Origin of the sequence: Gluconobacter kanchanaburiensis NBRC 103587, assembly GCF_007988905.1 — a bacterium.
Classification (GTDB): Bacteria; Pseudomonadota; Alphaproteobacteria; order Acetobacterales; family Acetobacteraceae; genus Gluconobacter; species Gluconobacter kanchanaburiensis.
Genome location: NZ_BJVA01000019.1, coordinates 1 through 42,234 on the forward strand (window position 1 = coordinate 1; position 42,234 = coordinate 42,234).

Consider the following 42,234-nt stretch of genomic DNA (forward strand, 5'->3'; position numbering starts at 1 on the left):
TAACAACAATACGCACGTATCAAATTTGTGATAATTATCTAAAATTCTGCAAAATTTTCAAACAACAGATTGGCAATGATAGTACCACTATATTACCATTCTTGTTTTACGTTTATTATTTTTATAAACCCTGAGATAATTTTTTCGAATATTTTTTATATTACATTTTCATGTATGTTTTTTTGTTCATAACTTATTTATTTCTGATCAGGGATAAATTAATGATGTCAACTGTCCCCTTGGTGTTGAAGTACAACTTTACTTACTAATGATGGTTATTGTCCCCTGAATTATCAAGGCACCGGTATGGGTAATTATGTCTATAGCTATCATAATTTCCTGGTGCTGACGGGGAATGGTTTTTTATTTTCTTACTGCACACGGGCCAGCCGATGTTTACCACGAATTCGTCTACATAACACAAACTCCAGAAATGTTAGATGAATTTTGCTTTGGAAGCGTAAAGGATCGGCTTGTTACCAGAATTCAATGAAGAAACATTATAAAAAATAATATTTTTATAATGTTTCTTCTTTTTTCTGCAATATAAACCATCCTTGTTTCCAAGAAAATATTTTGGAACGAAGCTGATTATTATCCATCCGCCCCGATGGTCATCTGCTTCAGGAGCTTTCTCGCGTTACCATGTGTGTTTTTGATACTTCTGGCGTGTAATTTAGAAAAAAAATGAAATAGGCCTAAAGATTATGCGCCCACCAATGTATCTTGAAAAATATCCTATGGAATTTATCTTTGGCATTTCTCGGTGATATTGCCTCTTAAAAAATTTCCTGGATGACTATACCGAAATGTATTTCTATAGTTATATGTTCACATTATTTTGACTATATTATAGTAGGATTTTTTCGAAAAACAAATTTATCAAAAGTTCACATACAAAAAGATGCCTGACACAACATCGTAAATATATCTTTTATTAAATTTAATTTAATCTACTAGAGGAGAAAACAGGATTGGCTCAAGAAACTTCAGAAATTTTGTTTCCCGTCTATCTTGCAGGTGATCTTGTTTTTCGAAAAGAGGCTATCCTTCTTTTCGAAAAACTGAAATCTATATGCTTTGAATATGGCCTGCAGGGAGTTGCGCCATTTGACGGTCAGGCCGAAGCACGCTCTCTTTCCCCGGGCCGGGAGACGATTCTAGCATTTGTAGATGCTGACAAGGAACTGATGGAAAGCTCCGTAGCCGGTTTGTTCTGTATTGATCCTTTCCGACGTTCATCTGAAATGGATCCAGGGACGGCTGTAGAGATTGGTTATATGCTAGGTCTACAAAAACCGATGGAAGCCTATACCGTAGACGGGCGTCCTTATTCAGAAAAAGTTTCAGACTACTGGCGCGATGCTTGGGGAAATTATTTGCACAACCGCTTACCCAGCGACGCTCCCGCATCCGGAAGCCTGGAAGATCCGGACGGGATGCTGGTGCATTCAGAAGGAATGCTTCAGAACGGTATGATAGAAGGTTTTATTGAAATGGCAGGCGGCCAAGTCGCAATAGATACAGATTTCTTCGAGGCATTTCGGAAGGCCTGTCAGAGACTTTCAAAACGGCTTTATCAAAACCATCAGGAAACATAAATTTAGTTTTCTGGTAAATTTTCTTCCGACAATGCGGGACCTGGCTACATATACTTTAAACCACCATCATAGATGGATCTTCGTTAAATTCACATGATGTAGGTCGTTCCATTGCATACCCCAATAGTAGTGGTTTCGTCTGAAAAACCGTCATAACCCTTATAATCCACTTCTAAAGGGTATGCAGCAATTCGTCTCTAGGTCAGCCCACCAGAGAATGTCATCTGCCGTACGCCTTATCTGCTGAGCAAGCTGATCAGGGGACCGTTGAATGAACTATAGAAAATCCATTAACATCACACCATGCAAATTCTATAACTTCCAAAGTTGCGCCATGAAATTCAGATATAATTCACTATTATTTTTTAAATAAATTATTAAATATAATTTTATTTATACCTCAACCATTGAACGGAACAAATCATTTAAAGGTGTTTTTAACACTTCCTACCTGTTCCGTCGCTTATTAAAGCGCTTTAATCCAAATTGTCCCACCTTTTCGAGGATAGGCATGCTCAATCGAAGCAGACCTGGAATTATCAAGCAAGCATGTGCGAATATCCCGTCTATCCAAGGAAGAAATATTTCTTTTCCAGCACCCTGACTAACCTGAACTATTTTTCTTGCTACAACCCGCGCAGACAGGGGCTGGCTGACATAATTGAGGAGGGAGCCACCATCCAAGGTTTCCCGTTGCAACATTTCTGTATCAACAGCACCTAGGAAAACTGACGAAATTCTCAAAGTCCGCGGCCTGAACTCAAGCGCCAGAGAGCGTGCAAATCCCCGAAGCCCAAATTTGGTAGCACTATACACAGCACTCCCTGCCAACGGCATGACGCCAGCTATAGAATTGACAAATATAATATGCCCATTGACGGCAATTACCTTTGCTAACCGTGAGGTCAGCAGAATTGGAGCAGACAGATTAATGTTCAATTGCGCAGAGAGAGCGGAAGAAGAAATATCTGTGGATCGTTGAGGATCTATCTGTCCCGCACAATGGATCAAAATCTCGATTTGACGACCACGAGCGATAATTTCATTACATACTTTTTCTATTGAAGAAAAATCATTTAAATCGCAGTAAAAATTTTCAACTTTATTGTTGATAATTTTATTTTCAGCTTTTTCTCTCTGAGTATTCCTTGTGAGGAGGAAAATATCCCACCCGTCTTCTAAAAGAAGATCTACAATCTCGCGCCCTATCCCACCTGTACCACCCGTTATAATTGCAAGTTTCCGTCGCGTTGAGTCAGAGGTGGATGAAAATCTATCTGTCATATTCTATGTAGACCATAAGGGAAGGAGGCATTCGAAGATCGCCAGCAAGTTTATACACAATATATTTCTATAGAATGCAAAAATTCAAACGGGTCCCGCTTATCGTCGCTGATTTTCATAAATAAATTTATAGAAGATGATTTTGCGGCTTTATTCCACAGAAATCAGCTAAGTTTATTTATCAACTTGTATGGACCATCAGTAGACGACAAAAAATCCGTCTAAATAAGAGTTAATTATATAATGAAAGAAAAAATGGCGGAGGGGATGGGATTCGAACCCACGATACGACTTACATCGTATAACGGATTAGCAATCCGCCGCCTTCAGCCTCTCGGCCACCCCTCCGCGCTATACGCGGTTCACACGGCGTATGCAGAGTGTTCTTAGGGGGTAACCGCGTTGTGGTCAAACCCCCTAAGAACTTTTTTTTAGGGTTACTCTGAAAGAAGTTTTTTCAGGGTTTCATTGACGAGGGCAGGGTTCCCTTTACCCTTCATGGCCTTCATCGTCTGGCCGACAAAGAAGCCAAAAAGCTTGTCTTTTCCGCCCCTGTATTCCTCAACCTTGTCGTTGTTTGCAGCAAGGATTTCGCGAATGGCGCTCTCGATCGCTCCCGTGTCCGTCACCTGACGCAGCCCCTTCCGCTCAACGATAGCGGATGCGGAATCACCGGTCTCGACCATGTCTTCGAGAACTTCCTTGGCGATCTTTCCATTAATCGTGGAGTCGGAAATCAGACCCAGCAATTCCCGCAGACCCTCCGCACTGACAGGACTGTCCTCAATCGAACGACCGGTCCGATTCAGTGCCGCGAAGAAGTCTCCCAGCATCCAGTTGGCCGCCAGGCGGGCATCGGCACCACGCGCCACGGTCTCATAGAAATCCGCGATCGCCTGCTCGACACAGAGCACAGATGATTCATAACGGCTGACACCGTATTCCTGCTCCAGACGAAGCCGCTTGGCTTCAGGCAGCTCGGGGAGGGCAGCCTTGAGTTCATCGACCCAGGACTGCTCGATCACCAGCGGCAGCAGGTCCGGATCAGGGAAGTAGCGATAATCGTGCGCATCCTCCTTGCTCCGCAGGGAACGCGTTTCACCACGCACATGGTCGAACAGACGCGTTTCCTGATCGACGGTTCCGCCCGCTTCCCACACTTCGATCTGACGCTGTGCCTCGACCTCAATGGCCATCATTACAAAACGGATGGAATTGACGTTCTTGATCTCGCAACGCGTGCGATATTCGGTTTCACCCGGCTTGCGGACCGACACGTTGACGTCGGCACGCATCGAGCCTTCTTCCATATTGCCGTCGCAGGTGCCGATATACCGCAGGATCTGGCGCAGTTTGCGCAGATAGGCGCCGGCTTCCTCAGGCGAACGAATATCCGGCTCGCTGACAATTTCCATCAGGGCCACACCGGCACGGTTCAGATCGATGAAAGAGCGTGTTGGGTCTTGATCGTGGATCGACTTGCCCGCGTCCTGCTCAAGATGCAGTCGGGTGACACCGATTTCACGCGTGCTGCCATCTGCGAGATCAACCAGGACCTTGCCCTTGCCAATGATCGGATGAGCAAACTGGCTGATCTGATACCCCGTAGGCAGATCAGCATAAAAATAGTTCTTACGATCGAAGCGGCTGAACAAGTTGATCTCAGCTTCGAGCCCCAGCCCCGTGCGGACGGCCTGGGCGACACATTCCTGGTTCAGAACCGGAAGCATTCCCGGAAAACCGGCATCAACGAGGCTGACATGCGTGTTCGGTTCGCCGCCATATTCCGCCGAAGCGCCTGAAAAGAGCTTGGCTTCGCTGACGACCTGGGCATGAACCTCAAGACCGACAACGATTTCCCATTCGCCGGTGCTGCCGGTGATACGATAGCTCATGCCGACACTCCTGCATGAATGGTAGGTCTGTGATGGAACGCCGCAGCCTGCTCAATGGCATGACCAGCCGCGATCAGGGTTTCTTCATCGAAGAACCGACCGATAAGCTGCAAACCGAGCGGCACCCCACGCGCATCCAGACCCGCCGGAACAGACAGGGCAGGGACGCCCGCCATGCTGGCCGGAACCGTAAAGATATCATTGAGATACATCTGCACCGGATCCGTCGGCTTTTCGTCCTGCGCGAAAGCACCCGAAGGAGCCGTCGGCGTCAGAAGAACGTCGACATTCTCGAATGCCTTGAGGAAGTCCTGCTGGATCAGGGTGCGCACTTTCTGCGCGCGCAGATAATAGGCGTCGTAATAGCCGGAGGACAGCACGTGCGTTCCGATCAGGATCCGGCGCTTGACCTCTTCGCCGAAACCGGCGGCACGGCTGGCTTCATAAAGGCCATCCAGTGTCGGGGCACCAACGCGTTCACCGAAACGCACGCCATCATAGCGGGCAAGGTTAGAGGAGGCTTCGGCCAGAGCCGCGATATAATAGGTAGGCAGGCCGTATTTGGTATGCGGCAGCGAGACTTCAACAATTTCCGCACCCGCATCCCGGAGCCAGGCCATGCCCTGCTGCCAAAGCGCCTCGATTTCCGCAGGAATGCCTTCAACGTGATATTCCTTGGGAATACCAACGCGCAGACCTTTCACACCGCGCTTGAGCGCAGATTCATAATGCGGAATGGGCGTATCAACGCTCGTTGAGTCACGCGGATCAAACCCGGCCATCGACTCAAGCAGAATGGCGCAGTCCTGAAGATTACGCGCCATCGGACCGGCCTGATCGAGCGAGCTTGCGAAAGCGATCGTTCCAAAGCGTGAGCAGCGACCATAAGTCGGCTTGATCCCGGCAATGCCCGTGAACGCAGCCGGCTGACGGATAGAGCCGCCTGTATCCGTTCCTGTGGCACCCAGCACAAGCCCTGCTGCCACAGCTGCTGCGGAGCCACCAGAAGACCCGCCCGGAACCAGCTTCGCGTCAGAGTCTTTGCGTTTCCACGGGTTTTCGACAGGACCAAACGCGGAGGTCAAGTTCGCGGAACCCATAGCGAATTCATCCAGGTTCAACTTGCCAAGAAAAACGGCGCCATCCCTGAGAAGATTGGCTGTGACCGTACTTTCGTAAGGCGGCACGAAGTTACCCAGAATCTTGCTGGCAGCCGTGGTGCGAACACCATTCGTACAGAACAGATCCTTGATACCCAGCGGAATACCGCAAAGGCTGCCGCCTTCACCCTTGGCAAGCGTTTCATCCGCAGCCTTGGCAGCCTCGCGGGCCTGATCCGGTGTACGGGTAATGAAGCTGTTGAGCTGACCGTCCAGACGCTCGATCGCGTCAATATGGGCGTTCGTCAGCTCGACTGCGGAAATCTTGCGGGCCTTGAGCGCGTCCCGGGCCGAAGCCAGCGTAAAATCGTGAATGCCGGACATTATTCGACCACCTTCGGAACCGTGTAGAACGGGCCTTCCCGCTCGGGAGCGTTGGACAAAACCTTGTCACGGCAGTTGCCGTCCGTAACGCGGTCTTCGCGCAGGCGAGGCTTTGCCAGACCCGTGCCGATCATTGGGTCGACGCCCGTGACGTCCACTTCCTTGAGCTGCTCCACCCAGTTAATGATAGAGCTCATATCTTGCCCGAGGGTTTCAACCTCTTCGGGCTGGAGACCAATCCTCGCCAGTCTGGCGATGCGCGTAACCGTTTTCGCGTCGAGCGACATGAATATTCCTGAACAAGAGGAAATTTTATGGTGGCTTTTCAGCCGTCAGGGGGATCATAACGCCGTGCTATGCCCCTGTTCAATCCACATGATCTCCGTAATCTTCTTCATTCCGGTCAGCGTGTCCTCGGTCTCGACCCAGGATCGAAGACAATTGGCGTCGCATTGACCGACGTTTCTCTCATGCTCGCATCTCCCCTGATCGGCCTCAGGCGCCGGAAACTGGGGGAAAACGCAAAGGAAATCGCACAGATCATCCGTGCTCAGGATGTCGGTGCCTTGGTGGTCGGCCTTCCTCTTTCGCTGGACGGATCTTTCGGGCCTGCCGCACGTGCCGCATCGGACTGGACGCAGGCACTATCTGAAAAAACCGGGGTTCCTGCTGGTCTATGGGATGAAAGACTGTCTTCAAGCGCCGTGAACCGCTTTCTGATTCAGGACGCGGACATGACACGTGGCAGGCGGGCGGAGGTCGTGGACAAGATGGCTGCTGCTTACATGCTGCAGGGATGGCTTGATGCCTCAATACCAGAGCAGTTGGATCAGTTCTGAAGTCCTCAGGATGGCCTCGCGGCCGACCTTCCAATGAGCCGGCTGCGAGAGTAAGTGTTGGCCAGGATCCCGAACCACATCCGGGCGGTCATGGCACCAAGTATCAGGCAGAACAGGAACTTCATGATATTTCTCCGATCATGACACCTGAAAACGAACCAGAATGGTCCGGGTTTCCGAAGATCCTGATTTCAAACTGTAAAGTGGCCTCAATATGATTTTCAGAATACTGGCCATCTCCGTACTTGTCGGGATGTCCTCATGCACAAGCCCCCGCACCAGTGAGGAGGGAAATATTCCAAAATCCCCTCATGCAACCGCCATTCACGGAGCCTATACCGGCGCGGGAAGCGGCTGGTCCGGATACTGATCAGCGTTGGCGCCAGGCAAGCCGCACAGGCATTGAACGGTATGACGCCAGATCACGTCCTGCCTGCGGGACTGTGCCACGCCCCTGTGATCCCGTCGCATGATGGATGATACGGGGCGGGGGCGCGTAAGACACCATCTGAGCCGAGAGGATAGGACGCATCTGTGGCGTAGAGATGCCTGCAAACAAAGTTGACCTGTGCGGTGCCGGATATGACCCGACGGACGGTAAAAGAGCCTGCAAGCCGTTTGCTGTCATTACGACCTGAGGCAAAAAATCAGGCGGACGATAACTATCCGGCTGTCCGTTCCAGATTGCCAGAACATGTCGCGCATAATCTGCTCCGAGCGCGGGCGTCAGAGAGTGATAGGCGGCTGTTGCCGCGGGCCAGCCCTGAAGCTGGTTATGCAATACCGACAGAAAATGCGCGCCGTATCGGGCGTTGCTATACGGATCAAAGGCGTCTTCGAGTGACACGAAGGCATCAGGATGATGGTGAAGATTGATCTGCATGCACCCGACATCGATCAATACCACGCCCTGCGCCTGAAACCCCTTTACAGCAGCAATCGCCTCTTCCTTACTTTCGTAGAAATAGCCCCTTCCGCCTGCATTGACGGTCCATGGCCAGGCAATGGTCGTGGTGCCGTTCGGGTCGCGTCTACCGCTTTCAACACGACTGATTGCATCCAACAGACGCGCTGGGATACGGGCCTGCTGTTCCGCCGCCTGCGTTGCCATACGACAGATGGAAGACGCGTCGTAGGCAAAGGCCGTGGATAGGCCGGAGTACGCAATAGCCGCCGCAAAGAGAAGAGATTTCCCGATCATCATTCTGCTTATGATCGGGAAAGGTAAAGATTAGGTTATGCGCTCAGTCCTGCCGCACCAGAGGTTTGCAGACCGAAGTCAGCCAGACAGAAACCTCGGGTTCAACATATGGCATCACCCGCTTTTCAACCTCCGCATGATAGGCGTTTAGCCAGTTCAGCTCTGCATCATTGAGAAGAGCGACGTCGATCAGACGGCGATCAATGGGCGTGAAACTCAGAATTTCAAATTCGAGAAACGCGCCCTTCGGGCCCACAAACGACGATGGGCGCACAAGCATCAAGTTTTCGATCCGTATTCCGTACTGTCCAGGCTCATAATAACCAGGCTCGTTGGAAACGATCATGCCTGCTTCGAGTGCCACGGGACGCGGGGCCGGGGAAATATTCTGCGGGCCTTCATGGACCGACAGATAGCTGCCGATGCCGTGTCCGGTCCCGTGATCGTAGTCCATGCCGACCTGCCACAGGGCCGCGCGAGCCAGCACATCCAGTCTATGGCCGGTCGTACCGGGGGGGAATCGGATACGGGAGAGGGCGATATTCCCCTTCAGGACCCGCGTGAAGGCTTCACGGACATTGGCGGGTGGCTCCTGATTGCCCACCCAGAGCGTGCGGGTGATATCTGTCGTACCGAACGGATACTGCCCGCCACTATCGATCAGATAGACATTTCCCGCTTCCAGAACCCGATCGTGACCGACCTGCGCGCGATAATGGGGAAAGGCACCGTTGGGTCCGACGGCGGAGATAGCGTCAAAACTTTGTTCCTGATAGTCCTCGGAGCGGGCCCGCAAATCATCCAGGCGGGTGACGAGATCCGTCTCGTGCTGGCCAATTCCTGAAACCGTCAAGGAATGCAGGAACCGAGCCATCGCCACACCATCATGGGTATGCGCCTGTCGTGCTCCTTCCTGTTCCGCAGCGTTCTTGATCGCTTTGGGAAGCGTGCAGGGATCGACTCCATCGACAACCGTTGCCCCCGCGTCGGCAAGCGTGGTGTCGAACCAGACTGCCGTCGTTACCGGATCCACACGCACTGTTCGGCCCTTCAGGGCCTCAAGCCGCTTAACCAAATCGGCAGGTGGACAGGCCGTCACTCCAGGACCGCAAACCTCCGTCACCCCTTCGGAGAAGCGATCGGACGAGACGAACCACTCAGCGGTACCGTCCGCATGCAGGATCACATAGCCATGTGCGACAGGGGTAAGGGGGACGTCATGACCACGGATGTTCAGCAGCCAGGCCAGCGAAGTACAGTCCGCGATAACGGCCGCATCGTGCCCGGCGACACTCAGGGCCTGACCAAGACGCCTACGCTTGTCGACACTGCTTTCCCCGGAAAACTCCAGAGGCTGTGGTATAATTCGACTGGCTGGAGCGGCGGGTCGATCAGTCCAGGCTTTATCGATGGGGTTGTGGGCGAGCGCAACGAGTTCGACACCCGGCACCTGCCAGGAGGCCAGCATGGACTGGCTCACCAGACGCGGGTCGTAACCGATCTTTAACCCCCTGGCATTTTCCGTCAGCCAACCAGCAAGCGGCTCGAGGGCACTGTGTCTGCGTTCCCACAGGGCATGCGGAACCTGCTCTTCCATCTGCACCGTATAACGTCCGTCGGAAAAGACGGCACCTCTGTCGGGAAGAATCGCGGCAAGCCCGGCACTCCCGGTAAAGCCCGTCAGCCATGCCAGACGTTCGGCACAGGGAGCCACATATTCGCCCAGATATTCATCACCGCGCGGGATGATGAAGCCATCGACGCCGAGCACCGTGCAGGCAGAGCGGACAAGGGAAGGGCGCTCGTTGAGCGGGATGGAGGACAGGGTCATGAAAAGTCCTTTTCCACGGAGGAGAAATCGTCGAGGCAGAGTGTCATGAACAGCAGGTCCAGCCACCGGCCACGCTTACGCCCGACCTGGGGGAGGCTGCCACGGCTGCGAAAGCCCAGTTTGTGATGCATCGCGACGGACGCGGCGTTGCCCGCCGTAATGCCGGCCACCATGACATGAAAGCCCGCGTCTCTTGCATACTCGATCAGTGCACGCAGAAGGAGCGGCCCGATCCCCAGACGCTGGTATTCAGGCGAAAGGTATACCGAATGCTCGACGGTGCGGGCATAGCCTTCATAGGACCGAAAAGAACCGTAGGAGCCATAACCGGCGATGTTACCATCGGAAGTAACTGCTACCAGCACAGGATATCCCTGCGCCTGCCTGTCTTCGAACCACTGACGCCGCTGCTCCAGCGTAAAAGGCGTCGTGATCCAGAGCGCATCGGTGTTTTCGATGGCATCATTGGTGATCCGCAGGATGGCTGGCAGGTCATCAAAACCGGCGTTCCGGATCAACGGCAATGATCCCGGCATGTCCATCAGCCACGACGGCGCAGGATCAGGGTCGCCCAGTCGCCCTCACGCAGGATACGCTCCAGAACAAGACCCTGACGCTGATGCGCCACCAGAACCATCCGCGCCTGACTGTAAAGCAGCCCGGCCAGAATGGCCGTCCCGTTCGGAGCAAGATTCAGCGCCAGAGACTGCGCCATCCGGCATAGCGGGCGGGCAAGAATGTTGGCGAACACCAGATCGTACGGCGCCTTGGCCCGGACGGCCTCGGTCTGCCAGCCATTGCCGAAACGGCAGTCCAGCAGATTGCCCTGACCGTTCAGCCGCGCATTGAGCTTGGCCGTCCGGACGGACCACGGCTCAATATCGACGGCCAGAACCGGCCGATGCAGCAACTTTGCCGCCGCCATGGCCAGAATTCCGGACCCACATCCCATGTCCAGAATACGCTGAGGCTTGCGATACGCCACCATCTCCAGAGCCCGCAGACAGCCGCGCGTGGACCCATGCTCGCCTGAACCGAAGGCAATCCCGGCATCCAGCGTAATCGTCAGGCGGGACTGATCGGGCGCGCCATGAAGATGGGTGCCGCGAATGGCGAAGCGTTTGCCAACATTCTGCTGCGGAAAGGATTCGTAAGTCCGGGCCAGCCAGCCTTCGGATTCGGTGGGAGTCCGCTCAAGCTCCGCCTCACATCCGGTCAGAAGCCGCGCAACAGCCAGAGCGTTCTCGAGTTCGTCTTCCTTGAACCCCGTGTCCTTCACCCCTTCCACGCGCCAGTATTTCTGCGCGTCATCGGCTTCGAAAATACCGACCGTTTCACAAGCGCACATGAGTGCCTGCTCGAACAAAGGAACAAAAGGCTCTTCAACCGTGATGGACAGGGTTTCGAGCGCACTGGCATGGCGACGGCCAATGCTGCGGGGTGCCATCACGATCTGATCTCCACGAAATTTGCCATGACGCGCTTGACGCCACCGTTTTCAAAATTGATGTGCAACTGCGGTCCATCAGCACCGATGACCGTGCCTTCACCGAACCTGTGATGAAAGACCGTAGCCCCGATCGCGACGGTCGGCTCCGGCTTGACGTCATGGAGTTTCGGACGCGGGGCACGAAACCCTGATGGACGTGTGCTGGTGAGTGGCCCCGACGCGAACATGGACGGTACCGCCGCAGCCTGACGGCGCGTTTCAAACGCCTGCCCATTCATCTGGACATGTTCCGACGGGATTTCCTCAATAAAGCGGCTCGGCATTGAAGACTGCCAGTTCGCATAGATTCGCCGGCTCGCCGCATGCAATACGATCGCCCGACGCCGGGCACGGGTTAGACCGACATAAGCCAGCCGCCGCTCTTCCTCGAGTGCCCGGTTTCCGCCTTCGTCAAGCGAACGCTGGGACGGGAACACACCTTCCTCCCAGCCCGGCAGGAACACTGTATCGAACTCCAGCCCCTTGGCGCCGTGCAGCGTCATGAGGCTGACCTTGTCGTCGGACGTCTCGCTCTCCGTATCCATGACAAGCGCGACGTGCTCCAGAAAGCCCTGAAGCGTTCCGAACTCGCCAATCGCGCGCAGAAGCTCACGAATGTTGTCCAGACGGCCCGGAGCCTCAACGGAGCGGTCGTCCCGCCACATCTGAAGATAACCGCTGTCTTCAAGAAGCTGTTCCGCCGCAACAACATGACCTTCGGTCTCGAGTGTCACCTTGGCCCGCTGGAACGCTGCCATCAGCCCGTCCAGCGCCTCTTTGGACTTGCCCTTGAGCAGCCCGGCCTGAAGCTGCCAGCTTACCGCCGCCGTCAGCGGGCCGGGCAAGGCGCGTGCCTGCGCATGCAATTTCTGCACTGCTACGGCACCCACACCCCGTTTGGGAACGTTGATAATCCGCTCGAACGCCAGATCATCCGCAGGCTGCGACAGAACACGCAGATAGGCCAGACAGTCCCGGATCTCCGCGCGCTCATAAAAACGCAGGCCACCTACGACGCGATAGGGGATGCCGATCAGCATGAGCCGCTCTTCAAACGGCCGCGTCTGGAACCCGGCCCGCATTAGGATGGCGATTTCCGAAAGAGGATGCCCATCAGCACGCAGGCGCTCGATGGCCCCGCTGACGATCCGCGCCTCTTCATCCGAATCGCGGACACCGATGATCTGGACCTTCTCGCCGTCTGCATCTTCGCGCCCGGGTCGCAGGGTCTTGCCAAGCCGCCCCTCGTTATGGGCGATCAGACCAGCAGCAGCCGCCAAGATCTGGGCCGTAGAGCGGTAATTGCGCTCCAGACGCACGACTTCCGCTCCCGGAAAATCTTTCTCGAAGCGCAGAATGTTCTCAACTTCCGCCCCGCGCCAGGAATAGATGGACTGATCGTCGTCCCCCACACAGGCAATGTTGGATGGTCCATGCTCGCGTTTGGCGAGCAGACGCAGCCACAGATACTGGACCGTATTCGTGTCCTGATACTCGTCCACGAGAATGTATCGGAAAATCCGGTGATACTGCGCCAGCACGTTGGGCTGGTTGCGCAGGATCTCCGTCATGTGCAGCATCAGATCGCCGAAATCGCACGTATTGAGCGCGATCAGACGCTCCTGATACGCCCGATAGATCGCCAGTGCATGACCATTCGCAAAATCCGAATCTTCCGCCGGGGTCACACGATCGGGCGTCAGCCCGCGATCTTTCCAGCGCTGGATGATGCCCATGAGCTGGTTCGGCGGCCAGCGCTTGGTATCGATCTTCCACGGCTCCATGATCTGCTTGAGCAGGCGGATCTGGTCGTCTGTGTCGAGAATATTGAAGCTGCTGGTCAGCCCGACATATTCCGCATGACGCCGCAGCATCCGCGCGCAAATTGCGTGAAAAGTCCCCAGCCACAGCCCTTCCGCCGGCTCACCGAGAATGGCGCTGACGCGCTCGCGCATTTCACGCGCAGCCTTGTTCGTGAAGGTCACGGCCAGAATCTGGCTCGGATAAGCGCGTCCAGTCAGGAGAATATGGGCGAACCGCGTCGTCAGGACGCGCGTCTTGCCCGTTCCCGCTCCTGCCAGAATGAGGAGCGGGCCTTCGGTCGTCTCGATGGCGCGTCTCTGCTCCGGGTTGAGGCGGGAGAGATACTCGGGCGCTGGGGCAGGGGAAGAGAGGTCTTGCGGCACCCTCCCGATATAGAGTGAGATACCGCCATGGCCAACACCTATCCCCGTATCGATCTAACGCGCGGCCCCTCAGGCAACGGCACTGGTCCGCAGGGGCATCGAGCAAGAATGCGCGCCCGTGTGCTGAACAATGGTGCCCAGACCCTGGCGGATTACGAAATTCTTGAAATGCTGCTCTTCGCCGGAATCGCACGCAGGGACACCAAGCCGCTCGCCAAGGGCCTGATCGGCCATTTCGGCAGTCTGACGGATGTCTTTCGTGCCCCCACACAGGCCCTCAGGGCCGCGGGCCTCAAAGACGATGCCATCCGCGTTCTACGGCTGCCGGGGGTGGCTGCTGAACGGCTGGCAGCGTCTGAACAGCGCGAGCGGCCGACACTGGGAAACTGGGACCAGCTTGTCACCTATCTTGATCAGGCGCTGGGAGGAGCGGTCACCGGGCAGTTCAGACTGCTTTATCTGGACAACCGTAACCGTCTGCTGGCTGACGAAGTCGCTCCTGATACGGACGTGTTGACGGAGCGTCATCGCGCGATTGCCATTCGCGCGCTGGCCTTGCATGCCACTGCGCTGATCGGCTTTCACGTTCGGCCTGCCTCCCATAAATCCGAACTTTCCCCTGCGGCGAGGCAGCTCGATTTCGCCATGCGTCCTCTCTCCATTACGCTTCACGACGTGCTCGTGACGGGAGAAGGGCGTCCTGCCAGCCTGCGGCAGGAAGGGCTGCTCTAGATGACCGACGAGAACAGGGCAGACAGTGGCTTTTGCGACGGCATGACAGGCCTGTCGTCAGCCGACCTTCGGCAGATCGTCGGAATACCCGCGTCTTCCTCGGAAATGGAACCACCGCTGGCGCTACTGACAGGACGCGGACGCCATTTGGGCGATGAAACACTTCTGCGCCTTCTGACTGTGCTCTTCACACATCGTGAGGAGGAGAGTGCTGTGCTCTCCCGCACTCTTTTCGCACGTTTTGGGTCTCTTGCGGCCGTTCTTTCTGCCACCGACCGTGAACTCGAAAGCGTCGCGGACATGGGTATGCACATGATCCCCCTGATCCGTGTCGTTCAGGAAGCAGCCCTGCGATATAACCGTGCGCGTCTGGATATAAAGGATGTTCTCGATAACGAACAGAAGCTTCTCGACTATCTGACGGCCCGTCTGGCACGGGAAAACATCGAGCAGTTCCGCATTCTGTTTCTGGATAAAAAGAACAGCCTGATCGCCGACGAAGCGCAGGCACGCGGCACGGTCAACCATACCCCGGTTTATCCCCGTGAAGTTGCCAGACGGGCTGTGGAAATCGGTGCGACCGCGCTGGTCCTGGTTCACAACCATCCCAGCGGCGATCCCACCCCCTCCGAAGCCGATCTTCAGATGACGATGCAGGTCCAGGCCGCTCTTGACGTCGTCGGTATCGCTCTCGCGGACCACTTCATCATCGGCAATGGCCGCCACACCAGTTTCCGGCGCAGCAAGCTGATATAAGATCTCAGGCGCGAGGCGGCAGAAGAACGTCTAGGGCCAGTTCGCCGGGCAACGCACCACGCGGGAAAATCGTATTCACGTGACCCATCTTCCGGCCCGGACGAGCCTCATTTTTACCATACAGATGCAGCGACGCTCCGTCCGTGGCAAGGATGGCAGGGACGCGCGCCATGTCTTCAGGTCCGATCAGATTGTGCATGACCGCATCGGAATGACGCCGGGCCGGCGGGAGTGGAAGCCCCGTTACCGCACGAACATGCATTTCAAACTGATCGACAAGACATGCATCCATGGTCCAGTGACCGGAGTTGTGGGGACGAGGGGCGATCTCGTTCACCAGAAGCGTGCCATCAGCGGCATGGAACATCTCCACGCCCATAATCCCGATCAGGCCCAGAGCATCGGCAATCCGTGCGGCCATATCCTGAGCCTGTCGGGCAAGACCCGGCATGATCCGCGCGGGGGCAAGTGTCACGTCCAGAATGCCGTCGCGATGCCTGTTCTCGACCGTATCGAAGCAGCGCACGGTCCCATCCAGGCCGCGCACCACCATTACGCTGAGTTCGCGCTCGAAATCGATCATTTTCTCCGCGACGAGAGGATACGGCAGGTCTGCCAGAGCAGCCAGTTCCCCGGCATCACGAACGCGGAACTGTCCCTTGCCGTCATAACCGAACCGCGTCGTCTTCAGGATCAGGGGAAAGCCGAGCGTCTCCAGTGCGGCAAGGTCTGCCGGACCATTGACGGCACGCCAAGGCGCAAGCCCGACACCGATTTCGGAAAGACGTGTCTTTTCTGCAATCCGGTCCTGGCTGATCCGAAGGATCTCGCCCGCAGGCCGCACCGGCCTGTGTCGTTCGAGGAGCGCCAGCCCCCTGGCGCTGATATTTTCGAACTCGAAAGTTACGACATCGCAGCGGGATGCAAAATCCTCAAGCGCCTCCGGATCGTCATAGGCACCGATTGTGACGGACGCTGCAACCTCGGTAGCCGGCCCCGGAAATTCGGGACTGAGGAGATGAACGTGATAGCCCAGCTTCGCAGCGGCCACGGCAGACATTCGACCGAGCTGCCCCCCGCCTATGATCCCGACTGTGCTACCGGGAGCAAAAACCCTGTCATGTGTCATTCGACAGGCACATCCGCTACGGCTGCAGTCTGCGTCGCCCGCCATGCATCCAGCCGTGCCATGACCCGGGCGTCGGTGACCGAAAGGATCGACGCGGCCAGAAGCCCCGCATTGGTCGCGCCTGCCTTGCCAATGGCAAGCGTACCAACAGGGACACCCCCCGGCATCTGAACGATGGAAAGCAGGCTGTCCTGCCCATTAAGGGCACGGCTCTGCACTGGAACACCCAGAACGGGAATACTTGTCCAGGCGGAGCACATTCCCGGAAGGTGGGCAGCGCCCCCGGCTCCCGCGATAATGACATGCAATCCCCGCTGACGCGCCGTTTTTGCATACTCAACCAGTCGATCCGGCGTCCGATGGGCCGAAACGATACGCTTCTCATGCGCGATTCCAAGATCATCAAGGATCTCGCAGGCGTGACGCATGGTATCCCAGTCGGACTGGCTGCCCATAATGACGCCGACACGGATCGGCATGTCGTTCTGGAGTGTTTCGTCGGTAGAGAGGGTCTGGCTCATTCAGGCAATGTTATCCGGGATGAGACGGGTCTCGATCCAAGAAATTTCATCTTTAAGCTGAAGCTTGCGCTTTTTAAGGCGCTGAAGCTGAAGCTGGTTAAGGGGATGATGGACGAGACGCTCGATGACGGTGTCAAGATCGCGATGCTCGCTGCGCAATTCGTGCAGACGTTTGAGCATGGCATTGTCGTCAGTCATCATGGCATCCGGTCCCGGAGAACGGTCAGGCGTGTGGAGAGACTGATTCTTTCCACTATTTCATTGCAGTATCATGCCTGACAGGCACCGGACCAGTACCTGTCAGGCTTTCATCAGAAGCAGGCGTATCAGGCCCGCTTCCTGGATCCTGCAAATCAGTCGTGACTGTCGCTTTCAGGAACGTAAGCTTCAACCACCGGAAGCGCATGACCCTCACGGGCCAGACGGTCATTGGCAGCCGTCACAGCTGCATGCAGATCCGTCTGGGTGCACAGGCCAAGGATCACGGGGTCACGCGGCTTGATGTTAGCACTGTTCCAGTGCTGGCGATCGCGCACCTTGGTGATGGTGTCCTTGGTCGTGCCCAGAAGCTTGACGATCTGCGCTTCGGAAAGCTGGGGAAACTGGCGCAGGACGAACGCGATGGCATCCGGACGATCGTTGCGCTTGGCAACGGGGGTATAGCGGGCCCCCTTGGCGCGACGCTTCACCGGGCTGGCGGTCGGCATGATCTTAAGGCGTGCTGTGGTATCAGCTTCACACCGCTTGATTTCAGCTTCCGCAAGTTGGTGGTTCTTGACAGGATCATAGCCGTTGATGCCGGCGGCCACTTCACCATCGGCGATCGCCTGAACCTCAAGCGGATGCATGCCGCAGAATTCCGCGATCTGGGTAAAAGTAAGACCGGTTTTCTCAATTAGCCAGACGGCCGTGGCCTTGGGCATCAAAGGCAGGGTCATGTCAGTGCGTTCCTTGCTGGGACACGGATGGAGCCGGCTTCCGCAGGCACCGATCGGGCGTATCCGGCGAGGAACCAATCCCGCCCGGGATATGATCGCGGCACCTGCTGGATGCTCTGCGATAATGCAAACGGGTATGGGGCACTCAAGCCGGAATGGTCAAGCGACAAAAAGAAAACGGGAATGCTTTTACAGGCATTCCCGTTCCCAAAGTGTCTGCTCCGAATGTTCAGGCAGCCTGAACCGATTCCAGGGAAGCATGCTGCCCTGAAACGCTCTGCACCGGAATGCGACGGGGTCTGGCGGCTTCAGGAATGACCTGCCTGACAGCGATCGCCAGCAGACCGTTCACAAGTTCCGCGCGCTCGATTTCCGTATGATCAGCGAGGACGAAACGGCGTTCAAAGGCCCGGGTCGCGATCCCGCGATGCAACCACTCACGATCACGGCTGTTTTCGGGAACACGTCCTTTGACAACAAGCGTGTTTTCCTCCTGAATTACGTCCACATCTTCAGGGTGGAAACCCGCAAGGGCCATCGTCAGGACGTAGTTAGTCTCGCCGGTTTTTTCGATATTGTAGGGGGGATAGCTCGGAAGGGCCTGAGCATTGGCAACATTACCTGCCATCGTAGCAAGCCGGTCAAAACCGATCGCGCTGCGAAACAGCGGTGTAAAATCGTAGGTCACTGAAACCTCCTTCTGGCAGGAATCATCTGGTGCATTTCCCGAAACGGCAAAATGCAATGGTTGAACCAGCCGCGACCCGAAAGGCATCGCGGCTGGTTCTCCAGATAGGTTTCAGCCTCGCAACCTTCAAGATGAAGGCGTGAGGAGGGCGCAGAATTACTTCGTGCGCGTACCGATGCCAGCAAAGCGCTTGTTGAACTTCGCGACCTGGCCTCCGGTGTCCATCATACGTTGGACGCCCGTCCATGCCGGATGGGACTTCGGATCGACGTCGAGACGCAGGGTCGCGCCCGGCTCACCATAGCAGGAATGCGTCTTATACTCGGTCCCGTCGGTCATGATGACGGTGATCTCGTGATAGTCGGGATGGATGCCGGATTTCATGAATGTCTACTCCATAAAGAAAGCTCCGATGCCGACCGGAGCGAATCATCAGGCGCGTATAACGGAAACTTCTTCCTGATGAAAGTGGCCTTTACTGGATCGCGTGAGTCCGTTTATCTCTTGTAAGTAAGGCAGGCTCGGATGTCAGGCCTGCGACCGTTGTTTTACGGGTACAGAGAAAGGTTTGATATGAGCGAAACCAAGCACGCGCTGCATACCCCGGGCTGGGTCGGCGATTTCCAGAAATTCATCATGCGCGGCAACGTGCTCGATCTCGCCATCGGTGTGGTCATTGGCGCGGCGTTCAGTGCGATTGTCAGTAGCGCCGTCAAAGACATTATGACACCGTTCATCGGGCTGCTGACAGGAGGTGTCGATTTCTCGAACCTGTTCATCACCCTCAAGGGGCCGGTCAAGGACACGCTGGCTGAGGCGCAAAAGGCTGGGGCAGTCACTGTCAATATCGGCTTATTCCTCAATGCCGTCATTCAGTTCCTCATCGTCGCCTTCTTCATCTTCTGGCTGACCCGGATCCTCAGCAAGCTGAGCCGCAAGCAGGCAGAAGAACCTGCCGCTCCTCCGGCACCGACCAAGGAAGAAGTTCTACTCACGGAAATCCGTGATCTTCTGGCTCAGAAAAACTCCTGATGAGCGGTATGAAGTCTCTCCGTTTCACCGCAATGCTGCGCTCCGCGACGGCGCTGTTGGTGGCGGGAGGCTTTCTGGCAGGATGCGCGGCACGGCCCGGAATTACCGGCGTGCCGCCATCCCCCAATTCACGGCTTTATGCATATCTGATTGCCCATGGCATGGCCCGTGGAGCCGTTATGACACGACAGATCGGGCCTGATGGCCTGTTCCAACTGGTCACGCTGGACAAGGCGGCGCAGCGGGCGACGGTAAACGCTCTGACATTACAGAGTTCCGCTGCCAACCGGGACGCCGACAAGGCTCTTTCCAACCTTATAGCAGACCTTCACCGGAAAATATCCTCCGGACCACCGGACGCCCTCCCAGACGCTTCAGAGCAGATACAAAAAAACCGGCTTCCCTGAGGAAACCGGTTTTTTTGTTCCAGTCCCTTATAGGGAAAGGGACTTATTCTCATCCGGCTTCGGTCTCTTTACGCAATCGCTTTTCCCCCATCAGGAGAAGGAGTGGTGCAGCAATGAAGATCGAGGAGGATGTTCCCACGACAATACCGAACAACATGACCGTCGCAAAACCGGTCAGCGTACTCCCTCCGAAAAGAGCGAGCGGCAGAGCCGCAAGAAAAACGGTCATGGATGTACCGAGCGTTCGATTCAGGGTCTCATTGATTGACAGATCCAGCAGTTCGCGCAGCGGCATTGTGCGGTATTTCCGCAGGTTCTCACGAATACGGTCATAAACTACGACCTTATCGTTCGTGGAATAGCCCAGGATGGTGAGCAGGGCAGCAACCATCACCAGATCAAATTCGAAGCGCGTGATAGCCAGAAATCCAACCGTCTTGGTCAGATCAAGAACCAGCGTGACCACTGCGCTGATGGCGAATTCCCTCTCGAAACGAACCCAGATATAAATCAGGATCATTGCAAGGCTGAAGCCGAGAGCCAGCAGGCCATCCCGGAACAGTTCCGAAGATACCGAGGCTCCGACCGCATCCGCGCGAAGAACCTGCGTGCCGGGTTCTGCCGCCGAAATCGCGCTCTTAACGCCATCAACGAGTTTCTGGGTCTGTGCCTCACGATCCGCCCCTTCCGGAGCATTGATCGAGATGCGGACATCACGCGGCGACCCGAAAGCCTGTACGGCGTCCGGATGAATTCCGGCATGATCCAGAGCCGCACGCAACTTGCTGAAATCAGCCGGCCCAGGCGTCTGGGCTTCGACGATGATACCGCCGCGGAAATCCAACCCGAGCTTCAGACCAGGCTGAAAGAACAGGATGATGGATGCGATGGAAAGAACCGCCGAGACGATCAGACCCATATGACGACCGCGCATAAAGTTGATGCGCTGATCGTCACGGACAAAACGGAAAAGGGGACGTGACAGCATGACGATCAGACCGGAAGTTCTTTGGGGCGGGCGAGGGCATACCACCGCACGACCAGAAGGCGTGACAGCAGGAGAGTCGTGAAGAGGGTCGTGACAATGCCTATAGTGATGGTCAGGGCAAAATTGCGCACAGGCCCCGTACCGAACACGAACAGCATGACATGCGCCAGAAAGGCCGTGGCATTACTGTCGACAATCGTGCCGGTCGCCCGGTCGAAACCGGCCTGCAAGGCCTGAAGGGGGCCTCGGCCACGCTTCACTTCCTCGCGGATACGCTCGTTGATCAGAATGTTCGCATCCACAGCCATACCAAGAGTCAGCAGCATACCCGCCATCCCTGGAAGCGTAAGCGTGGCCTGAAACAGCGACAGGATCGCCACCATCAGAATCAGGTTCGCAAACAGGGCAATATCCGCATACAGGCCAAAGCGTCCGTAAAACAGAACCATGAAAGCAATGACCAGCAGCAGACCGGTCAGAAGGCTGATGATGCCGGCATGAATGGATGCAGCGCCAAGGCTCGGGCCGATCGTCCGCTGTTCAACCACGGAAAGTGGGGCGGGAAGGGCACCGGCACGCAGAAGAAGGGCCAGATCGGAAGCACTGCGAGCATCGAATCCTCCCGTGATCTGTCCGCTTCCCGCCGTAATCGGGCTGATGATGTTCGGAGCTTCGATGACCTTGTTGTCCAGAACAATTGCAAAGCGCTTGCCCACATTGGCCCGCGTGACATTCGCGAATGCCGTCGCTCCTGCGCTGTTGAGCTGGAACGTCACAGCCCAGCCGCCACTCTGTTGATCGATGACGGCACCCGCGTTTGTCAGATCGGTGCCGTCCACATCCACGTGGTCCTGCACAGCGATCTGCGCATGTACACTTTCATCCTCAAGCATCGTTGAGCCTGGGCTCGCAACGCTGGGATTGGGCGCGAGAAGCCGGAAGGTTAGTCGCGCTGTTGTCCCCAGAAGGTTCTTAATCCGCTCCGGATCGCTAACACCCGGCAACTCCACAACGATCCGGTCGTCACCCTCACGAGCGATGCTCGGATCGATCGCACCCGTCGCGTCAATACGGCGCCGTACGATCTCGATCGACTGGGCAACCGCTTCACGGGCCCGGGCGAGCATGGCATCGTGCTGAAGCGTCAGAACAATCCGACCATCCTTTTCGGAGGCTGCGAATTCGTCAGGAACTGCTGGAGGCAGCGATTGCATAGCCCTGAATGCGGCATCACGCTCGGCATCGGAACGTGGCGCGAAGCTCAGGCTGGCCGAAGCATCGTCGCGAACGAAATCCCGATATCCCAGAGACTTGTTCAGAAGGGTCTGGCGTGCCTGATCCTGCAGCGACTGAAGACGGTCATGCTCAAGAGATTTCAGATCAAGCTGCAGAAGAAGGTAGGACCCGCCTCGCAGATCGAGCCCCAGATGAATCTGCCGCCAGGGCAGGGACGGTGCGGGAGCACTCAGGAAATTGGGCAGACACAGGAGCACGCCGATCAGGCAGATCCCTGCGACGCCCAGCAGTCTGAGCCGGCTGTAATACATCATATCAGGTCGAGACGTCCTCGGCGGATTTGGACAGATCGTCTTTCAGATCATTTTCAGGCCGGGACCATGCCGTTTCTGCCCTGCCGATGCAACCTTTTGCCCTGTTTGGCGGAGGCCCTCCTTTTCGTCAAACGCCACGCCTGTTAATCGTGTGGGCATGAATACAGCGCAGCAGCTCCGGGTCGGTATCGTCGGTGCGGGACATTTCGGACGGTTTCACGCCCTCAAATCCGCGGCGAACCCGACGGAAGAGCTTATTGCACTTTTCGATCCCGACCTATCTCGGGCAGGCGTGGTCGCGGATGAAGTTCGTTGCGGAATTGCTACAAGCTATGAAAATCTTCTCGATCAGGTTGATGCCGTCATCATCGCCGCCCCTGCGGAATACCATTTCCCACTGACCAGCCAGGCACTATGTGCCGGGAAACACGTTCTCGTCGAGAAACCTATCGCCGCAACCCTTGAGGAAGCACATTCTCTTGCCGAACTAGCGGAGAGAACTGACCGCGTCCTGCAGGTTGGACATCTGCTGCGGTATTCCGCCGAACACACTGCGATTACTGAACGGATCAGAAGGCCGCTTTATATCGAAGCAACACGCATCGCGCCCTTCAAGCCCAGAGGCACCGATGTGTCAGTTATTCTGGACCTGATGATCCATGATTTGGATCTTGTCCTGGCCATCGTTGACAGCCCGATTGCAGAAATTGACGCCCTTGGCGCCGCAGTTTCAAGCGCCCATGAGGATATCGCCAACGCAAGAGTACGGTTTGAAAACGGCTGCGTCGCCGCTATAACGGCCAGCCGAATTTCTCTGAAAACTGAAAGACGGATGCGTCTGTTTTCCCAGGACGGCTATCTTTCCGCCGATTTCATGGAGCGAAAGCTGAGCTTCATTGGTCGGGAGAGAGGAATACCGCTACCCGGTACCGGAGGGTTCCGTCGTGAGGCTATAAGCTGGAAAGATCACGATAATCTTGCTGTAGAGCATGCGGCTTTCGCAGCATCCTGTCTGCATAGAACCCCAGTTCTGGTAGATGCTTACGCAGGAATCAGGGCGCTTGATGCCGCGATCAAAGTGACCGACAGCATTCGGAAGTCGCGTCAGATCATGGAATATTCCGGACTAATTCCTAACCCCGGTAAAGAATGATAATTTTCTGTCAACTTACTGGTTTTCAATAATTTCCTTCTTCATTTCCAGTTCAAGCCACTCTTCTTCACACTGCGCAAGCTCCTGCTCTGCTGATTGCAGAAGGCTCGTAATCCGAGTGAAGCGCGGCGCGTCCCGACTATAAAGTTCAGGGTCAGAGAGGGTATCACGATGGGCCTGAATAGCCTTTTCCAGTTCGGCCATTTTCTGGGGCAAAAGATCAAGTTTCCGCTTGTCATTATAACTGAGCTTCCTGGTCTTCTTTTCTGTTTTTAAGACAGATTTCGGCGCGATCTCTATCAGGCCCGCATCTATCTCCCGCCCCGCGGGAACATCACCCCGCTGGATCAGCATATCAGAGTAGCCGCCAGCATATTCGATCCATTCACCGCCGCCATCCGAGACCAGAACTGAGCTTGCGACCCGATCGAGAAAGTCACGGTCATGACTGACCAGAAGCACCGTTCCGGCATAGTCAGCCAGCATATCCTGAAGCAGGTCCAGCGTCTCGAGATCGAGATCATTGGTCGGTTCGTCCAAAACCATGAGGCTGGAAGGCTTTGCCAGCGCACATGCCAGCGCAAGACGCCCCCTCTCGCCACCGGACAATTTTCCGACAGGCGTGCGTGCCTGCTCCGGACGGAAGAGAAAATCCTTCATATATCCGATGACGTGGCGTTTTTCGTCTCCGACCTGCACCATGTCGCCGCTCCCTCCTGCAAGCGTTTCCGCCAGCGTTTTTGTCGGATCAAGCGCTTCACGCTGCTGGTCCAGGGTTACCATGGAAACAGACGGCCCCATTTTCACAGTCCCGGACTTAGGCTCCATTCGCCCCGTCAGCAAACGCAGAAGGGTGGTTTTCCCCGCGCCGTTTGCTCCGACCAGACCAAGCCTGTCCCCCCTTAAAATCCGCAGATCAAGATCCCTGACAATGGCACGATCATCAAACGCCCAGTTAAGGCCTTCCGCTGCGATTGTAATTTTGCCCGCACTTTCAGCTTCGGTAGCCGCCATACGGAGGGTACCCTTGCCACGGGAAGCCATGTCCCGACGTTGCGCCCGAAGCGCGGCAAGCTCATCGACACGACGGACATTGCGTTTGCGACGTGCAGTCACGCCGTAAATCATCCAGTCTTCTTCCCGGGCGATCTGACGATCCAGCTTGTGAGCGTCGCGCTCCTGCTGTTCGAGAACCTCGTCTCTCCAGCTCTCATAGCGTGCAAACCCTTGATCCAACCTGCGGGTCCTGCCGTTCTCGAGCCACACTACGCTTCTGGAGAGCGTTTCCAGGAGACGCCTGTCATGGCTGATGACGATCATTGCACACCGCGAGGCAGAGAGCTCCTTTTCCAGCCACATGATGGAAGGAAGGTCCAGATGGTTCGTAGGCTCATCCAGCAGTAGCAGGTCAGGCTCTGCTGCCAGCGCGCGGGCAAGGGCGCATCGGCGCACTTCTCCGCCAGAAAGAGTAGAGCAGCTTTCGTCACCCGTCATACCAAGTTCAGCCAGCATCGAGCGGGCGCGATAGGCCTCCGTCTCGTCGAGACCTTCCGACGCATAGTGAAACGTTGTCGGATACGCAGAAAGGTCCGGCTCCTGAGCCAAATAATGGACTTTCGTGCCGGGCTGGACAAAATGCTCGCCAGAATCGGCCAGAATATCTCCGGAGGCAATTTTCAGAAGGGTGGATTTTCCGGATCCGTTGCGTCCGACAAGACAGATCCGCTCCCCCGGAAGAACAGCGAGCTCTGCTCCGTCAAGGAGCGGGCGTCCACCGAGAGTGAAAGTAATGTTCTGCAGGGAGAGTATAGGTGCCGACATGGCTCCCTATGTGTCGCAGCACGACGTCCGCTGCAAGCTGCCGCGACCTGAATTGATGCTTTCAGACCGGCGTGACGCCACCTGTCACCGCTTGATAGGTCGCGACGGCGAGAGTCATAGGCTCGAAGGGTTTCGTAATGACGAATGACGGCTCCTGCGTTTCCCCGGTCAGAAGACGCTCAGGATAAGCCGTCACGAAAATGACCGGCGCTTCATGTGTCCGCAGAATCCGCCCCACGGCCTGCATTCCATCGCCGCCACCGCCAAGATTGATATCAGCAAGGATGAGCCCGGGTTTCGTTTTTCCTGCCAGTTCGACCGCGTCAGCCTCGGTATGAGCAACACCCGCAATCAGATGTCCGCAACGCTCCACCAGATCCTGAATGTCCATCGCGATGATCGGTTCGTCTTCAATGATCAGAACGCTGGTCTGTGCGATGCCCCGTAACCCCTCACGGGCTGAACGAAGTTCGGAAGCCGCCTCCTCATCGCTCATGCCCAGAGCTCTGGCGCTTGAGGCAAGGGACTGCTCTTCAAGAGAAGTTAGCAGCAGGAGCGCGCGCTGACGCAGAGGTATACCAACGGATACGCTGACCTCATGCTGCTTCGTGAACGCCTCAACCAGTAATCCATACAGCGCAGATCGCGGGGAAAGGGTGTTCTCGCGCGGGTTTTCCACCAACTCCCTGAGGGCTGTAGCTACGAGCTGATCGCCACTCTTCTGCTCTCCCATGAGGGCCCGTGCAAAACGGCGTGCATAAGGAAGCGCTTTGACGAGTTCCTGCCGCGCGGAATCACTCATTGCTCGATAGCCTCCTGGAAGAAAATTTCGGCAGACACATCCTTAAAGGACGCATCTCACTATGGAAGGTTGAATAATCATGACACGATGCCTAATCTACGTATAGTCTCCGTTTCTGTCGGCTCGTTGGCTACGTCGCGCGAAGGAACATCTTCTGAGCACACAAGTCCCCGCGGGCCATTCGTCAGAGCCTCTCTCGAACAAGGGAAATTTCCATCGGGAGCTTCTGCAATGCCTTCCCGACCTACGAGGATTTGCGCGCTTCCTTACTCGCGAGAAGAGTGCTGCTGATGACCTCGTTCAGGAAACCATCGTTCGCGCACTAGCGGCACAGACACAGTTTCAGGAAGGAAGTGTGCTGAAAGCATGGCTTTTCACAATTCAGCGACACGCTTTCTATGAGCAGAACCGACGCCGGAGCCGGGAACTGGAAATTATGCAGGACATCGAATTCGATGCCCCTGCTTCAGACGCGATGCCATTACGTCAGCATAACCGGGATACACTGCAGGATCTCGGGGAAATGCTCTGGAGGCTTCCGCACCTTCTTCGTGAAGCCTTGATTCTCGTAGGCGCGCAGGAGCTGTCATATGAAGATGCGGCCCGGGTATGTGATGTTCCGTCAGGGACAATGCGCGCCAGGGTTTCGAGAGCCCGCGCACAGCTTGCAGAACTTTCCGGACGGGAAAACATGGAAATCCATTCAGAATCCGAAAATAAAATTGTTTAATTATTATTATTTTTCAATGAGTTAGGGTTTTCCTTTCGGTTTTTGGATTTTTTTTGTGCTCCCAAATGCAACCTTTCCTTCTGGCTATTCATTGATTCCGTGAAAACAGAATGAAAGCAGGAGTGAGTTCCATGACATTCCACGATCAGGTCATTGCCATTCTTCCGAAGCTGCGTATTCAGGCTCTCTCACTGACCCGGAACCGCGCCGCCGCTGAAGACCTTGTGCAAGACGCCGTGTGCAATGCTCTGGCCGCCCAGAACAGCTTTATCCCGGGTACGAATTTTTCGGCGTGGATGCACCGTATCCTTCGTAACCGTTTCATTTCCGATCTACGCAAACGTCGTGAGACCACGGATATCGATGATGTGCCCGCATCCTCCTTTGCGAGCCCTGCAACGCATGAAGACAACCTAGCTCTCAAGGACCTGTCGATGGCGCTCTCCCGACTGCCTGCCGACCAGCGTGAAGCTCTCGTCATGGTTGTAATACAGGGCATGAGTTACGAAGCTCTGGCGGAAGCAACGGACTGCGCCGTAGGTACCGCGAAGAGCAGGGTTTTCCGTGCCCGCCGCCAGCTTGAAGCCTGGATGAATGGGGATCTTCCCGTGAACGACAGACTCCGCATGAAGGTCAAAGCCCTACGGGATGCCATGGATATACGTCATCGTGACGGCCAGTCCGCTCACGATCTACTACTTTCCTGATCAAGGCATCCCAGTTCATTCTCTGCGGACCCGTTCCAGTTTGGCAGTGATTGCAGAAAAGAGGCTGTTTCCGTAAGATAAGGTGGATAACTCAGTGAACGGGAACGCTTCCTAAGTGATCCGGAAGAGCGCCACAGCCAGAATCAGAGGTGCACGTTTTGCATCTTCTGACGTCACAGGAAGGTTCAGGACCAGCCAATGACCGCAGGAGACAAGCGGAAAGCGTCAGCCGATGATGACGGAGGGGATGAAAAAGACTCTCCCTTCGGAATTTGGTTGAGCAGGGGCCTGCATCAGCTTTTTGACGATGTTGCGAACGAGCCAATTCCTGAAGAGCTGCTCCGGCTGATTGAGGAAGACCGAAACAAGTGACTGGTACGCGGTCTGGTTCGCCAGACCAAGATTCGCGCCTTAACGCTCGATTCTGGTCTGGACAATGGCGTCTGCGCAGTCTCCGGATGCTGGACACGGTCGGTGCCAGGGTCATGGCGCTCATTGTTGCCACGACTCTGCCTCTTGCCGTTATTGCGTCTTTTCTAGCTTGGCACAGCTATCAGCAAAACGTTGGCAACAGCGCGCTGCGTACTGAACGCGATACCCAGCTGGCAATCTCGGAAATCACGACTGATCTTGATCAGACCCATACCCTTCTGGACATGCTGGCCGATGGGGATATTTCCTCTGGGAACGCCCTGAGAGAATTTGCGCTGGTCCAGACGATCTCCCAGCATAACTACTGTCTTCTAATGCTGACGGATGTGGCAGGACGCCCCTCGGTTATATTACCCCCGCCATCAACTCAGGACGCGGCAATATGCCGTTCGCCCGATTTTAACGTCTCATCGCTTACAACAGGCTCATCAAAACTGCCTATGGTCGGTGTTAACGTTCTCACGGGGGAACGTGGCCCGCTCCTCAAATTTGTTGTTCCCATTCTCAGTAACAATGCAGTCTCCGGCTATATTGTTGCCGTGAGAACATTGGGATGGCAGCGCAGTCATCTTCCCAAAAGGGACAACCGGCGACTACTCGGCATGGCCAGTGAAACGAAGCACTTTCTGGCAATGCCAGGCGGATCTCTTTATTCGCTTTTCCCGGATCAGCCAGTAGTTGCGGACCTGCCACCGAAAGCTCTGGCTCACCTCCGGCAAGACATATCGTCTCTCAGACTTCAGGACGTTTTTACGAGCGAGGGAACGACTTATGCTTTTCAGAACGCTTATGGGCCCGTCAGCCTGATTGTAGCGACTGAGCGCACTGCGGAAGAAAGTCGCGCCCTTAATATCTTTCTGCTTCGCGTCAGTCTGATTGTAGGCCTGCTCCTCATCGAACTGCTGGCTGTCGCGATGGGCGCGCGACTTTTTCTGGTTGAGCCGTTGGAAAAGCTTGCAAGTGCCGTAGCAGAATGGCGACGGGGAGCAGCTTTTGCACCCCGAATCAGTCACGCAATCCCTCTTGAAATCAGACATCTTGAGAAAGCATTTCTGCGAGCGACGAGACGCCTGGGTCAACATGAAAAGGATCTCGAGCAGTCCGCGCGCAACCAAGATATGCTTATCCGAGAAATTCACCACCGGGTTAAGAACAACCTCCAGGTTGTCGCATCCCTGCTAAACCTTCAGGCAAGCCGCATCCGTTCGCACGAGGCGCGTGAGGAATTCCGGCTCGTACGGGACCGGGTGAGGGCGCTCGCAACGCTGCATCGCTATCTCTATTCAGAGAACGGTCTGTCTGCCCTCGATGTACAGAGTTTTCTCGAGGAACTTTGCAGTATCCTGCTGTCTGCCAATGGCATGAACGCTCAGACCCGTATCCGTCTCAAGCTCGATATTGAACACGTGCTGATCTCACCGGATCAGGCAGTCCCCATTGCGCTGATCGTTACCGAGGTAGTCAGCAATGCCCTGCGTTATGCGTTCCCACAAAACAGATCGGGCCATATTGCAATCAGTCTTCATAAAATCGTTCATACATCTACAGACCAAGAAGGCTTGGTTGAACTCAGACTCGGAGATAACGGAATCGGAATCGACGCCGGTCGGGCCACTGAATCCCGCATGCGTCGGGAAGGAATCGGAATGCAGCTCATTCGTGGATTTGCGCGTCAGATCAACGCCGATATGACTGTGCAGACCGAAAACGGAACCTGGTATATTCTTCAGTTCGTGCCGGAACGGCCCTCTCTCACAGCTCTCGCCATGGCGCGCAGTGCGATCGCCCAGAGAGAAGAGACGGACGTGTAAAACCCGCTCTCCACTCCTTTTCAGGCTTCAGTTTTACAAAAAAATATAAATAAGCGGCAAGAAATGCGTCCCGCTCTGTCTTGTCGGGCTTTTGCACCCTATATGCAGGGATCATGAAGGCCGACAAGACAATCGCTAAAGCGTGGGTGAAGGCACAGGGGGGCGCAAGTCGCTTCCGGACCTCCGCCGTAGTACTCCTTGGACTGCTCTCCACAGCGTTCGGACTCCTTCAGGCATGGGCGCTCGCGCGAACTCTTGCCTCGGTGCTAATCCGAGACGACGACAGCACCGGACCTGCCATCGTCGTTTTTGCTGTGGCCTGCATCTGCCGTGTCCTGATTTCCACCCTCCAGGAAATTATGGCCTCATCCGCCGGCATTCACGCCCGTCGCCGCCTTCGCCGTGAGGTACTGGAGCGCATTATCGGCGAGGGACCAGCACTGCTTCGGCGTCACCATAGCGCGACAGTCGCCGCCACTCTGGTCGACAGGATCGAGGCGCTGGACGGATATTTCGCCCGCTGGCTTCCTGCATCGTCCCTGTGGCTGGTCTCGCAATGGATGGTCGTGATCGCGGTCTATGTTGAAAATCATCAGGCCGGTCTGATTCTTGCAGCTTGCTGTGCAGCACTCCCGATTTTTCAGGCCGTTTTTGGCATTGCCACCGCGGTCGCATCCCGTCGCCAGTTTCTGGCCATGGCTCGTCTTCAGACACGTTTTCTGGACAGGGTACGCGGAATTGCGACCATCGTACTCTCCGGCGCAACCGACCGTGAGACCGAGGCGCTCGCCAAAAGTGCCGATGATCTTCGCCTACGTACGATGAAAGTCCTGCGGATCGCATTTCTTGCTTCCGCAACAACCGATGTCGCAATGGTAGTAGCCCTCGTGCTGATCGTCGTGACACAGGCACATGCCCTGACCGGTCAAACCTCTGCAGGCACCCTGACACGCGCGCTTTATGCGGTGCTCCTTGTGCCAGAGGCCTTCGCCTCTTTCCGTGCCCTGTCGGCGGCCTATCAGGACCGCGCGCACGCCACTGCTGCGGCGGAAGCTATGCATCAACTGGCACCCATTTCCGAAAAAAGCGAAAAAAAACTCGCGTCCCTGAATACTGAAGAGGGACTTTCGGTCTCCGCAGAAAATCTCTGTTTCGCGTGGGATCGTGAACGTGGGGCTGTTATTCATGACGTCAATTTTGCTCTACCCGCAGGATCGACGCTGATCCTTGAGGGAGCATCGGGCGCTGGGAAATCAACCCTACTGGAACTTCTTCTCGGTTTTGTAGCGCCCTCAGCGGGACGCATCCTCCTGAATGGACAGGACATGCAGACCCTGGCGCCACGACAGATTGCATCCCTGATCAGCTGGATTGGCCAGAAACCGGTTCTTTTCGCAGGAACGATCCGGGAAAATATTCTCTTCGCCCGCCCCGATGCCTCCACCGATGATTTGCGGCAGGCCATACGAGCCGCCGCCGTTGATCAGTATCTTCCTTCCCTGCCGGACGGTCTGGAAACCCGGATCGGGGAGGGTGGTTACGGCCTTTCGGGCGGACAGGCGCAGCGTATAGCCATCGCGAGGGCCTATCTCAAAGATGCGCCGCTTCTGCTGCTTGATGAGCCCACCTCCCATCTCGACCCGACAACCGAAGCCGAAATCCTTACCAGTCTCAGAGAGCTTGCCCGTGGGCGGACAGTCATCCTGTGCAGTCACTCCACTCAGGCACGACAATTCCAGGGGCGTCACCTTGTTCTTGATGGCGGTCGTGTCATCGCCTTTACAGGAGAGGCGGCATGAGCAATTCCGTGCCTGAAGTTTCCACTTTTGGAACTTCAACACCTGAATCCCACAGTGCGACCGCGCTCTCCAGAATTCTCCACGTCTGGCGCCCGCAACGAAGCCGCCTGATCACAGGGCTCATTCTGGCGGAACTGGCGGTCTGTGCGGGTCTTGCCCTTATGGGGCAGGCCGGTGGCCGGATTGCTGGAGCAGCCATTGGAGTGAGCGCTGGATATCTGCTCCTGAGACTGTCAGGTATTGGCCAGATCGTCCTGCGCTACAGCGAACGCCTCTACACGCATGACGCCATGTTCCGCGCCCTCGCGGATCTGCGTGTGTGGTTTTATCGCAAACTCGCTGGTGGCGCGGCGGCTGGACTGGGCTTTCAGCGCTCAGGAGATCTTCTGTCCCGTCTCGTCTCCGACGTGCAGACGCTCGATAATCTTTATCTCCGTATACTCGTTCCTCTTGTCTCAGCAGGCCTCACACTTCCGATCGTCCTTCTTGTCTGGTTCCGGGCAGGGGTAGGAGCAGGCCTGACGGCAGGTGCTCTGTTTGCGGTACTCGCCTTCGTCCTGCCTCTGATGGGTGCGCGACTGTCCCGCCGCTTTGGGCCGGACATTCTTAAGGCTGAAGCCGACCTGAGGGTGGCCGCTCTCGATCTGACATCCGGACTGCGCGAAGCGCGTGCTTTCGGTGCAGAAGATGTTCTGGCAGCGGCAGTAACGAGCCGACAGGAAACCCTTTTCAGGGCGCAACGCCGCCAGCAGATCCGTATGGCTCTGATGCAGGGTTTTGCTGGGTTTGTCGCCAAGGCAGGTGTCGTCGTGATTCTCTGCGCAACGGCAGGGATCCTGTTTCCTCGGACTCCTGTCATCGCAGGTCTAACGGCTCTATTCGTCGCCATAACTGCCCTTGAGGGCGTGACGTCGCTGGGACGAGCCGGTCTCCTCAGCGGACAGGTGGCTCATGCTGCCCGGCGCATTGTTGAAGTTGCCGACCATGCGCCTCCCGCACCGGAAGGAACTGCGCCACTTCCTGCCAGTCGGGAATTGCAGCTTGAAAACGTAACCTTCCGGTGGGCTCCTGACCGTGCACCCGTTTTCCATAATCTGACCCTGACACTCCGACAGGGCGAGCGTGTCGCACTGATCGGTCATTCAGGTGCTGGGAAATCAAGTCTCGCAGCACTTCTTCTCAAGGCAGCATCTCCCGAACGTGGAAAAATTCTCCTTGGCGGAACGGATATTACCACGCTTCGCGATGACGATTTGCGGCGCCAGATCGCATGGTTGTCCCAGGCCAGCCATCTGTTCGACGACACCATTCGCGGCAACCTGCTTCTCGGACGAACCGACCTTTCTGATAAAGAGCTCTGGAGCGCCCTTGAACAGGCCAGAATTGCCAATGTTATCCGTGATCTCCCAGACGGTCTGGACACATGGATCGGGGAAGGTGGCTCAAAACTGTCAGGTGGGCAGGGACGGCGTATTGCGCTCGCACGCGTGCTGCTTTCCGATGCGCCAATTCTTGTCCTTGATGAACCCGCTACAGGTCTGGATGCCGAGACAGAACGGGCTTTCCTTGAGACGCTGAATGTCGCAACCGAAGGAAGGAGCGTCCTGCTGATCGCTCATCGTCTGACAGGTGTGGAAAAACTTGACCGCATCTGGCGCCTTGAGGACGGACAGGTTATTTCCATTGCGTGCTGACCGGTTCCGACCCGGTTCGGCTTCACGCTTACACACCCTGACAGGACGCTACCCCATGGCACGTCTCTCTTCTTTCATCCGCATTGCGGCCCCGGTCTTCGTTCTGTCAGCCGCGCTGGCAGGATGTGCTGAACAGCCGTCGCGTGACAGCTATGTCGTTTTCTTCGATCGTGAGTCCGTTACGCTGAGCCCCGTCGCGCAGGCTGTGGTCACAAAAGCTGCAACTGCCGCTCGCGCTGAACATGCAAGCGTCGTTCGAGTCTCGGGGTCTGCCGGAACCAATGGCGATGCAGCCGTCCTGAAGGAGCTGGCCACAAGCCGCGCCCAGACCGTCGCAACCCAGCTCAGCAATGACGGCCTTGGCGGCGCACGGATCGAAATGACGCCATACACGCCAAGCGAGCTTGAAGATTCACACGTCGCCCTGCGTCGTGTCTCCATCACAATCGTTCCGGGCCACTAATCCGGCCCCGGGATGACACAGGCACAGTCAGGCCTACCAGTCGCTCCGGGCTCAAACCCGCAGGTTTCGCCAGAAGGCATACTGGCGGATGTCTTCGGATTTTCCGGCTTTCGCGGTCTCCAGCAGGATGCCGTGGATACTGTCATGCAGGGTGGAGACGTTCTCGTTCTCATGCCCACGGGCGGTGGAAAGAGTCTGTGCTATCAGGTGCCTGCTCTCTGTCGTGACGGGATGGGTCTGATCATCTCACCCCTGATCGCCTTGATGGATGATCAGGTCGCAGGGCTGAGACAGCTTGGGGTTCGGGCGGCCGCTCTCCATTCAGGACTAGAACCCGACGAACGTGACCAGCTTCATGCCGACCTGCGTCACGACCGGATCGACATTCTTTATATTTCTCCCGAACGGCTGCTTCAGCCGACAACGGCAAATTTCCTCTCAAAACGCGTCATTTCCCTGATCGCCATTGATGAAGCCCATTGCATTTCCGCATGGGGCCATGAGTTCCGGCCCGAGTATCGCGCTCTTGCAAGCCTTCCGGAAATGTTCCCCGGCGTCCCACGCATCGCGTTAACGGCCACCGCTGATCCCCGGACACGTGACGACATTCTTACAGCGCTCGACATGCCTGACGCGCGTGTCCTGATGGCAAGCTTTCACCGTCCCAATCTCAATATCGAAGCCCACGCCAAGGCAAGTGAAAGCCGACAGCTCCTCGAGGTTCTTCAAACGCACAGGGAAGGGGCCTCAATCGTCTATTGCGGCAGCCGCACCAAAACGGAGCGGGTTGCGAAAATGCTTCAGGACAAGGGACTGACGGCGCTGCCGTTTCATGCCGGGCTGTCGACGCTTGAAAAACGTGCGACCCTGATGCGTTTCCGCTCCGGTGAGGAAATGATCATCGTCGCTACAATCGCGTTCGGTATGGGTATCGACCGGCCAGACGTCCGCTGCGTCGTCCATCTGGATATGCCCTCGTCCCCTGAAGCCTATTATCAGCAGATCGGACGCGCCGGACGCGACGGTGAGCCCTCAGATACACTCCTGCTGTATGGCGGCGAGGATATGGCGCGGGCGCGGTACTGGCTCGAGCAGTCCAGTGCGCCTGATCATGAGAAGCGGATCATGCAGGCCAGACTGGAGAGCATGATCGCGCTCACGGAAACTACTGGCTGCCGAACCCAGGCGCTTTTAGCATGTTTTGGCGAGAACCTGCCACAGCCCTGTGGCCACTGTGACAACTGTATCAGTCCGGTTTCAACGTTTGACGGAACACAGGCCGCACAGAAGGTTCTTTCCGCCATTTACCGGACAGGTCAGCGTCTCGGCGCGGTGCAGCTTTCCAACGTCCTGCGCGGTAAACTCAACGAGATAATTGAGCGCAACGCCTACCAACAACTGTCGGTCTTCGGAATCGGCAAGGAACATACCGAACAATGGTGGCGGGCCGTCATCCGTCAGTTGATCGCCCGCGGCGCCATTCGCATGCATGGCGAATACGGCAGTCTGGCCCTGCAGAGTGACATCGCGCGCCCAATCCTGCGGGGCGAAGAGCGCGTGGCCCTTCGCCTGGAGGCAAAGGCTGTCCTGACAGCTAGTGCCGGTTCAGATGGGCATACAGAGAACGATCGCCTCTCCGCAGAAGAAAAGTCCTATTTCGATGCGCTGCGCCATTGGCGCCTGTCTGAAGCGCGAGAGCAGGAAATTCCGCCATATGTTATTTTTCACGATTCCGTTTTACGGGACATCGCGCGCGAGCAGCCTGCCAACGCTACCGAACTTGGAACCATAAAAGGGGTCGGGACGTCCAAGCTGGAGCGTTATGGAAGTGCCGTCCTGACAGTCCTGCGCGAAATTCGGGAGCCGGTCTCCGCGCCTTAACGGACACGGCCTCACTTCAGTCGTGCGTCAGTTCATCAGGATCCGTAACGGTGAAGCTGACGGTAATACTGCCGCCATTGAGAATATCGAACGTAAAAGGCACCTTGCTTCCGCGTGCGGGCATCTGACGGATGCCCATGCACATCATGTGGTAACCGGATCGCGGAAAGATCATTGTGGAGTCATGCGGCAGGGCCAGATGGGTGAACAGGTCATTCGCCCCGTCAGTCTGCTGCTGATTCGTATGGTGCGCGACAACGTTCTGACAGAGGGGGGAAGAAATACCCTTGAGCAGATGGTCAACACTGTCATCATTGCGAATCGTAAAATAGCCTGCACCGCGATCGGGAAAATAGGCTGACGGGCGGAAGGTCCCGTCCATGACCACCACCCGTTGGGCATCATGATCTGCGTCAGGCGCTACGTGAGCGCCCGGAGGCACCTGCTGGGCCATTGCAGGCGGAATGGAGAGTATAAGGAGGGCGGTCAGGAAAAATACCCGTTGCAACGACAGTCTCCCGGTCATGAACAGGCCCGTTTGGGCCGAAACGCATCATCCGGTAAACTGCTCCCATTTCCCCGGCCGCGAAAGGCCCGAACACTCAGGATCGCGCATGCGTTGCCCTTTTTGCGGACATGACGACACACAGGTCAAGGACAGCCGCTCTACGGAGGACGGTGTCGCCATCAGGCGCAGACGCGTCTGCTCGGCGTGCACGCAGCGTTTCACAACCGTTGAGCGCGTTCAGCTTCGGGAGCTTTCCGTCACCAAGGCAGACGGGCGGCGCGTGCCCTTCGACCGGGACAAGCTGGCGCGCTCCATTCGCGTCGCCCTACGCAAGCGCCCGGTTCCTGAAGAGCGGCAGGAGAGACTGGTCAACGGGCTGGTGCGACAGCTTGAAGCGTCCGGAGAACATGAAATTTCTTCCCATCGCATCGGTCAGCTCGCAATGGACGCATTGCGTGAGGTGGATGGTGTGGCCTATGTCCGCTTCACCAGCGTTTATCGCGATTTTCGCGAGGTCGAGGCGTTTTCAAAAATCCTCGCCGATATGAAACCCATCCCCGGGGAGGCGGCCATTCCGCCTCCCGACGATTCCCAGGAGACACCATGACCGCCACCGACGCCCCTGCCGCGAACCCGACACGCCGCAGCCGGACTATCGCCCGCGTCGCCGCCGTTCAGGGCCTGTTTCAGTGTGAACAGTCAGGTGATACGGCAGAGACCGTCATCAGCCAGTTCATCCGCCATCGCCGGGTGAGCTCAACCGCCTCTTTCGAGGACGGTCACATTCCTGACGCCGATCTGAAGCTTTTTCAGGAAATCATGCTTGGCGTCACACGCCGCCAGGACGAGATCGACGCAAAACTGGGCGATGTCCTGCCGGAACAGTGGCCCCTGCCTCGTCTCGATCCTGTTCTGCGCGCCCTTCTTCGCGGCGCAGTGTTCGAACTCATCGGCACCGACACGCCAGACCGTATCATCATCAATGAATATCTGGACGTCGCGCACGGGTTCTTCTCAGGAGATGAACCCAAGATGGTAAACGGCATCCTCGATACGCTCAGCCGCCGCAGTGAGACCGGTAACGCCTGAACAATGACTGCGAGGGGCGTAACCGGAACGGGCGAATTCGATTTCATCGCCCGCTATTTCCGCCCCCTCGCGGGTTCCGGAAGTTTAGACCTGCGCGACGACTGCGCACTGATGCGGTGCCCGGATGGAAAAGAATTTGCCATCTCTACGGACACCATGGTCGAAAACGTCCATTTCCTGCCTGACGATCCAGCTGAGACGCTCGGATGCAAGCTCCTGCGCTGCAATCTATCCGATCTCGCTGCCATGGGTGCACGACCCCACGCCTATACGTTGAACGTTACAGTTCCGCGGAACGGGCGATACGACGAACACTGGTTTTCAGGATTCTCCCGTGGTCTCGCCGCCGACCAGAGAGATTATGGCATCCATCTTCTTGGAGGTGACACCACCTCGATAACGGGACCTCTGGTGATATCCGCCACAGTCTTCGGCCTATTGGACCGGGGAAGTGCTCTTCGCCGGAATGGAGCGGCACCCGGAGACGAAATCTGGGTTACGGGGACAATCGGTGACGGTGCACTCGGTCTGCTTGCACTTCAGGGGAAAATTTCTGATCCGTCCGGTTTTCTTGCAGAGCGATACCGACTTCCTCGTCCGAGAACAGGACTGGCTCTGCATGGCATTGTGAGTGCGGCGATGGATATCTCCGACGGTCTGATTCAGGATTGCGGCCATATCGCCCACGAGTCCGGCGTTCAGCTTCTTATCGAAGCGCAAACCGTACCCACTTCCGACGCAGCCGCGGCACTGGGTCCCGATTTTCTGATGCAGCGCCTGAGTGGGGGAGATGACTACGAACTTCTGCTCACCTGCGCGCCACAACAGGCGAAAACGCTTCAGGCCGTCTGTCAGAAAGCAGGCGTTCCGATACGGCGGATTGGGACTGTCCGTTCAGGTTCAGGCGTCAAAATTCTGGATGCGGCGGGTTGCGAAATTATCTCTGAAACGAGGGGCTGGCAGCATTTCTGACACCCCATGGTTCAGACACCTGTCATGCAGCATCTTCAATAGCCCGTTCGTAAAGACGGTAGCGCTTGTATGGTTCCGGCACGATGCTTTCTGCCAGATTGCGCATGTTGGAGTCCGAGGCCTGGATCCATCCCAGCTCCACCCAGGAATAGGGTAGGGATTTACGCCTGCGCATCAATTCCGCAATGGCCAGTGAGGGCAACAGAGCCCCCAGAACAGTACCACGGAGCTTCTGCGTCACCCCAAGCAGAATCACCCGGGCAGAATGGAAACGATGTGTCGTAAGACGGGCTGCCAGCTTCACCCACCCCAGAGGGGAGGGCGAGCCCCCGAGATCGCCGGCAATATCGTAAAGATTCGGAACCACCAGCGCCATCGCAACCGGTTCACCGTTCTGATCGATCTGGACGTAGTGTTCGGGACGCAGAACCGGGCCAAGCTGCTTGATCATGGCCTTCATTTCGTAATCCTGAAGCGGCACGAAATTGAATTTGTCACTCCATGCGTCGTTGTAGAGCTGACGCAGGATTTCTCCCTGCTGGGCAATCTGCTTCTTGGACAGACGCCGAATAGCAATCGAACCCAACCGGCCTTCCCCGATCTTCAGGTCGCCGGGGACCTTGAAGCGCGACTCGGTCTGGTCGTCGAGATCGAGCTTGTAACTGAGAAGATCCTCAACAGGCTTGTACCCTGCATCTTCTACCAGTTTGCCAAGCAGAAGGGGGTGCCAGGGCATGGCGACCATCAGCGGCTGATCCTGCCCGTCGATCATCAGCCCCGATTCGCCGTTCCCGCTCAGAGTAACCGGCCCGCGCATTGTCTGCATGCCTTGCAGCCGCAGCCAGTGCCGAGCCGTGTCGAGAAGTGCTTTAACGATCCGTCCTTCAGGAACTGCATCAAGCGCACCGAAGCAGCCGATCTTTGCCCCCCAGTGCTCTATGGCGCGATGATCGACGATCGCGGCGATACGCCCCACAGCCGTGGTCCCGCGCCATGCCAGGAAATAGCGGATGCTGGCATGGCGGAAAATCGGAGCTTTCTTCGGATTGAGCAGCTCGTCCTGTTCCATGTCCAACGCCGGGACGAACCCTGCCATTCCCGCGTAAATTCTCCGCGGCAGAGTCATGAACAGTTTGAGGTCGGCACGCGTAGTCACTGGCCGGACCACAAGATCATCATGTGGCGCAGGGATATCAGTCCTGTCGGGCAGTGTCATAACGGCAGATACACCTCTGGTCGAAAACAGCATCCCGTCCGACGGGCTGATGTGCCGGTGCGGCACGGGGTCGCATCTTGTTGCATGGGAGGGCTATACCCTTCCAGTCCCGATCCGACCACGATTAAAGCGGTTAACCATGTCAGATGCCCCTTTCTCCTCTTCAGACACTCCATTTCATGTCCTTGTTACCGGTGGATCAAGCGGCATTGGGGCAGCTCTGGCTCTTCATTACGCCCGCCCAGGAACACATCTGACACTTTGGGGACGAAACCAATCGCGTCTTAAGGATGTCGCAGCCCAGGTCGTCCGCAGAGGGGCCACTGCCGAGATTTTCTCGCTAGATCTGCGCAAGACGGACGCCGCTCTGCACGCTCTTCGCAAAACCGACGACGACCGCCAGATCGACATCTTGATTCTCGGGGCAGGACTGGGAGACATCCGTCCCGAAGGGGCTCTGACCGAGACGGCGGAGCAGGTGCACGAGATTTCTCTGGTCAATTTCACGACACCAGTGACGCTCGCGACCGAAATGGCATCCCGAATGGCCTTGCGCAAAGGGGGCAGAATCGCCCTGATCGGATCAGTCGCGGCGTTCCATGATCTTCCGGTCGCCACGGCCTATAGCGGCTCCAAAGCCGGACTAGCCCGCTTCAGTACGGCACTTCATGCCGCCATGACGCCCCATCATGTTTCTGTTACCCTGATTTCACCTGGCTATGTGGATACGCCCATGAGCCAGCGTCTGGAGGGGGCGAGACCTTTCCTCGTATCTTCGCAGAAAGCAGCGCGCATGATTGCCCGCGCAATTGGTCAGGGACGGGCGCACCTTCTTTTTCCATGGCCGTTCGCCATCGCGCGTTTCCTTGAGATGATCGTACCCCGCGCCATTGTCCACAGACTTCTGAGAACAGCCGACGTCAGGCAGCGTCCTGCCTAATGACGAAAGTGGTCATATCCGAAACTTGACGTAGCGATGGCAGTAGGCAACTGCTGCCTGTCAAGAAAAGCGTAGGCGATCAAGCCAACATTGCCAGAGGACCAGAGGTGCCATGAGGGAAATCGTAGCCGTCGATATCGGTGGAACGCACGCACGCTTTGCAATCGCGTCCATCGAGAACGGTAAGGTCGTGACACTGGGCGAGGCAACAACGCTCAAATGTGCCGAGCATGGAAGTCTTGCATTGGCGTGGGAAACATTCGGTCGCACCCTCAACCGTACGCTTCCACGCGAGGCGGGCATTGCCGTCGCATGTCCTGTCAGCGGCGAAATCCTGAAACTGACGAACAATCCATGGATTATCCAGCCGAGCCAGCTTGCATCCCGCCTACATCTGGACAATTTCATCCTCGTCAACGACTTCGGCGCAGTCGCGCATGCCGTGGCGCAGGTTGATTCCTCCTGCATGAAGCATCTCTGTGGCCCTGACATCGACCTCCCCACGGAAGGAGCCATCACGATCATCGGCCCCGGGACAGGGCTTGGAGCCGCCTGCCTGCTACGCCGGAATGAACGGTATTTCGTTATGGAAACCGAAGGTGGTCATTTGGATTATCCGCCACTGGACGAACTGGAAGACAAAATCCTCAGCGCACTGCGTCTCCGCTTCAGACGTGTCTCTGCCGAACGGATTGTCTCTGGTCCGGGCCTGACCAATCTCTACGAAGTCATCGCGGAAATGCAAGGCCGGCCGATAACGCTGCGTGATAACCGAACACTGTGGAAGAACGCCCTGGACGGCTCAGACACGGTCGCCGTTGCCGCGCTCGAACGCTTCTGTCTCAGCCTCGGGGCGATTTCGGGCGATCTGGCGCTCGCTCACGGCGCACGGGGCGTCGTCATTGGCGGCGGTCTTGGGCTCCGCTTGGCCAACATCCTGAGCTATTCCGGGTTTGCGGAACGGTTCGTAGCCAAGGGCCGCTTCGAGGCGATGATGAGCGAAATGCCGGTCAAGATCATCACACACCCACAGCCAGGCCTCTTCGGCGCAGCGGCAGCATACGCAGAGGCCCACCCGTAAGATCCAGCGGGGTCGTTTCCAGACAAAAAGCGATCCCGTCACCTTGAAAGATATCAAGGTGAAATATGGTATGGACGTTTTACGATTCGGAAGACGGCGTCAGAGGCCCAAGGCGAAAGCAACTGGCGTTCCATCATGTCACGCTCGAAAAAAAAGCGCCGTCTTTATAGACCTAACATTATCCGTCATAGACCCAGATAAGGCCCAACTGCAAAGGACTGCAACACCGGCTAGAAATTGGCTGTTTTCTGCGGGTTGAAATTGTCTCTGGAGGTTCGGACGGGAACGACATGCTGAACAAAATCAAACACTTAGCTGTGTAAAACCGCAAAATACACTCACACGAAACCGCCGTTTTTCGCGCATTTTGTAAAACGATTTTCTTCATTTTCACCTATATGCGACTCGTGCGTCTCTACCCCTCTGTATCCCATCCCCTTCTTGCAGGCCTCAGGGCAGCAAGATGGCATCGATAATCAGATTCCATGAGGAAGGGCAGGGGGCTTCCTATCCCATTGCAAACAAAAGACTTCCCAAAATCGTTCGCATAAAACCGTTGACGCGGCCCGATGTGTTCTCTTTCT

41 protein-coding genes and 1 tRNA gene are annotated in these 42,234 nt (G+C 56.3%); 20 read left to right on the top strand and 22 right to left on the bottom strand.

Going from position 1 to position 42,234, the window contains the following annotated elements:
- The first annotated feature begins 974 nt into the window (after window positions 1-974).
- Entirely contained in the window at window positions 975-1,601 is a 627-nt protein-coding gene (locus GKA01_RS11960) for a nucleoside 2-deoxyribosyltransferase (RefSeq protein ID WP_228119798.1), read from the top strand.
- 447 nt (window positions 1,602-2,048) lie between these two features.
- On the opposite strand, the gene GKA01_RS11965 is transcribed toward GKA01_RS11960, so the two are convergent.
- The 5 genes from GKA01_RS11965 to gatC form a co-directional block, all read right to left on the bottom strand.
- A complete protein-coding gene (locus tag GKA01_RS11965; protein WP_146863403.1) occupies window positions 2,049-2,885 on the bottom strand; it encodes an SDR family NAD(P)-dependent oxidoreductase in 837 nt (278 codons plus the stop codon).
- Window positions 2,886-3,141: 256 nt separating this feature from the next.
- Window positions 3,142-3,233, bottom strand: a tRNA-Ser gene (locus tag GKA01_RS11970).
- Between the two features lie 89 nt (window positions 3,234-3,322).
- Window positions 3,323-4,780 carry an Asp-tRNA(Asn)/Glu-tRNA(Gln) amidotransferase subunit GatB gene (gatB, locus tag GKA01_RS11975; RefSeq protein ID WP_146863407.1) on the bottom strand — a complete coding sequence of 486 codons (1,458 nt, stop codon included), beginning with the start codon at window positions 4,778-4,780 and terminating at the stop codon, window positions 3,323-3,325.
- On the bottom strand, window positions 4,777-6,264 hold the full coding sequence (gene gatA / locus GKA01_RS11980; protein WP_146863410.1) for an Asp-tRNA(Asn)/Glu-tRNA(Gln) amidotransferase subunit GatA: 1,488 nt from the start codon (window positions 6,262-6,264) through the stop codon (window positions 4,777-4,779). The genes gatB and gatA overlap by 4 nt, the downstream gene beginning before the upstream one ends.
- Window positions 6,264-6,551 (bottom strand): Asp-tRNA(Asn)/Glu-tRNA(Gln) amidotransferase subunit GatC, encoded by a 288-nt coding sequence (gatC, locus tag GKA01_RS11985; RefSeq protein WP_146863413.1) that lies wholly within the window; start codon window positions 6,549-6,551, stop codon window positions 6,264-6,266. The genes gatA and gatC overlap by 1 nt, the downstream gene beginning before the upstream one ends.
- A gap of 69 nt (window positions 6,552-6,620) precedes the next feature.
- Between gatC and ruvX the strand changes: the two genes are divergently transcribed.
- Window positions 6,621-7,103 carry a Holliday junction resolvase RuvX gene (ruvX, locus tag GKA01_RS11990; protein WP_146863416.1) on the top strand — a complete coding sequence of 161 codons (483 nt, stop codon included), beginning with the start codon at window positions 6,621-6,623 and terminating at the stop codon, window positions 7,101-7,103.
- Between the two features lie 370 nt (window positions 7,104-7,473).
- Here ruvX and GKA01_RS11995 read toward each other — a convergent pair whose 3' ends face one another.
- From GKA01_RS11995 to GKA01_RS12015, 5 genes are read right to left on the bottom strand one after another with little or no spacing between them, the layout of a single operon-like run.
- On the bottom strand, window positions 7,474-8,307 hold the full coding sequence (locus tag GKA01_RS11995; RefSeq protein WP_228119797.1) for a transglycosylase SLT domain-containing protein: 834 nt from the start codon (window positions 8,305-8,307) through the stop codon (window positions 7,474-7,476).
- A 40-nt stretch (window positions 8,308-8,347) separates the two neighbouring features.
- The gene (locus tag GKA01_RS12000) at window positions 8,348-10,135 is read right to left on the bottom strand and encodes an aminopeptidase P family protein (RefSeq protein WP_146863419.1); all 1,788 of its coding nucleotides are present in this window, start codon (window positions 10,133-10,135) and stop codon (window positions 8,348-8,350) included.
- Window positions 10,132-10,671 carry a GNAT family N-acetyltransferase gene (locus GKA01_RS12005; protein ID WP_146863422.1) on the bottom strand — a complete coding sequence of 180 codons (540 nt, stop codon included), beginning with the start codon at window positions 10,669-10,671 and terminating at the stop codon, window positions 10,132-10,134. Before GKA01_RS12005 ends, GKA01_RS12000 begins: the two co-directional genes overlap by 4 nt.
- Window positions 10,672-10,676: 5 nt before the next feature.
- The gene (locus GKA01_RS12010) at window positions 10,677-11,582 is read right to left on the bottom strand and encodes a 50S ribosomal protein L11 methyltransferase (protein WP_146863500.1); all 906 of its coding nucleotides are present in this window, start codon (window positions 11,580-11,582) and stop codon (window positions 10,677-10,679) included.
- Window positions 11,582-13,810 (bottom strand): ATP-dependent helicase, encoded by a 2,229-nt coding sequence (locus GKA01_RS12015; RefSeq protein ID WP_146863425.1) that lies wholly within the window; start codon window positions 13,808-13,810, stop codon window positions 11,582-11,584. The genes GKA01_RS12010 and GKA01_RS12015 overlap by 1 nt, the downstream gene beginning before the upstream one ends.
- A 27-nt stretch (window positions 13,811-13,837) precedes the next feature.
- Between GKA01_RS12015 and GKA01_RS12020 the strand changes: the two genes are divergently transcribed.
- Complete coding sequence (locus GKA01_RS12020; protein WP_146863428.1) at window positions 13,838-14,542, top strand: JAB domain-containing protein; 705 nt, start codon at window positions 13,838-13,840, stop codon at window positions 14,540-14,542.
- Window positions 14,543-15,298, top strand: a complete 756-nt coding sequence (radC, locus tag GKA01_RS12025; RefSeq protein WP_146863431.1) for a RadC family protein — start codon at window positions 14,543-14,545, stop codon at window positions 15,296-15,298.
- 4 nt (window positions 15,299-15,302) lie between these two features.
- Here the strand turns inward: radC and GKA01_RS12030 are convergent, their stop codons facing one another.
- From GKA01_RS12030 to rpmE, 6 genes are all read right to left on the bottom strand, one after another.
- Window positions 15,303-16,427, bottom strand: coding sequence for a 5-(carboxyamino)imidazole ribonucleotide synthase (locus tag GKA01_RS12030; RefSeq protein WP_146863434.1), 1,125 nt, complete (start codon window positions 16,425-16,427; stop codon window positions 15,303-15,305).
- Window positions 16,424-16,948: a 5-(carboxyamino)imidazole ribonucleotide mutase gene (gene purE, locus GKA01_RS12035; protein ID WP_146863438.1), complete on the bottom strand. Its 525-nt coding sequence runs from the start codon at window positions 16,946-16,948 to the stop codon at window positions 16,424-16,426. Before purE ends, GKA01_RS12030 begins: the two co-directional genes overlap by 4 nt.
- The gene (locus GKA01_RS12040) at window positions 16,949-17,149 is read right to left on the bottom strand and encodes a YdcH family protein (RefSeq protein ID WP_011253895.1); all 201 of its coding nucleotides are present in this window, start codon (window positions 17,147-17,149) and stop codon (window positions 16,949-16,951) included.
- Window positions 17,150-17,301: 152 nt separating this feature from the next.
- Window positions 17,302-17,886 (bottom strand): DUF1013 domain-containing protein, encoded by a 585-nt coding sequence (locus GKA01_RS12045; RefSeq protein WP_146863441.1) that lies wholly within the window; start codon window positions 17,884-17,886, stop codon window positions 17,302-17,304.
- A 229-nt stretch (window positions 17,887-18,115) separates the two neighbouring features.
- Window positions 18,116-18,574, bottom strand: coding sequence for an Hsp20 family protein (locus GKA01_RS12050; RefSeq protein ID WP_194265809.1), 459 nt, complete (start codon window positions 18,572-18,574; stop codon window positions 18,116-18,118).
- Window positions 18,575-18,730: 156 nt separating this feature from the next.
- Window positions 18,731-18,958: a 50S ribosomal protein L31 gene (gene rpmE, locus GKA01_RS12055; RefSeq protein ID WP_062028708.1), complete on the bottom strand. Its 228-nt coding sequence runs from the start codon at window positions 18,956-18,958 to the stop codon at window positions 18,731-18,733.
- A gap of 189 nt (window positions 18,959-19,147) precedes the next feature.
- Between rpmE and mscL the strand changes: the two genes are divergently transcribed.
- Both mscL and GKA01_RS12065 read left to right on the top strand, forming a co-directional pair.
- Window positions 19,148-19,606, top strand: a complete 459-nt coding sequence (mscL, locus tag GKA01_RS12060) for a large-conductance mechanosensitive channel protein MscL (RefSeq protein WP_146863444.1) — start codon at window positions 19,148-19,150, stop codon at window positions 19,604-19,606.
- Between the two features lie 8 nt (window positions 19,607-19,614).
- A complete protein-coding gene (locus tag GKA01_RS12065) occupies window positions 19,615-20,013 on the top strand; it encodes a hypothetical protein (protein ID WP_244289209.1) in 399 nt (132 codons plus the stop codon).
- A 49-nt stretch (window positions 20,014-20,062) separates the two neighbouring features.
- On the opposite strand, the gene secF is transcribed toward GKA01_RS12065, so the two are convergent.
- Window positions 20,063-21,001 carry a protein translocase subunit SecF gene (gene secF / locus GKA01_RS12070; RefSeq protein WP_146863450.1) on the bottom strand — a complete coding sequence of 313 codons (939 nt, stop codon included), beginning with the start codon at window positions 20,999-21,001 and terminating at the stop codon, window positions 20,063-20,065.
- Between the two features lie 5 nt (window positions 21,002-21,006).
- Window positions 21,007-22,548, bottom strand: a complete 1,542-nt coding sequence (gene secD / locus GKA01_RS12075; RefSeq protein ID WP_146863504.1) for a protein translocase subunit SecD — start codon at window positions 22,546-22,548, stop codon at window positions 21,007-21,009.
- Window positions 22,549-22,708: 160 nt separating this feature from the next.
- On the opposite strand from secD, the gene GKA01_RS12080 reads away from it, so the two are divergent.
- Complete coding sequence (locus GKA01_RS12080) at window positions 22,709-23,704, top strand: Gfo/Idh/MocA family protein (protein WP_146863453.1); 996 nt, start codon at window positions 22,709-22,711, stop codon at window positions 23,702-23,704.
- A gap of 15 nt (window positions 23,705-23,719) precedes the next feature.
- Here the strand turns inward: GKA01_RS12080 and GKA01_RS12085 are convergent, their stop codons facing one another.
- Window positions 23,720-25,525 carry an ABC-F family ATP-binding cassette domain-containing protein gene (locus GKA01_RS12085; protein ID WP_146863456.1) on the bottom strand — a complete coding sequence of 602 codons (1,806 nt, stop codon included), beginning with the start codon at window positions 25,523-25,525 and terminating at the stop codon, window positions 23,720-23,722.
- 61 nt (window positions 25,526-25,586) lie between these two features.
- On the bottom strand, window positions 25,587-26,327 hold the full coding sequence (locus GKA01_RS12090; RefSeq protein WP_146863459.1) for a response regulator: 741 nt from the start codon (window positions 26,325-26,327) through the stop codon (window positions 25,587-25,589).
- A 226-nt stretch (window positions 26,328-26,553) separates the two neighbouring features.
- On the opposite strand from GKA01_RS12090, the gene GKA01_RS12095 reads away from it, so the two are divergent.
- The 8 genes from GKA01_RS12095 (at window position 26,554) to recQ (ending at window position 35,844) form a co-directional block, all read left to right on the top strand.
- A complete protein-coding gene (locus GKA01_RS12095) occupies window positions 26,554-27,057 on the top strand; it encodes a sigma-70 family RNA polymerase sigma factor (RefSeq protein WP_228119824.1) in 504 nt (167 codons plus the stop codon).
- A gap of 131 nt (window positions 27,058-27,188) precedes the next feature.
- Window positions 27,189-27,764, top strand: coding sequence for a sigma-70 family RNA polymerase sigma factor (locus tag GKA01_RS12100; RefSeq protein ID WP_146863462.1), 576 nt, complete (start codon window positions 27,189-27,191; stop codon window positions 27,762-27,764).
- A gap of 198 nt (window positions 27,765-27,962) precedes the next feature.
- Entirely contained in the window at window positions 27,963-28,136 is a 174-nt protein-coding gene (locus tag GKA01_RS13670) for a NepR family anti-sigma factor (protein ID WP_167506376.1), read from the top strand.
- 86 nt (window positions 28,137-28,222) lie between these two features.
- The gene (locus tag GKA01_RS12105; protein WP_146863465.1) at window positions 28,223-30,007 is read left to right on the top strand and encodes a sensor histidine kinase; all 1,785 of its coding nucleotides are present in this window, start codon (window positions 28,223-28,225) and stop codon (window positions 30,005-30,007) included.
- A 113-nt stretch (window positions 30,008-30,120) separates the two neighbouring features.
- On the top strand, window positions 30,121-31,806 hold the full coding sequence (cydD, locus tag GKA01_RS12110; protein WP_146863468.1) for a thiol reductant ABC exporter subunit CydD: 1,686 nt from the start codon (window positions 30,121-30,123) through the stop codon (window positions 31,804-31,806).
- On the top strand, window positions 31,803-33,500 hold the full coding sequence (cydC, locus tag GKA01_RS12115) for a thiol reductant ABC exporter subunit CydC (RefSeq protein ID WP_146863471.1): 1,698 nt from the start codon (window positions 31,803-31,805) through the stop codon (window positions 33,498-33,500). Before cydD ends, cydC begins: the two co-directional genes overlap by 4 nt.
- Before the next feature lie 55 nt (window positions 33,501-33,555).
- Complete coding sequence (locus GKA01_RS12120) at window positions 33,556-33,963, top strand: OmpA family protein (RefSeq protein WP_146863474.1); 408 nt, start codon at window positions 33,556-33,558, stop codon at window positions 33,961-33,963.
- A gap of 12 nt (window positions 33,964-33,975) precedes the next feature.
- The gene (recQ, locus tag GKA01_RS12125; RefSeq protein WP_146863477.1) at window positions 33,976-35,844 is read left to right on the top strand and encodes a DNA helicase RecQ; all 1,869 of its coding nucleotides are present in this window, start codon (window positions 33,976-33,978) and stop codon (window positions 35,842-35,844) included.
- A 16-nt stretch (window positions 35,845-35,860) separates the two neighbouring features.
- Here the strand turns inward: recQ and GKA01_RS12130 are convergent, their stop codons facing one another.
- The gene (locus GKA01_RS12130; RefSeq protein ID WP_228119796.1) at window positions 35,861-36,370 is read right to left on the bottom strand and encodes a copper chaperone PCu(A)C; all 510 of its coding nucleotides are present in this window, start codon (window positions 36,368-36,370) and stop codon (window positions 35,861-35,863) included.
- An 88-nt stretch (window positions 36,371-36,458) separates the two neighbouring features.
- On the opposite strand from GKA01_RS12130, the gene nrdR reads away from it, so the two are divergent.
- Genes nrdR through thiL form a run of 3 tightly spaced genes read left to right on the top strand, consistent with a single transcriptional unit; the run spans window position 36,459 to window position 38,413 of the window.
- On the top strand, window positions 36,459-36,959 hold the full coding sequence (nrdR, locus tag GKA01_RS12135; protein WP_146863480.1) for a transcriptional regulator NrdR: 501 nt from the start codon (window positions 36,459-36,461) through the stop codon (window positions 36,957-36,959).
- Window positions 36,956-37,441 (top strand): transcription antitermination factor NusB, encoded by a 486-nt coding sequence (gene nusB / locus GKA01_RS12140; RefSeq protein WP_146863482.1) that lies wholly within the window; start codon window positions 36,956-36,958, stop codon window positions 37,439-37,441. Before nrdR ends, nusB begins: the two co-directional genes overlap by 4 nt.
- A 3-nt stretch (window positions 37,442-37,444) precedes the next feature.
- The gene (gene thiL, locus GKA01_RS12145) at window positions 37,445-38,413 is read left to right on the top strand and encodes a thiamine-phosphate kinase (RefSeq protein ID WP_146863485.1); all 969 of its coding nucleotides are present in this window, start codon (window positions 37,445-37,447) and stop codon (window positions 38,411-38,413) included.
- Between the two features lie 22 nt (window positions 38,414-38,435).
- On the opposite strand, the gene GKA01_RS12150 is transcribed toward thiL, so the two are convergent.
- A complete protein-coding gene (locus GKA01_RS12150; RefSeq protein ID WP_146863510.1) occupies window positions 38,436-39,629 on the bottom strand; it encodes a hypothetical protein in 1,194 nt (397 codons plus the stop codon).
- Between the two features lie 139 nt (window positions 39,630-39,768).
- Here GKA01_RS12150 and GKA01_RS12155 point away from each other — a divergent pair, with 139 nt between their 5' ends.
- Together GKA01_RS12155 and glk are read left to right on the top strand one after the other, a co-directional pair.
- Complete coding sequence (locus tag GKA01_RS12155; protein ID WP_146863488.1) at window positions 39,769-40,569, top strand: SDR family NAD(P)-dependent oxidoreductase; 801 nt, start codon at window positions 39,769-39,771, stop codon at window positions 40,567-40,569.
- 112 nt (window positions 40,570-40,681) lie between these two features.
- A complete protein-coding gene (gene glk / locus GKA01_RS12160) occupies window positions 40,682-41,650 on the top strand; it encodes a glucokinase (RefSeq protein WP_146863491.1) in 969 nt (322 codons plus the stop codon).
- Window positions 41,651-42,234 lie beyond the last annotated feature (584 nt).

Bases quoted from the DNA above. Each gene is read 5' to 3' on its own strand.
- GKA01_RS12120 (WP_146863474.1), top strand. From the start codon at position 33,556: ATGGCACGTCTCTCTTCTTTCATCCGCATTGCGGCCCCGGTCTTCGTT.
- gatB (WP_146863407.1), bottom strand. From the start codon at position 4,780: ATGAGCTATCGTATCACCGGCAGCACCGGCGAATGGGAAATCGTTGTC.
- secF (WP_146863450.1), bottom strand. From the start codon at position 21,001: ATGCTGTCACGTCCCCTTTTCCGTTTTGTCCGTGACGATCAGCGCATC.
- GKA01_RS12150 (WP_146863510.1), bottom strand. From the start codon at position 39,629: ATGACACTGCCCGACAGGACTGATATCCCTGCGCCACATGATGATCTT.
- GKA01_RS12090 (WP_146863459.1), bottom strand. From the start codon at position 26,327: ATGAGTGATTCCGCGCGGCAGGAACTCGTCAAAGCGCTTCCTTATGCA.
- GKA01_RS12105 (WP_146863465.1), top strand. From the start codon at position 28,223: ATGCTGGACACGGTCGGTGCCAGGGTCATGGCGCTCATTGTTGCCACG.
- secD (WP_146863504.1), bottom strand. From the start codon at position 22,548: ATGTATTACAGCCGGCTCAGACTGCTGGGCGTCGCAGGGATCTGCCTG.
- GKA01_RS11995 (WP_228119797.1), bottom strand. From the start codon at position 8,307: ATGATGATCGGGAAATCTCTTCTCTTTGCGGCGGCTATTGCGTACTCC.
- recQ (WP_146863477.1), top strand. From the start codon at position 33,976: ATGACACAGGCACAGTCAGGCCTACCAGTCGCTCCGGGCTCAAACCCG.
- GKA01_RS13670 (WP_167506376.1), top strand. From the start codon at position 27,963: ATGACCGCAGGAGACAAGCGGAAAGCGTCAGCCGATGATGACGGAGGG.
- GKA01_RS12155 (WP_146863488.1), top strand. From the start codon at position 39,769: ATGTCAGATGCCCCTTTCTCCTCTTCAGACACTCCATTTCATGTCCTT.
- radC (WP_146863431.1), top strand. From the start codon at position 14,543: ATGACCGACGAGAACAGGGCAGACAGTGGCTTTTGCGACGGCATGACA.
- cydD (WP_146863468.1), top strand. From the start codon at position 30,121: ATGAAGGCCGACAAGACAATCGCTAAAGCGTGGGTGAAGGCACAGGGG.
- GKA01_RS12085 (WP_146863456.1), bottom strand. From the start codon at position 25,525: ATGTCGGCACCTATACTCTCCCTGCAGAACATTACTTTCACTCTCGGT.
- GKA01_RS12040 (WP_011253895.1), bottom strand. From the start codon at position 17,149: ATGATGACTGACGACAATGCCATGCTCAAACGTCTGCACGAATTGCGC.
- GKA01_RS12100 (WP_146863462.1), top strand. From the start codon at position 27,189: ATGACATTCCACGATCAGGTCATTGCCATTCTTCCGAAGCTGCGTATT.
- GKA01_RS12000 (WP_146863419.1), bottom strand. From the start codon at position 10,135: ATGACCCTGTCCTCCATCCCGCTCAACGAGCGCCCTTCCCTTGTCCGC.
- glk (WP_146863491.1), top strand. From the start codon at position 40,682: ATGAGGGAAATCGTAGCCGTCGATATCGGTGGAACGCACGCACGCTTT.
- purE (WP_146863438.1), bottom strand. From the start codon at position 16,948: ATGAGCCAGACCCTCTCTACCGACGAAACACTCCAGAACGACATGCCG.
- mscL (WP_146863444.1), top strand. From the start codon at position 19,148: ATGAGCGAAACCAAGCACGCGCTGCATACCCCGGGCTGGGTCGGCGAT.
- gatC (WP_146863413.1), bottom strand. From the start codon at position 6,551: ATGTCGCTCGACGCGAAAACGGTTACGCGCATCGCCAGACTGGCGAGG.
- GKA01_RS12010 (WP_146863500.1), bottom strand. From the start codon at position 11,582: ATGGCACCCCGCAGCATTGGCCGTCGCCATGCCAGTGCGCTCGAAACC.
- GKA01_RS12065 (WP_244289209.1), top strand. From the start codon at position 19,615: ATGAAGTCTCTCCGTTTCACCGCAATGCTGCGCTCCGCGACGGCGCTG.
- thiL (WP_146863485.1), top strand. From the start codon at position 37,445: ATGACTGCGAGGGGCGTAACCGGAACGGGCGAATTCGATTTCATCGCC.
- cydC (WP_146863471.1), top strand. From the start codon at position 31,803: ATGAGCAATTCCGTGCCTGAAGTTTCCACTTTTGGAACTTCAACACCT.
- GKA01_RS12130 (WP_228119796.1), bottom strand. From the start codon at position 36,370: ATGACCGGGAGACTGTCGTTGCAACGGGTATTTTTCCTGACCGCCCTC.
- ruvX (WP_146863416.1), top strand. From the start codon at position 6,621: ATGCCCCTGTTCAATCCACATGATCTCCGTAATCTTCTTCATTCCGGT.
- gatA (WP_146863410.1), bottom strand. From the start codon at position 6,264: ATGTCCGGCATTCACGATTTTACGCTGGCTTCGGCCCGGGACGCGCTC.
- GKA01_RS12045 (WP_146863441.1), bottom strand. From the start codon at position 17,886: ATGACCCTGCCTTTGATGCCCAAGGCCACGGCCGTCTGGCTAATTGAG.
- nrdR (WP_146863480.1), top strand. From the start codon at position 36,459: ATGCGTTGCCCTTTTTGCGGACATGACGACACACAGGTCAAGGACAGC.
- GKA01_RS11965 (WP_146863403.1), bottom strand. From the start codon at position 2,885: ATGACAGATAGATTTTCATCCACCTCTGACTCAACGCGACGGAAACTT.
- GKA01_RS12005 (WP_146863422.1), bottom strand. From the start codon at position 10,671: ATGCCGGGATCATTGCCGTTGATCCGGAACGCCGGTTTTGATGACCTG.
- GKA01_RS12080 (WP_146863453.1), top strand. From the start codon at position 22,709: ATGAATACAGCGCAGCAGCTCCGGGTCGGTATCGTCGGTGCGGGACAT.
- GKA01_RS12030 (WP_146863434.1), bottom strand. From the start codon at position 16,427: ATGACACATGACAGGGTTTTTGCTCCCGGTAGCACAGTCGGGATCATA.
- GKA01_RS12020 (WP_146863428.1), top strand. From the start codon at position 13,838: ATGGCCAACACCTATCCCCGTATCGATCTAACGCGCGGCCCCTCAGGC.
- nusB (WP_146863482.1), top strand. From the start codon at position 36,956: ATGACCGCCACCGACGCCCCTGCCGCGAACCCGACACGCCGCAGCCGG.
- rpmE (WP_062028708.1), bottom strand. From the start codon at position 18,958: ATGAAATCCGGCATCCATCCCGACTATCACGAGATCACCGTCATCATG.